Annotated in this window: 46 protein-coding genes; 26 read left to right on the top strand and 20 right to left on the bottom strand. The window is 38.3% G+C overall.

What is annotated here, in order from left to right; genetic code table 11:
- Window positions 1–286: 286 nt before the first annotated feature.
- The 4 genes from ACHFIZ_RS16490 to ACHFIZ_RS16505 form a co-directional block, all read right to left on the bottom strand.
- On the bottom strand, window positions 287–586 hold the full coding sequence (locus ACHFIZ_RS16490) for a HigA family addiction module antitoxin (protein WP_410887829.1): 300 nt from the start codon (window positions 584–586) through the stop codon (window positions 287–289).
- Between the two features lie 11 nt (window positions 587–597).
- Window positions 598–882, bottom strand: coding sequence for a type II toxin-antitoxin system RelE/ParE family toxin (locus ACHFIZ_RS16495; RefSeq protein ID WP_410887831.1), 285 nt, complete (start codon window positions 880–882; stop codon window positions 598–600).
- A gap of 338 nt (window positions 883–1,220) precedes the next feature.
- Window positions 1,221–2,066: an aminotransferase class IV gene (locus tag ACHFIZ_RS16500; protein ID WP_410887833.1), complete on the bottom strand. Its 846-nt coding sequence runs from the start codon at window positions 2,064–2,066 to the stop codon at window positions 1,221–1,223.
- Window positions 2,067–2,069: 3 nt separating this feature from the next.
- On the bottom strand, window positions 2,070–3,098 hold the full coding sequence (locus tag ACHFIZ_RS16505) for an RluA family pseudouridine synthase (RefSeq protein ID WP_410887835.1): 1,029 nt from the start codon (window positions 3,096–3,098) through the stop codon (window positions 2,070–2,072).
- A 298-nt stretch (window positions 3,099–3,396) separates the two neighbouring features.
- On the opposite strand from ACHFIZ_RS16505, the gene ACHFIZ_RS16510 reads away from it, so the two are divergent.
- A complete protein-coding gene (locus ACHFIZ_RS16510) occupies window positions 3,397–4,266 on the top strand; it encodes a 1-aminocyclopropane-1-carboxylate deaminase/D-cysteine desulfhydrase (protein ID WP_410887837.1) in 870 nt (289 codons plus the stop codon).
- Here ACHFIZ_RS16510 and ACHFIZ_RS16515 read toward each other — a convergent pair.
- From ACHFIZ_RS16515 to ACHFIZ_RS16530, 4 genes are all read right to left on the bottom strand, one after another.
- A complete protein-coding gene (locus ACHFIZ_RS16515) occupies window positions 4,263–5,192 on the bottom strand; it encodes a bestrophin family protein (RefSeq protein WP_410887839.1) in 930 nt (309 codons plus the stop codon). The genes ACHFIZ_RS16510 and ACHFIZ_RS16515 overlap by 4 nt on opposite strands.
- A 23-nt stretch (window positions 5,193–5,215) precedes the next feature.
- Window positions 5,216–5,701: a hypothetical protein gene (locus ACHFIZ_RS16520; protein WP_410887841.1), complete on the bottom strand. Its 486-nt coding sequence runs from the start codon at window positions 5,699–5,701 to the stop codon at window positions 5,216–5,218.
- Window positions 5,702–5,901: 200 nt separating this feature from the next.
- Entirely contained in the window at window positions 5,902–7,266 is a 1,365-nt protein-coding gene (locus tag ACHFIZ_RS16525; protein WP_410887843.1) for an ATP-binding protein, read from the bottom strand.
- Window positions 7,250–7,948, bottom strand: a complete 699-nt coding sequence (locus ACHFIZ_RS16530; protein ID WP_410887845.1) for a response regulator transcription factor — start codon at window positions 7,946–7,948, stop codon at window positions 7,250–7,252. Before ACHFIZ_RS16530 ends, ACHFIZ_RS16525 begins: the two co-directional genes overlap by 17 nt.
- A 152-nt stretch (window positions 7,949–8,100) precedes the next feature.
- Here ACHFIZ_RS16530 and lat point away from each other — a divergent pair, with 152 nt between their 5' ends.
- Complete coding sequence (gene lat, locus ACHFIZ_RS16535) at window positions 8,101–9,432, top strand: L-lysine 6-transaminase (RefSeq protein ID WP_410887847.1); 1,332 nt, start codon at window positions 8,101–8,103, stop codon at window positions 9,430–9,432.
- Here the strand turns inward: lat and ACHFIZ_RS16540 are convergent, their stop codons facing one another.
- From ACHFIZ_RS16540 to ACHFIZ_RS16555, 4 genes are read right to left on the bottom strand one after another with little or no spacing between them, the layout of a single operon-like run.
- The gene (locus tag ACHFIZ_RS16540; protein WP_410887849.1) at window positions 9,433–10,755 is read right to left on the bottom strand and encodes an acyl-CoA dehydrogenase family protein; all 1,323 of its coding nucleotides are present in this window, start codon (window positions 10,753–10,755) and stop codon (window positions 9,433–9,435) included.
- A 13-nt stretch (window positions 10,756–10,768) separates the two neighbouring features.
- Window positions 10,769–11,488, bottom strand: coding sequence for a bacillithiol biosynthesis deacetylase BshB1 (gene bshB1, locus ACHFIZ_RS16545; protein ID WP_410887851.1), 720 nt, complete (start codon window positions 11,486–11,488; stop codon window positions 10,769–10,771).
- Between the two features lie 17 nt (window positions 11,489–11,505).
- Entirely contained in the window at window positions 11,506–11,982 is a 477-nt protein-coding gene (locus tag ACHFIZ_RS16550) for a glutathione peroxidase (protein WP_410887853.1), read from the bottom strand.
- Window positions 11,983–11,988: 6 nt separating this feature from the next.
- Window positions 11,989–12,606 carry a DUF4294 domain-containing protein gene (locus ACHFIZ_RS16555; RefSeq protein WP_410887855.1) on the bottom strand — a complete coding sequence of 206 codons (618 nt, stop codon included), beginning with the start codon at window positions 12,604–12,606 and terminating at the stop codon, window positions 11,989–11,991.
- A gap of 215 nt (window positions 12,607–12,821) precedes the next feature.
- On the opposite strand from ACHFIZ_RS16555, the gene ACHFIZ_RS16560 reads away from it, so the two are divergent.
- The 4 genes from ACHFIZ_RS16560 (at window position 12,822) to ACHFIZ_RS16575 (ending at window position 18,263) form a co-directional block, all read left to right on the top strand.
- Window positions 12,822–15,029 (top strand): RelA/SpoT family protein, encoded by a 2,208-nt coding sequence (locus ACHFIZ_RS16560; RefSeq protein WP_410887857.1) that lies wholly within the window; start codon window positions 12,822–12,824, stop codon window positions 15,027–15,029.
- A gap of 63 nt (window positions 15,030–15,092) precedes the next feature.
- Complete coding sequence (locus tag ACHFIZ_RS16565; RefSeq protein ID WP_410887859.1) at window positions 15,093–15,584, top strand: Fur family transcriptional regulator; 492 nt, start codon at window positions 15,093–15,095, stop codon at window positions 15,582–15,584.
- A gap of 36 nt (window positions 15,585–15,620) precedes the next feature.
- Window positions 15,621–16,898: an adenylosuccinate synthase gene (locus ACHFIZ_RS16570; protein WP_410887861.1), complete on the top strand. Its 1,278-nt coding sequence runs from the start codon at window positions 15,621–15,623 to the stop codon at window positions 16,896–16,898.
- Window positions 16,899–16,991: 93 nt separating this feature from the next.
- Window positions 16,992–18,263, top strand: coding sequence for an anthranilate synthase component I family protein (locus ACHFIZ_RS16575; RefSeq protein WP_410887863.1), 1,272 nt, complete (start codon window positions 16,992–16,994; stop codon window positions 18,261–18,263).
- Between the two features lie 8 nt (window positions 18,264–18,271).
- Here ACHFIZ_RS16575 and ACHFIZ_RS16580 read toward each other — a convergent pair whose 3' ends face one another.
- The 4 genes from ACHFIZ_RS16580 to ACHFIZ_RS16595 are packed head-to-tail and all read right to left on the bottom strand — an operon-like array spanning window position 18,272 to window position 21,030.
- A complete protein-coding gene (locus tag ACHFIZ_RS16580; RefSeq protein WP_410887865.1) occupies window positions 18,272–19,099 on the bottom strand; it encodes a M48 family metallopeptidase in 828 nt (275 codons plus the stop codon).
- 10 nt (window positions 19,100–19,109) lie between these two features.
- Complete coding sequence (gene plsY / locus ACHFIZ_RS16585; RefSeq protein ID WP_410887867.1) at window positions 19,110–19,757, bottom strand: glycerol-3-phosphate 1-O-acyltransferase PlsY; 648 nt, start codon at window positions 19,755–19,757, stop codon at window positions 19,110–19,112.
- A 2-nt stretch (window positions 19,758–19,759) separates the two neighbouring features.
- A complete protein-coding gene (nadC, locus tag ACHFIZ_RS16590) occupies window positions 19,760–20,602 on the bottom strand; it encodes a carboxylating nicotinate-nucleotide diphosphorylase (RefSeq protein ID WP_410887869.1) in 843 nt (280 codons plus the stop codon).
- A gap of 35 nt (window positions 20,603–20,637) precedes the next feature.
- Window positions 20,638–21,030, bottom strand: coding sequence for a DUF4783 domain-containing protein (locus tag ACHFIZ_RS16595; protein WP_410887871.1), 393 nt, complete (start codon window positions 21,028–21,030; stop codon window positions 20,638–20,640).
- A gap of 131 nt (window positions 21,031–21,161) precedes the next feature.
- Here ACHFIZ_RS16595 and gpmI point away from each other — a divergent pair, with 131 nt between their 5' ends.
- Window positions 21,162–22,682, top strand: a complete 1,521-nt coding sequence (gene gpmI, locus ACHFIZ_RS16600) for a 2,3-bisphosphoglycerate-independent phosphoglycerate mutase (protein WP_410887917.1) — start codon at window positions 21,162–21,164, stop codon at window positions 22,680–22,682.
- Window positions 22,682–23,215, top strand: coding sequence for a hypothetical protein (locus ACHFIZ_RS16605; protein WP_410887873.1), 534 nt, complete (start codon window positions 22,682–22,684; stop codon window positions 23,213–23,215). The genes gpmI and ACHFIZ_RS16605 overlap by 1 nt, the downstream gene beginning before the upstream one ends.
- On the opposite strand, the gene ACHFIZ_RS16610 is transcribed toward ACHFIZ_RS16605, so the two are convergent.
- Window positions 23,216–23,845 carry a tetratricopeptide repeat protein gene (locus ACHFIZ_RS16610; RefSeq protein ID WP_410887875.1) on the bottom strand — a complete coding sequence of 210 codons (630 nt, stop codon included), beginning with the start codon at window positions 23,843–23,845 and terminating at the stop codon, window positions 23,216–23,218.
- A gap of 316 nt (window positions 23,846–24,161) precedes the next feature.
- Here ACHFIZ_RS16610 and lon point away from each other — a divergent pair, with 316 nt between their 5' ends.
- Genes lon through ACHFIZ_RS16625 form a run of 3 tightly spaced genes read left to right on the top strand, consistent with a single transcriptional unit; the run spans window position 24,162 to window position 28,126 of the window.
- Complete coding sequence (gene lon, locus ACHFIZ_RS16615) at window positions 24,162–26,633, top strand: endopeptidase La (RefSeq protein ID WP_410887877.1); 2,472 nt, start codon at window positions 24,162–24,164, stop codon at window positions 26,631–26,633.
- Between the two features lie 42 nt (window positions 26,634–26,675).
- On the top strand, window positions 26,676–27,170 hold the full coding sequence (locus tag ACHFIZ_RS16620) for a hypothetical protein (RefSeq protein WP_410887879.1): 495 nt from the start codon (window positions 26,676–26,678) through the stop codon (window positions 27,168–27,170).
- Window positions 27,171–27,172: 2 nt separating this feature from the next.
- Complete coding sequence (locus ACHFIZ_RS16625) at window positions 27,173–28,126, top strand: lipid A deacylase LpxR family protein (RefSeq protein ID WP_410887881.1); 954 nt, start codon at window positions 27,173–27,175, stop codon at window positions 28,124–28,126.
- 3 nt (window positions 28,127–28,129) lie between these two features.
- Here the strand turns inward: ACHFIZ_RS16625 and ACHFIZ_RS16630 are convergent, their stop codons facing one another.
- Window positions 28,130–28,543 (bottom strand): peptide chain release factor-like protein, encoded by a 414-nt coding sequence (locus ACHFIZ_RS16630; RefSeq protein WP_410887883.1) that lies wholly within the window; start codon window positions 28,541–28,543, stop codon window positions 28,130–28,132.
- Between the two features lie 32 nt (window positions 28,544–28,575).
- Between ACHFIZ_RS16630 and cmk the strand changes: the two genes are divergently transcribed.
- From cmk to ACHFIZ_RS16650, 4 genes are all read left to right on the top strand, one after another.
- Window positions 28,576–29,256, top strand: a complete 681-nt coding sequence (cmk, locus tag ACHFIZ_RS16635; RefSeq protein ID WP_410887885.1) for a (d)CMP kinase — start codon at window positions 28,576–28,578, stop codon at window positions 29,254–29,256.
- 171 nt (window positions 29,257–29,427) lie between these two features.
- Window positions 29,428–30,105, top strand: a complete 678-nt coding sequence (locus ACHFIZ_RS16640) for a response regulator transcription factor (RefSeq protein WP_410887887.1) — start codon at window positions 29,428–29,430, stop codon at window positions 30,103–30,105.
- Window positions 30,106–30,109: 4 nt separating this feature from the next.
- Window positions 30,110–31,423 (top strand): sensor histidine kinase, encoded by a 1,314-nt coding sequence (locus ACHFIZ_RS16645; protein WP_410887889.1) that lies wholly within the window; start codon window positions 30,110–30,112, stop codon window positions 31,421–31,423.
- A gap of 76 nt (window positions 31,424–31,499) precedes the next feature.
- Complete coding sequence (locus ACHFIZ_RS16650; protein ID WP_410887891.1) at window positions 31,500–31,664, top strand: hypothetical protein; 165 nt, start codon at window positions 31,500–31,502, stop codon at window positions 31,662–31,664.
- A gap of 65 nt (window positions 31,665–31,729) precedes the next feature.
- Here ACHFIZ_RS16650 and ACHFIZ_RS16655 read toward each other — a convergent pair whose 3' ends face one another.
- Window positions 31,730–32,584, bottom strand: coding sequence for an RNA polymerase sigma factor RpoD/SigA (locus ACHFIZ_RS16655; protein WP_410887893.1), 855 nt, complete (start codon window positions 32,582–32,584; stop codon window positions 31,730–31,732).
- A gap of 254 nt (window positions 32,585–32,838) precedes the next feature.
- On the opposite strand from ACHFIZ_RS16655, the gene rpsA reads away from it, so the two are divergent.
- The 11 genes from rpsA to pafA all read left to right on the top strand — a co-directional run bounded on the left by rpsA (window position 32,839) and on the right by pafA (window position 47,483).
- Entirely contained in the window at window positions 32,839–34,773 is a 1,935-nt protein-coding gene (gene rpsA / locus ACHFIZ_RS16660; RefSeq protein ID WP_410887919.1) for a 30S ribosomal protein S1, read from the top strand.
- A 251-nt stretch (window positions 34,774–35,024) separates the two neighbouring features.
- On the top strand, window positions 35,025–35,573 hold the full coding sequence (pyrR, locus tag ACHFIZ_RS16665; protein WP_410887895.1) for a bifunctional pyr operon transcriptional regulator/uracil phosphoribosyltransferase PyrR: 549 nt from the start codon (window positions 35,025–35,027) through the stop codon (window positions 35,571–35,573).
- Between the two features lies 1 nt (window position 35,574).
- Window positions 35,575–36,507 (top strand): aspartate carbamoyltransferase catalytic subunit, encoded by a 933-nt coding sequence (locus tag ACHFIZ_RS16670; RefSeq protein ID WP_410887897.1) that lies wholly within the window; start codon window positions 35,575–35,577, stop codon window positions 36,505–36,507.
- Between the two features lie 123 nt (window positions 36,508–36,630).
- Window positions 36,631–39,648: a tetratricopeptide repeat protein gene (locus tag ACHFIZ_RS16675; RefSeq protein WP_410887899.1), complete on the top strand. Its 3,018-nt coding sequence runs from the start codon at window positions 36,631–36,633 to the stop codon at window positions 39,646–39,648.
- A gap of 9 nt (window positions 39,649–39,657) precedes the next feature.
- The gene (locus tag ACHFIZ_RS16680) at window positions 39,658–41,361 is read left to right on the top strand and encodes a hypothetical protein (protein WP_410887901.1); all 1,704 of its coding nucleotides are present in this window, start codon (window positions 39,658–39,660) and stop codon (window positions 41,359–41,361) included.
- Window positions 41,362–41,414: 53 nt separating this feature from the next.
- Window positions 41,415–42,488, top strand: a complete 1,074-nt coding sequence (locus ACHFIZ_RS16685; RefSeq protein ID WP_410887903.1) for a hypothetical protein — start codon at window positions 41,415–41,417, stop codon at window positions 42,486–42,488.
- A gap of 2 nt (window positions 42,489–42,490) precedes the next feature.
- Window positions 42,491–43,201 carry a MotA/TolQ/ExbB proton channel family protein gene (locus tag ACHFIZ_RS16690; RefSeq protein WP_410887905.1) on the top strand — a complete coding sequence of 237 codons (711 nt, stop codon included), beginning with the start codon at window positions 42,491–42,493 and terminating at the stop codon, window positions 43,199–43,201.
- Window positions 43,201–43,608, top strand: coding sequence for an ExbD/TolR family protein (locus ACHFIZ_RS16695; protein WP_410887907.1), 408 nt, complete (start codon window positions 43,201–43,203; stop codon window positions 43,606–43,608). The genes ACHFIZ_RS16690 and ACHFIZ_RS16695 overlap by 1 nt, the downstream gene beginning before the upstream one ends.
- Window positions 43,608–44,420 (top strand): energy transducer TonB, encoded by an 813-nt coding sequence (locus tag ACHFIZ_RS16700; protein ID WP_410887909.1) that lies wholly within the window; start codon window positions 43,608–43,610, stop codon window positions 44,418–44,420. Before ACHFIZ_RS16695 ends, ACHFIZ_RS16700 begins: the two co-directional genes overlap by 1 nt.
- Before the next feature lie 29 nt (window positions 44,421–44,449).
- Window positions 44,450–45,736: a bifunctional folylpolyglutamate synthase/dihydrofolate synthase gene (locus ACHFIZ_RS16705; protein WP_410887911.1), complete on the top strand. Its 1,287-nt coding sequence runs from the start codon at window positions 44,450–44,452 to the stop codon at window positions 45,734–45,736.
- Between the two features lie 76 nt (window positions 45,737–45,812).
- Complete coding sequence (gene pafA, locus ACHFIZ_RS16710) at window positions 45,813–47,483, top strand: alkaline phosphatase PafA (protein ID WP_410887913.1); 1,671 nt, start codon at window positions 45,813–45,815, stop codon at window positions 47,481–47,483.
- Between the two features lie 72 nt (window positions 47,484–47,555).
- On the opposite strand, the gene ACHFIZ_RS16715 is transcribed toward pafA, so the two are convergent.
- A complete protein-coding gene (locus ACHFIZ_RS16715) occupies window positions 47,556–48,536 on the bottom strand; it encodes an acyl-ACP desaturase (RefSeq protein WP_410887915.1) in 981 nt (326 codons plus the stop codon).
- Window positions 48,537–48,679: the final 143 nt, after the last annotated feature.

A 48,679-nucleotide genomic window follows, 5' to 3' on the forward strand; every position in this document is an offset into this window, starting at 1 on the left:
TCGCGGTTGCGAAGATAAACCTCCATATAAATTTCCCCAAAAATCTTGCTGATACGACGACTATTTGTTTCTGGCTGTCCGCTAAAATTTGTATTTTACCCATAGTAACTTTGACTTTGGTAGTATCGTAACTTCAAGGGTAAATTAACTGGTTGGCGATAATTATTTAACATGAAGTGATGCTCCCCTTATGACTCGCTGTTACTCAGGTTTGGGGGTCATGGATTTGGACTGCCCTGATCACGCCCTAAGGCTTCTTAAGCAGCCTCCGTAGGAGAAAATAACCTTAAACCGTTTGGTGAAAATCAAACGGTTTAAGGTTCAGCTCCTTGGCTCTAATAGATGCTAGGTGCAGATTGTACTTTGTCTGCAGATTCGCCCAGATATCCGCTGTTCCACCAAAGACTTTAGAAATCCTAAAAGCCATATCAGGGGTGATGTCAGACTTTTCATGAATGATCTTATTTAAAGTCTGACGAGATATGCCTAGTAGGTCGGCTACTTTAGTCACACTCAGGTCATTGGCGTTAATTACTTCTTCTCGAAGTATCTCGCCCGGATGGATAAATCGCATTGTTCTTTTCATGACATTGTTCCTTAATGGTAATCTATGTAGTCAAGGTCATAAGCATGTTGGCCATCAAAAAGGAATATGATCCGGTAATTCTTGTTTACCTTCACGCTCCAAAAGTCATTCAAGTCTCCTGAAAGCTTATGGATATTCCAATTTGGAAAAGCCCCAAAGTCCTCTGGCACTTCTTGGGTTGCATCGATAATCTCTAGCATTATTTCGATACGCCTAATATGTTCGGCCGGGAGCTTATTTACTTTACCATGCTCCCAAAGTTGCTTAAGGCCTTTATGCTTAAAACTCTTAATCATACCTTATGTAAACTGTAAAGTTACAGTTGTCAACTTTATTATGCAAGTTAATTTTATAATAAAAGCCTTCGGCATTAAAAATCCATACAATAATACTTAAGTGAACTATATAATGCTCCTCTTACACCTTGCTGTTACCTGGGTTTGAGTGTTGCTGCAATCTGACGGCCCTGATGCCGCCCTGAGGCCGCCTATTTCCTAGGAAAAGGCGGCCTCAGGGCGGCATCACTGCGGCAGGAGGGCGGCCTAAAGCAAAGCACAACCCGAGCGTGCAATTACACCTGTCCTATCCTAAGTCTAAGATAGGCAGCAAACATTTGCACACCAGATTGGAAAATCTAAGATAGCTGTAAATTCAATTTCCCGCTTAAAAACTTGGAAACTTCATTAAAATAGCGCTTTCTGCCGTAGCCCATAACCCATTGTATTCCGGTTATCGCATTAGTAACAAAAACTTCCTCTGCCTCTTTCAAAACCTCCGGATTGATCTGCGCTTCAATTAAAGGAACATCATTGTGTTTTGCAATTTCCATAATTACGCTCCGCATTGTTCCTGCAACGCAGCCTTCGGTAAGCGCGGGAGTATAAATTTGCTTATTGTAAACTACAAAAACATTGGAGCTGATGCTTTCACATAAAAAACCAGCGTTATTTAACATAAACGCATCATCAAGACTATTTTGTTTTTTAAAAAGGCCAGCCATCACATATAAAAGGGAACTGCTGGTTTTAAAGTTGGAAAATTTATCGGCCGACTTAGTAATCTCATCAAATACATCAACTATTAAACCCTTCTTATTGAGCTCATAGTTTTCTGAGGACATCGCTGTAGCTTCCAACAAGTAGCCCGTTTTGTTACTTTCAGGCGTGTACAAGCCTCCATCAGCCCTGTAAACAGAAAGCCTAAGTCTTGCCCCCTCTTTTAACTTATTCTTCTTTAGCAGCTCTGCAGCCTTTTGCCTCAAAAAATATTCATCCATCAGGCCTGCGCCTTCCATTTTGAGGGCTTTCATTCCAGCAGTTAGTCTATCTGCATGCTTTTCAGCAAATTGCAATTTTCCACTGCACACCCTCATAGATTCGAAAAGACCATCCCCATATCTAAAAGCACGATTTTGTGAAGTCAGAACGGCATCGGTAGATAAGAAGAATTCGTCGTTATGTAAGATGTATTGTTGCTGCATGAACTAAGGTTGTACGATGTAGTTTCTCCATTTAGTTAATGCTGCGTCAAAATCAGGGGGCAAAGGTGCTTCAAATTCCATGTATTTTTGCGTACTTGGATGGATAAAGCCCAATGTTTGTGCATGTAGGGCTTGTCGCGGTAACAAGTCGAATGTATTTTGTACAAACTGTTTGTATTTGTTAAAAGTCGTACCCTTAACGATTTTATCCCCACCATAATTGGCGTCATTAAAGAGTGGATGACCGATGTGTTGCATATGTGCTCTGATTTGATGGGTGCGACCAGTTTCAAGTTGGCAACTAATTAAAGTTACATATCCTAAACGTTCAAGAACCGAATAATGTGTTACCGACCACTTTCCTTTTTCTTCATCATCATATACATCCATGATAATCCTGTTTTTTAGGCTGCGACCGATATATCCGGTAACTGTTCCATTTTCAAGTACATCACCCCAGGCTAAAGCCACATATTTACGAGTAATCGAATGGTCAAAGAATTGTTTTGCGAGCTTGGTCATGGTGATCTCGTTTTTGCTGATAAGCAAAAGACCAGATGTATCTTTATCTATACGGTGAACTAAACCGGGTCTTCCTTCGTTTCCAGGCAATTCCGGGAGCTGTTCGAAGTGGAAAGCCAATGCATTTACGAGCGTTCCTGTATAATTATTATAGCCTGGATGCACTACCATGCCCGCTGGCTTGTTTACAACCAGCAAATCCTGGTCTTCATACACGATTTCAAGAGGGATATTTTCAGGGTAAACTTCAGTATCTCTTGGAGGATGGGGAAACACGACAGAGATCTCATCTGCAGGTTTCACCTTATAATTCGCTTTGATTATTTTTTTATTGACAAGCACATTTCCAGCTTCAATTGCTTTCTGAATGCGATTTCTGGAAGCATTTTCAACACGGTGCATTAAAAATTTGTCAATACGAAGCAAAGATTGTCCTTTATCTACAACAATGTTCAGATGTTCGTACAATTCCTGATCATCAAGCTCGGAGGAGCTACTATGGTTTTCCATTAATTTTTTTATGTTTTGATGTTAAGAAATCTTTAAGTCGTTACCTTTTGCTTGTTTTTAACTTAATGGCGCGGGGTGATTTCCTGGTGCAAAACTAATCTTTACAGATTACATATTTAAAAAAAAGAAATTGGCCTGCTATTTGATAGGGTGCGATTACTTAACCTAATACTCTTGATTATGAAAAATTTTACTGAAAATGTGAAAATAGTGTTGAATTTTTTCCCTTACCTAATAAGGAAAATATATTTTAAACCTTAAACCCTATGTCAACATTCGGCCTGCTATATTTGTTTAAATGTTTTCAAATATTTTCAGTCCGATAGATCGATTAAAAAATTCCTCAAGAAACCAGATTCTGGTCAAGAGAGATGATCTAATTGACCCGTTTATCTCGGGGAATAAATGGCGCAAACTCAAGTACATCCTCAAAGAGGCTGAACATCAAGACAAAAAGCACATCGTCACGTTCGGCGGTGCTTATTCTAATCACTTAGTTGCTACCGCTGCCGCTTGTTCCAGATCGAGATTTAAAAGTACCGCATTTGTTAGAGGAGAATCTCTTAACAATGAAATGCTTATGATTTGTCGGTTGTTTGGCATGGAACTCATCTTCACTGACAGAGAATCCTACAGACAAAAGAAAACACTTTACGAACAATATTTTGGGGGTGATCCAGATACCTATTTCGTTGATGAAGGAGGGGCTTCTTATGAAGCGATTTTGGGCTGTGCGGAGATTATCCAGGAATTACCTGAAGACATAGACCATATTTTCTGCGCAGCCGGAACAGGTACTACAGCTGCTGGGCTATTAAAAGGTATTTACGATGCAGGGTTAAGCACTCAACTCCATGTGGTACCGGTACTAAAGGGCGGAGGTTTTATCGGAGAAGAAATCATCAAATATACAGGGCTCGATACTCAGCTGACATTACACCTCGATTACCACTTTGGAGGATATGCTAAAACAACTTCAGAACTCATTACTTTCATGAAAGCTTTTACTGCTGAAGAAGGTATTCTAATTGACCAGGTATATACTGCAAAAATGTTTTATGCAATTGATGATTTGGTTAAAAAAGGCTGGTTTAAGCCAGAAGAAAAAATAGTAGCCCTCCACACTGGCGGGCTACTGGGACTTATGGGTATTAAAGATAAAATTTAAAGGACGTAGTACATTTTCGACTTTTGAGCAGGCGTGCCTGACAACTTTTCATCCTGTCTGTAGTTCTCTTTCAACATCTGTTTAATGTCGCGCTCAATCGTATCACAAATAGCGGTAGTTGGGGTATCAGTTGGTTTATTTTCAAAGGGATCTTGCAGATGTACAGCCATCTTTTCAATCAGGAGAAAAGAAGAAGCGATCGCAATTACCAAAGGGACCTCTACCACCCCGAAAAACTCGATCAATCCGAAAGGTAGTAACAATATGAATAAGAACAATGCGAACCTGATGTAAACACTGTAGGTTACGGGGAACACTGTATTTTTAATTCTTTCACAGCCACCCATTTCATTGGAGAATGAGGTAAGTGTATTATCAATCTGAACCTGTTGAAATTCGTTTATCCATCCTAATTTAAAAGCATTTCTCAAATCTACGCCCTGCAATTCCTGCAAAGCAAGAGGTATATTGTTGTAGCGACTGATGAAGTCTATATCTTCCTGACTAATCAATTTTTCTAAACCTTCTAAAGGATCATGACCACGCAAGTGACGACTTAAAGCATGGCACCAGGCAATCTGTCTTTTGGCCATTCGTTCGCAAAAAGCCTTCTCGTTATCAGCGCCATAAGGATCGTCTACAAAGGTTAAAAGCTGACGGGTCAGGGTTCTGGTATCGTTAACGATAGCACCCCAAATTGTTCGGGCTTCCCACCACCTATCATAGGCTTGATTGGATTTAAATGCCAAAAGAAGTGAAATTACAGTTCCTAAAATAGTCGGCACTGCAATTGGAATCGAGATTCGGGTAATATGAAAGTTGTTGTATAATATGGCAATTAAAACCGCGTATAGGGTAACAAACAGCACCTCAACCTTGATTTTATCAAACATATATTTAACGGGAACATTATCTTTTAATAACATATTTCAATGGATTTAGGTGAAAATTAGGCTTGGGCTAGTTGCAGCTCTGGAGTAATGCGCAGTTCTCTAGCTGGTTTTTCTAATTGGGTTCTATTTATACTAATTACCGGCAAAGCCGATTTCTCTATTAGTATTGCCGGATCAATGCTAGACTTATTGATCTTACTGCAAGAGCAATCAGCAGGAATTAGGACGCAGTCCACTTCATGATTTTCCAAAAAGTTGCGGAACATACTGATTGTGCTTCCATAAAAAAACTCAATTTTGATAACTTCTATATTTGGAAGTTGTGCTTTGTATGTTGTACATTTATTGTAAAAATCATCGCTGATATTCTCAAATTCTCTAGATCTTCTGGAAAGCATTAAAAGATCTCCGATCGAATCTGAAAGTTTAAACATATGAACGAATACAAAAGAAACCTTCTGGGTGTCATATTGTGAACATAAACTAGGAATGCAGTCAAGAGATCTTTGCGAAAAGTCTGTTGGGATTAGGATCGTTTTCATAAGTATAGTTTTTTTAAAGGTTTCTTCCTCGATTAATTACTTATACAATACTACAACGGAGGCATTAGAGCCAGCTTAGATAATCATTAGATTGGCATTAGAATTTTACGGTAGTAACTCTAAGAATAGAGAGTTTATTGATAGACTGAGCAGATTTAGATTAGTATACAACTTCAGGGAGTATAATTATTAGAAAGTCATTAGAATCCGCTTACAGGAATCATGATATTGATCTCTGTGCCGACGTTTTCTTCAGATCTTATTCCAATAGAACCCTTGTGAAGACGGATGATGTTTAGTGTTAATGGCAATCCTACTCCATGACCTTGAAATTTTCCTGTATTGGATGCCCTAAAGAATGGTTCAAATATATGCTGCTGCTCTTCATCAGGAATCCCGATGCCTTCATCGATCACGCTTACACTCACACGTCCTTGTTTTGAAGTCACACTAACCTTTACCGTTTGATGGTTAGAGTACTTGCAAGCATTCAATAAAATGTTACTTATAGCAAGCTGTAAGAGGTTCAGGTTTCCATCAATAAATAATTGCGATTCATCCTGAGGCAGCTCGGAAAAGTCAATCTGAATTGTTCCCTCCGGGTCAATTTTCTTCACCGCATCTGCCACTTCGAGAACCAATTCGTCAATTCTGATCTTCTGCCAATTTTGTCGCTTACCATCAAAGCCAGATTGAGCTAACCCAAGTAAGCTTGTTAATATATGACTTAGTTTCTCTGCATGGGATAAAATTACTTTTGACGCAGCCTTAGTTTCTTCAGATAAGTTATTCTGCGCAAGTAACAGTTCTACTTCGCCACTAATAATGGCCAAGGGTGTTTTCAATTCATGAGAAGCATTACTGACAAAATTATTCTGCGTTTCAAAAGCAGTTTCCAGTCGGTTCAGCATATTATTGAAAGTAAGCACAAGCTCTGCGAGTTCATCTTTACCTTTAAGCGCCTTTAAACGAGAGTTCAAATTGTTTGCGGATATGTTATTTACTTTTTTTATAATAGAAGTGATAGGCTTAACCGTGTAATGAGAGAAAATACGTCCGGCGACAAATATGAGTACCAAAAAAACAACAAAAACGATAATCAAGATCTTAGTAAGTGCTTCCAGTTCTTTAAAGCCATATGGATCTGCAGCATTGACAACAACAACGTAATTACCCCAATTTGTGTGGTATAATCCGCCATAATAAAAATGGTTTTTTTCATTGTACCGGGCTTTGCCATTTTTTAGAATTTCATCGTAAAATGTTTCAGGAAGGGTTAAACCAGCAGGGTGTTTGAAGATGTTATTTGAATCAAGTTTGATCAGAAAATCCTGCTCCTCTGCTAATTTTTCAAGATATCGATTCCGGACTTCCTGATATGTTGCCGACTTATCGTCTGGATGGATTTTAATTTCAGCAGCGAGATTGGCCCTCGCCTCCAATCTTTTAAAGAAATCTTCAAAATTAAATTCTGATACAAAATAAAAGATAGAAGCTGTAAGCAAGATCAAGCCCACTGTGCCTAGTCCGAAAAACAGTAATGTTATTTTAGTTTGAATCTTCATTAATCAGATCTTCTTTCAATATATAGCCCATACCAAAAACAGTATGAATCAGCTTTCCCGCATCGGGAGTTTCTATCTTTTTACGTAAGTAGTTTATATAGACATCGACAACATTTGTTCCCATATTGAAATCTATATCCCATACATTCTCCAAAATTTGGATTCTCGAGAGCACTCTGTTTTGATTTCTCATAAGGTACTCCAATAAACGGTATTCTGTGGCTGTCAAGCTGATAGATCTCCCTGATCTGGAAACTGTCTTAGAAGACATATTAACCTCGAGATCGGCAATGGACACTTTCTCTTGAGGTATAGCTGTTGTCCTGCTTCTCCTGACAAGGGTACGAATCCGGGCAGAAAGCTCCATCAATTTGAATGGTTTCAATAGGTAGTCATCCGCCCCACTTTCCAGTCCGGTGACAATATTCTCTGTGCTTCCTAGCGCAGTGAGCATGATGATTGCTATATTTTCATTTTTCTTCCTTATCTCTTTACAGACTTGGATTCCATTGATCCCTGGAAGCATGATATCTAAAATGATTACCTCGAAATCGTATTTGAAGGCCATATCCAATGCAGTATTGCCATCTCCTGCAACGCTCACTTCCATCCCCTCTTCGGTCAATCCCCTTAAAATAATAGATACCAAATCGGGTGTATCTTCAACTAATAATACTTTCATTAGATCAATTTCTCTCAAAATAGAAACTTGTAATGAAAAAAATAGTTTGGCTAATAGTATTTACTTTTACATGACTGTGTTAAATAGCCATTTTGGGAATGGGAGGTCTGGTTAATTTTTTCTAAGTTTGATAGAAACCATAATATAGGATTATGTATAAACTGACCATAGCTCCAGATGAGGTTAGCCAAAGTTTAAGTAAGCACATTCTAGCAGACGGCTTCGACTTAACCTATGACATAGAAAAAAGTGAGGGAGTGTATATTTATGATTCAAAACACAACCGCAGAATTTTAGATTTTTTCACTTGTTTTGCTTCTGTACCTCTTGGATATAATCATCCAAAGATGATTGGTGATGAGGGATTTAAGAATAATTTGTTACAGGCAGCGCTGGCTAATCCATCTAATTCTGATGTCTACACGCAACAGTATGCAGAATTTGTGAATACATTTTCCAGAGTTGGTATTCCTTCCTATCTTCCACATGCATTTTTTATTGCGGGAGGGGGCTTGGCAGTAGAAAATGCCATAAAGGTTGCGATGGATTGGAAGGTTCAAAAGAATTTTGGTAAAGGCTATCAGCAGGAAAAAGGTTTTAAGGTTTTACATTTTGAAAAAGCATTTCATGGTAGAACAGGATACACTTTAAGTTTGACTAATACCTTACCAGACAAGACAAAATGGTATGCTAAGTTTGATTGGCCACGAGTGGCTACCCCTATTGTTAGATATCCATTAGTAGATGATAATTTGCAGACTGCAATCGAGTCTGAGGCTATCTCAATTACCCAGATAAAGCAGGCCTTTATAAAACACAAAGATGATATTTGCGCAATCATTATTGAGCCCATCCAATCTGAAGGTGGGGATAACCACTTAAGAGAGGAGTTTCTAATTCAATTAAAAACTCTCGCTGATGAAAACGGTGCTTTTCTCATTTATGATGAAGTTCAGACAGGCGTTGGTTTGACGGGCAAGTTTTGGTGTCATCAACATTATAAAGAAGAAGCACAACCAGATATTTTAGCATTTGGTAAGAAAATGCAAGTTTGCGGAATTCTGGCAGGAAATAAAGTAGATGAAATAGAACGGAATGTATTTAACGTTTCTTCCCGAATCAATTCTACTTGGGGTGGAAACTTAGTCGACATGGTTAGGTCTTCACAAATTTTGCAAATTATTGAAGAGGATAAGTTGTGCGAAAATGCTGCTGTTGTAGGTTCTTATCTACAAGACGGTCTTTTACAGCTTGCAAACAAGTATGATCAGATGACTAATGTTCGCGGCAAGGGCTTAATGTGCGCATTTGACTTTCCCAAAAAAGAGATGCGGGATACTTTCATAAAAAAGGGACTGGAAAATAACGTGATGTTTCTGGGTTGCGGCAATCAAACGATACGATTCAGACCTGCGCTTTGCATGGAGTCGAAACATATTGATGAAGGATTATTTATAATGGACACTATACTGGGCACTTTGTAATTAGACAAAAGCAGAGAATCCGGTGATGGCTCGGCCGACAATCAGCGTGTTAATTTCCTTTGTTCCCTCATAAGAATAAATAGCTTCGGCATCGGCAACGAAACGTGCTACATCATACTCCAACAAGATACCATTGCCGCCCATAACTTCTCGTGCCCTGCTCACCACGTCCCTGGTTCTCATAGAACAAAAAACCTTTGCAAGAGATGCGTGCTCATCGGTAAGTAAGTTTTGATCCTGCAGCTGCGACAAGCGGAAACACAGGGTTTGCATTGCAGTAAGATTGGAAAGCATTTCTACCAGATGGTTCTGGATTAACTGATAGGATGCAATTGGCTTTCCAAACTGCTTTCTTGTTCTGGTGTAGTGCAAGGCACTTTCATAGGCTCCTCTTGCACAACCAACGGCCTGCCAGGCGACGCCAGCCCTGGTCATTTTTAGTACTTTCGCAGTGTCATTAAAGGAGTTTGCATTTTGTAAACGATCTGCTTCTTCGACTTCACAATTGGTAAGGGTGATGAGTCCGTTCTGCACTATCCTTAGTGCCATTTTATCAAGCATTTTTTCTACTGAAAAGCCTTTTGAGCCTTTCCGAACAAGGAAACCTTTTACCTGATTATCATCCAGGTCTTTTGCCCAAATGATGGTAACATCAGAGAAGGTAGCGTTGCCTATCCACTTTTTCTGCCCATTTAGCACCCACTTATCGCCGGTTCTTTTTGCGGTTGTGGTCAATCCGCCTGCCACTCCTGAACCTACTTCCGGCTCTGTCAGTCCAAATGCACCTATCTTTTTAAACTGCTGCATTTCCGGCAACCATTCTTGCTTCTGCTGCTCAGATCCTAAAAGATAAATGGAGCCCATCGCCAGGCCACTTTGAACACCAAAGAAGGTAGAAATAGAAGTATCAACTCTAGCCATTTCCATTGCCAGCATACCTTCCATCAGGTTTGACTTGTTAGGACATCCATAACCATCATAGGTTAAGCCGCAGATATTTAAGGACGCTATCCTTGGGATGAGTTCGTGCGGAAATTCTGCTTTTAGCCAATATTTATTTACGACAGGCTTGACCTCTTTCTCAAGAAAAGCCCTAACCGTAAGCTGCAATGCTCTGTCGTCGTCTTTCAAGGCTTCATCTCCAAGATGATAAAAGTCGCCATCTATTGGAGGCAGCTCACGCTGTTTATGATTAGAGCTCATCATCTTCAATAAACCGTTTAATTGGTTTTCATCCATGTGAGAGAGAGAATCAAGTACTTTCGTAACGTCTACTTTCTTAAAGATTTTGTAAGCACTTTTGATGTTAGAGAAGATCGACATGGTAGCGGTTTAGTTATTTTAAATCAAACAGGCTGTTGACGCCTAATAACTTTCTAGAGGTAAAACCTTCAGCATAGGTGGTTCCAATAGACTTACCCATTTCTCTGGCTCTCCCTACAACGCTGTCAAAAAACTCTGGTGAAGAAATATAGGTTTCTGGTCCTTCTTCCTGATCTGGATTATAGAACTGGGTTTTAAATGCCTGAATACAAGCGATTTTTTTTTCGATGTAGGGAGTAATATCGATAATGATATCAGGCTTTATGTAGTGATCCTGAATGTACTGAAGTATTAATGAAGGTCTCCATGCCTGTTGCTTTTTGCCTTCAATGATAGTTTCAACCTTTGACAAGCCTGAGTAAAAACAAGCATCATTTGCCAGATCCCCTCCCCTGCCATGATCCGGGTGCCTATCTTGTAAGGCATTAGTAAGCACTAATTCAGGTTGATATTTTCGGATCATTTTAATAATCTCAAGCTGATGCTTTTCATCATTAACGAAAAAGCCATCCCGGAACCTGAGGTTTTCTCTGGCATGAAGACCAAGGATTTTTGCAGATTCAGCGGCTTCCTGATCACGGGTTTCGGCGGTACCACGTGTACCAAGTTCACCTCGTGTGAAATCTATTATGCCCACCTTTTTACCTTCTGCGATGTGCTTTAAAATGGTACCAGAACATCCAAGTTCTGCATCATCGGGATGTACGGCAAACACCAATATATCTAACTTCATATTGTTTTATTAGAACATTAAATTAATTTGAGAATCTTCTTTTTGACTTTCGATGATAATGGGGTGGTGAAAGGATAGAAATAGTCGACTACTTCACCATCACGATTGATCAGATACTTGTGAAAGTTCCATCTCGGTGTAGATACCTCAGATAAAAATTTATATAAAGGGTGCGCTGCTGCTCCCCTTACCATGATCTTTTGAAATATTGGAAACTTTACCCCATGATTGAGCTGACAAAAAGCAGCTATCGCTTCGCCATCTAACGGTTCCTGGCGACCAAAATCATTTGAGGGAAAAGCGAGCACTTCAAAATCGTTGTCATTTAACTCTTCTTTCAACTGCTGAAGCTCTTTGAGCTGAGGGGCGAATCCGCATCCCGTGGCAATGTTGACTACGAGTAGAACTTTGTTTTTGTAGGATAAAAAATTGGTTTCAACGCCATCAATGAGTTTAACTTTGAATTGGTGAATGCTTTTAGATGTATCAGACATGTTCATTTATTGATAAAAGCCAGAGGATACGATGATAGACTCAATGTCTCTATCCTGCCAAGGATCATAGGTACTTTTCAGGTTATGACCCACAACTCTGGCTACCGATTGATACAGAAACGCTGTTATACCACCTTTTGTTTCCTTTACTATGTCGTAAGTTGTACGCCCCAGCTCCCTATCTATCAATTTTGTAAGAATTTGTCCTTGCGTGATCGTTAATTCTTTGATTTCGCGGTTAAACATATCTTTTATCTCCTTATCGCACTGTTTTACGAATTTTTTTTGTTCTTTTTTGTCCGCAGTAGATGCGACTTCCCGTTCTAATTGCTCATACCTTCTTTTTGCGAACAATGCGTAAGGCATCACTTTCATCACATTGTACTTTAACCTGTTAAATGCGATCTGATCTGCAGGAGTTTTAAAAATGCGATAACCGTAAATGACTACTTCATTTAAAGGAATCCAAGGAATCATTTCTCCATTCTCATTTGTTCCGGCTACGCGAATGGTATCGTTTTTACCTAGAACGGGCATTTTAACAGACACAACAGAGACTTGGGCAGTCGCGGATATGCTGCTAATAATGACAATTGACAGAACAAATAATCTATAAAATTTCATAAATTTATAACCCTGTAAAGATACGGCTAATTTAATATTATGGACTTAATTTAAACCCTAATGTAATTATTATGCAAATAAATAGCCATATTTTTTACCTAAATAATACATTAGCAGAACTACACTAGAGAACACATAAGTCAAGCTTTTATTGTGGAGGTAGTCATGGAGACGAATAAAAAAACCTATATTAATTAAAGGAAGATAAGATGTTGATGAAAAATGCATTAGTGATTGATTTAGAAGCAGAAAAGCTGGAGATTTTAAAAAGATACAGGGCTCTTTTACGTGCTTGTAAACCGACAATGCAACGTGGGGATAAGAAGGAAATTAGAAAAGCTTTCGACATGGCTCTGGAAAGCCATAAAAATATGCGCCGTAAATCTGGCGAGCCATATATATACCACCCCATCGCGGTAGCACAAATTGCCGCGGAAGAAATAGGCTTGGGCACAACTTCCATTGTTTGTGCGTTATTACACGATGTGGTGGAAGATACTGACATTACGCTGGAGGACATTGAGCGGGAATTTGGCAAGAAGACGGCAAAGATCATTGACGGCTTAACAAAAATTTCAGGCGTATTCGATTATAACAGCTCGCTACAGGCTGAAAACTTTAGAAAGATGTTGCTTACCCTTGCCGATGATGTGAGGGTGATTCTGATTAAGCTGGCTGATAGATTGCACAACATGCGAACTATGGATTTTATGCCCCGCCAAAAGCAGTTGAAGATTGCGTCAGAGACGATTTACTTATATGCACCATTGGCACACAGGCTGGGTTTGTATACTATAAAGTCCGAATTAGAGGATCTCTCGATGAAATATCTGGAACCTGACACCTATAAGTACATTGCGACCCAGCTGAATGAAAAGAAGGCCGAACGCAGCTTATTTATCAAAAGGTTTGTGGACCCTATCAATGAGATATTAGCTGAGCAGGGTTTTACAGCAGCCATTTACGGTCGTCCAAAATCCATCCATTCTATTTGGAACAAGATGAAAAGCAAAAACATTCCGTTTGAGGAAGTTTATGACTTATTTGCCGTCAGAATCATTTTGGACAGTTTACCAGAACACGAAAAAGCCGACTGCTGGAAAGCGTATTCGATAGTCACCGACCTTTATCGCCCAAACCCCGATAGGCTGCGCGACTGGGTATCTTCTCCGAAGGGTAATGGCTATGAGTCTTTGCACACTACTGTCATGGGTCCAAAAGGACAGTGGGTTGAAGTACAGATCAGGACCCAACGTATGAATGAGATTGCGGAAAAAGGATTTGCTGCACACTGGAAATATAAAGAATCCAGTAATGACAACGGACTGGACCAGTGGATTATGAATGTTCGGGAAATGCTTAACAATCCAGAATCAAATGCTTTGGATTTCCTTGATGACTTCAAGATGAATTTGTTTTCTGATGAGATCTTCATTTTCACCCCTAAGGGTGCGTTACTTCAACTTCCTCTCGGTGCTACGGCTTTAGACTTCGCTTTTGAGATCCATACTGATGTGGGCGCCAAGTGTATTGGCGCAAAGGTAAATCATAAACTTGTTCCGCTTTCTTATAAGCTTCAGAATGGGGATCAGGTAGAGATTATCACTTCCAGCAAGCAAACTCCGAAAGAGGATTGGTTAAATACCGTTGTTACTGCGAAGGCAAAATCAAAGATCAAATCTTCGTTGAAAGAAGAGAAGCGGAAGGTTGCAGAAATGGGTAAGGAAGCCCTAGAGCGCAAACTCAAATCGTTGAAGATCACCTATAATACTGACAACCTAAATAAGATCAGCTACTTCTTCAAACTGCCTTCTACACAAGAGCTATTCGTAGCGGTTGCACACGGTAAAGTAGAACTCAAAGACCTCAAAGACTACCTGGCAAGTGAGAAAGAGATAGAGAACAGAGGAACTGAAAAAAACGACAATCAGAAGATTGATGCGATACTGAATAAGGTTAAGGGCAAAGAGTCTGATACCTTATTGATTGGCGAAGATTTACAAAAAATTGATTATACGTTGGCGGCGTGTTGCAATCCGATCCCGGGAGATGATGTGTTCGGTTTTGTAACAGTTAACGAAGGGATTAAAATTCATAGAATAAGCTGCCCCAATGCAGCCCAACTTATGGCCAACTACGGCTACAGGGTTGTTAAAGCTAAATGGAATAGGCAGCAGGAATTAACGTTCTTAACTGGCCTACATATTATTGGCATCGATGATGTGGGCCTGATCAACAAAATCACGAAGGTTATCTCTAGTGATTTCAAAGTGAATATGCGGTCCATCACAGTAGATACAGACAATGGAATCTTTGACGGGGCCATCATGATATTTGTGAACGACAAAGAGCACCTGGACAACCTGATTGAAAACCTCATGCTGGTAAAAGGAGTCACAGCAGTAACACGTTTTGACACTTAAAATACCAACAAATCATTAGCGTTTAATATAAAAATTGATACCTTTGATAGGAGTTTAATAACTATGTCTACAAACCACAACAGCGAGCTGGTAAGAAAAATATTTGAAGCTTACCTCGAAAATAAGAGTCTTAGAAAAACACCTGAGCGTTTCGCCATTTTAGAAGAGATCTATTCCAGAGATGATCATTTTGACGTGGAGACGTTATATATACACATGAAAAACCAAAAGTATCGTGTGAGTAGAGCTACTGTGTATAATACTTTGGAGTTGTTGGTTTCCTGTGATCTGGTTACCAAACATCAGTTTGGTAAAAACATGGCTCAATTTGAAAAATCGTACGGATACCATCAGCATGATCATATTATTTGTATTGACTGTGGGAAGGTTGTGGAGTTCTGTGACCCACGTGTACATCAAATACAAAGCATGGTTGGTGATCTGCTGAAATTTGAGATCAAGCACCATTCCCTTAACTTATATGGTGTTTGCTTTGATTGTTCTGCAAAAGCATCAATGAACATTAAGAACACAGCCATTAAGAATGCGAGTTAAAAATCCAATTATAAATATTTCTATTAAATTTTAAGAATGACGCAAGTAGATGTGCTTCTAGGCCTGCAATGGGGCGATGAAGGCAAAGGGAAAATTGTTGATGTATTAAGTCCTCAGTATGATTTGATAGCTCGTTTTCAAGGCGGTCCGAATGCCGGGCATACTTTAGAGTTTGATGGCAAAAAATTTGTTCTAAACACTATTCCGTCAGGTATATTTAACGAAAAAACAATGAACCTTATTGGAAATGGCGTGGTTATAGACCCCATCATTTTAAAAAGGGAACTAGACAACCTTAAAGCTGCTGGTCATGATCCTGTTGGTAAAGGTAAATTAGCAATTGCGCGTAAGGCACATCTTATCCTTCCTACTCACCAGTTGCTTGATGCGGCTAATGAGCAAAAAATGGGTAAAGATAAAATTGGTTCAACTTTAAAGGGTATTGGGCCAACTTATATGGACAAAACTGGCCGCAATGGCTTGAGAGTTGGGGACACCACTCTTCCTGACTTTAAAGAACGTTATAATAAGCTGGTACAGAAACATAAAGACATGTTGTCTCATTATAATTTTGAGTATGATTTAACAGAGAAAGAGGCAGCATTTTTTGAAGCTATCGAATTCATAAAAAGTATTCCTCATGTAGATAGCGAGCACTATGTAAATGGCTTTCTTAAGGAAGGCAAGACTGTGCTAGCGGAAGGAGCGCAAGGCACTTTACTGGACGTGGATTTTGGGTCTTATCCTTTCGTTACTTCTTCAAATACGACAACTGCTGGCGCCTGTACCGGACTGGGTATTGCCCCCAACAAGGTTGGACATGTTTATGGAATTTTCAAAGCTTACTGTACTCGTGTAGGTGGAGGCCCATTCCCAACTGAGCTAGACAATGAAGTTGGTGAAACGTTGCGTTCTGTTGGTCATGAATTCGGAGCAACTACGGGTCGTGCGCGCCGTTGTGGCTGGATTGATCTTCCTGCATTGAAATACGCAATTATGTTGAATGGCGTCACCGATTTGATCATGATGAAAGCGGATGTTCTGGATGGATTTGATTCCATTTATGCATGCACGCATTATGAGCACAATGGTGAGACTATTGACTATATGCCATACGATATCATCACGGTTCAGCCTATCCCTGTTCTGAAAGAAATTGAGGGTTGGAAAACAGATGTCACCAAAATAACTGCTGTGGATCAGATTCCTGCTAAACTGGCTGACTACATTGCTTTCCTGGAGAAAGAATTGCAAGTACCTGTTAAGTTTCTGTCTGTTGGTCCCGATCGTACTCAGACCTTAGAACTGAATTAGTAATTCTCGAAAATATTATACAAAGGCGGCATATTGTCGCCTTTTTTATTGGACTAATTTTAAAGCATATCGATACATTTGCAATCGGAATTTATGAAGATCGAGGAAATACAATTATTCAAACAGAAGGCGCTTAGGTGGGCGGATCGTTTTGATGTTTGTTGTTACCTTGACTCAAATAACTATAGTGACAAGTATGGTGAATACGACTTTCTAATAGCTGCAGGAGTTGCGGATGAGCTCACCTGTTCAGTCGGAAATGCGTTTGAAACTTGGAAGGCTTATTATGACCTAAATAAAAGCTGGATGTTTGGATTTTTAAGTTATGACTTGAAAAACGAAATAGAAGAACTGGACTCACAGAACCCTGATCATTTACAATTCCCAGAATTATATTTTTTTATCCCTCAGTATCTAATCATTGGGAAAAATGGAGAGGTTCATGTAATCATTGGCGATTTAAATGTTCTCGACCTTATCCAAAACATCAAGTTTGATGAAGCTGCTGCAATTGCATCTGTAAAAGTAAATAAACGGATTGAAAGACTGGTTTACATTACTGCAGTGGAGAAAATGCAAGAACATATCTTTCACGGGGATATTTATGAAGCCAATTTCTGTCAGGAATTTTTTGCAACACATGCCATTATAGACCCTGTATCGGTTTATCTACAACTGAAAGAATTATCACCCACTCCATTCTCAGGCTATTTCAAACAGTATAAAAATTACATTTTAGCCGCTACCCCCGAGCGCTTTCTTTGTAAACGAGGAACAAAGCTTGTATCTCAACCCATCAAAGGAACGGCAAAAAGAAGTCCAGACCCGGCTTTGGATAAACAGAATAGGGTAACCCTGCAAAATAATGCAAAGGAACGGGCAGAAAATGTAATGATTGTTGACTTGGTGAGAAACGACCTTAGCAAAAGCGCGGTGAAGGGAAGTGTTGTAGTTAATGAACTATTTGGAGTTTATGGGTTTCCTCAAGTTTATCAGATGATTTCTACGATTAGCTGCGAACTAAATCCTGAGCTACATTTTATTGATGCCATTAAGAATGCTTTTCCAATGGGTTCTATGACTGGGGCACCAAAGTTAAGCGCAATGCGATTAATTGAGTTACTCGAATTTTCCAGGCGGGGTGTCTATTCAGGCGCTATGGGCTACATCGATCCATCAGGCGATTTCGATTTTAACGTTATCATTCGAAGTCTCCTCTACAATGCCGGAGAGAAATATCTTTCATTTCAGGTGGGGAGTGCAATAACCTATGCTGCGGAAGCAGCGCATGAATATGAGGAGTGTTTGTTAAAAGCATCAGCTATTTTACAAACCATTGAAAGTAAAAATGCTACCCTAAGGTAGCATTCAAATTACTTTACAGGTTTACCTGTAGTTGACTTATAATACTTTTGGGCTTCAGGCAATGCATTCTGGATTCTTGCAATCCTTGTTGCATCACTTGGATGGGTACTTAAAAATTCAGGTGGTTTCTGCCCTCCTTGGGAAGCTGATGCCATTCTTTGCCAGAAAGATGTGGCATTTTGAGGGTTGTACCCGGCCATGGCCATAAATATTAATCCTAATCTATCAGCTTCCAACTCCTGGTCACGGCCATACTTAAGCATTACTAATGGTGTTCCCACTCCATAAAGGGTATTAAACACTGATTGTGTTTGCGGGTTCTTTGAAAGCGCTACGTTACCAGCAACACCAATACCTTGAGAAACAAGTTCCTTAGACATACGCTCCGCAGAATGTCCTGCAATAGCATGTGCGATCTCGTGTCCCATCACAGTGGCTAAACCAGCATCATCTTTAGTTACAGGAAGAATTCCTGTATAAACTACAATCTTACCACCAGGCATACACCATGCATTTAAATCTTTACTCTGAACAACATTCACTTCCCATTGATAATTTCTAATTAACTCTGCATACCCGTTGTTGTTCATGTAAGACTTTACAGCGGCAATGATATTATTTCCGACGCGTTTAACTTGTTGTGCCTGTGCATTTGATGCAGAAAGAACAGCACCCTTATTCTCTGTAAGAAATTCTCCATAGGCCTGAAATGCCATAGGTAACATCTGTGAATCACTGACCAGATTTAGCCTGCTCCTACCCGTTAAAGGGACTGTTGTACAGGATGAAATAGTGAGGCCTGTAATGGCTGCACCAAGAATAAATAACTTTTTCATAGATTTTAGTTTAACTTGCTTTTTTCTTGAACAGGTAAACTTTTGATTCTTTGCCTTTGAGGAGTCGCTCGAGATTCTTTTGATGAGTTATAAGTATTAAAATACAAACGCACATACCGTAAAGAACTTCTGATCTAATGGTAGACTGTAATATGAAGATAGTACTTAGCGGAAATGTAAAACCTGCGCATATAGAACCCAACGAAACATATTTAGTAGCCAATAAAACCACAACAAAAACAAGAACGCAAAACATAGCTGCTGGGAAGTTAACTGCCAAAATCATTCCAAAAAGCGTAGCTACTCCTTTGCCCCCTCGGAAGCCGGCAAATATTGGAAATAAGTGCCCCATTACTGCCGTTACACCTAGTGCAAGTTGATAATTGACGAATTGTGAAGTATGCTGAGGGCCAGTTACGGAGAGACCTATAAAGTAGGCAAGGTTGGTCGCGGTGTATCCTTTGGCAATGTCTATGATCATTACGGCGATACCCGCCTTTTTTCCAAGAACCCTAAAAGTATTTGTTGCTCCTGCATTTCCGCTTCCATATTCTCTGACGTCGACGCCATAAAATGCCTGTCCAAGCCATACCGCTGTAGGTATAGAGCCAAATAGATAAGCGAACAGAACTGCTGAGATAGAAAAGATTGATATCATTTCTAGAAGGCCTTTAAACTCATATCTATACTTTTAACGGAATGAGTTAACGCACCCATTGAGATATAATCGACACCACACGCCGCATAATCCATAATGTTAAATTCAGTAATTCCTCCGGAAGCCTCTGTAATAAAACGACCATCTATGAGTTGGATCGCTTCCTTTAAGTCTGCTATTTTAAAATTGTCCAGCATAATACGATCAACATTACCAGTCAATAATACAGCTGATAGTTCAGAAAGGTTTCTCACTTCAATCTCTATCTGAAGTGCTTTAGCATTTATTTTCAAGTACTGGTTTGCTGCATTAATAGCTTTTGCAATGCCACCTGCATAATCTACATGATTGTCTTTGATCAAAATCATATCATACAAACCAATCCTGTGGTTTACGCCTCCTCCAATGCGAACAGCCCACTTTTCAATAACTCTTAGTCCAGGAGTCGTCTTACGAGTATCTAGTAATTTAGTTTTGTAACCCGCAAGCAACTTTACGATGTTGTGAGTCTTAGTCGCTATCCCACTCATCCTTTGCATGCAATTTAAAACAAGCCTTTCTGCGAGGAGAATAGTGTGGGTATTACCTGAAACGTTGAAGACGATGTCGCCGTACTTAATCTCTTCACCATCATTAATAAACATTTCCACCACAAGACTAGAATCAATATAATTGAAAATTTGCAGCGCTAATTCGACGCCGGCTAGTATACCATCTTCTTTAATAATGAGTTTTGCTTTTCCCTGTGCATTTGCAGGGATTGTTGAAAGAGAAGTGTGATCACCGTCACCAAGGTCTTCGGCAACAGCATTTTTTATGAACAGATCTATGATTTGCTTATCCAAAACTTAAATTTAAATCCAAAAATAGCATTTTACGGCTATTTCTCGGTTTCTATTTTTAATTCAGTTATAAAAAAAGCGCTCCCGTTCTTCTTTAACGTAATTGAAACCCTGAACGACCCATTCTTAGTTATCAAAGACAAAGCTCCATATCTGAAATTTGGATTGGTATTTAATCGGTGAATGATAGTAGATTTTATAGGAGTGTATTTCGAAAAAAAGCTTCGTAAAATTTGTTCTGCCTGTGCTTTAGAATAGACATCTTCTTCATCAATGATGATTAAGTCTACACTTGAAGAAAAGTTTGATGCTATATCTTTAGAGTTCGCTGACCTAAACTGAGCGCAAAGTTCGTCAATAATATCGCCTTGAGATGCAATAAACGCAGGAAAATGAAAAAACAGCACAACAAATAAGAGTAATGGTTTCATAAACAAGGGTTGACTGACACACCAAAACAACATAAATGATGCCATCTTTCGGGATGTTTATCTGGAAATTGGTTCGCAAAAAAAACATATTAGTCTATCTTTGTAACACAATTGAAATTATTAAGATGCAAATGAACAATAAAAAAGTAGTGCTGCTTATTCTTGACGGTTGGGGATATGGCAAAAAAGATAGCTCTGATGCTGCATACCATGCAAACACTCCATTTTTTGACAGCCTTTTAGCGCAATATCCAAACTCAAAGCTTGAAGCATCTGGCGAAGCGGTAGGTTTACCGGTGGGTCAGATGGGCAATTCTGAAGTTGGACATATGAACCTTGGCGCTGGACGCGTTGTTTATCAGGAACTGGGACGAATTAATAAGGCAATTGCCGACAAGACACTTCATAACAACGAAGTACTTGTAACCGCTTTCAAATATGCTAAGCAAAACAAAAAGGCAGTACACTTTATCGGATTAGTTTCCAATGGAGGAGTTCATGCCCATATTGAGCATCTGAAAGCGCTATGTGACGCTGCTGGTGAGCAGGGATTGAAAGATGTATTTATACATGCATTTTTAGACGGTCGAGATACAGATCCGAATTCGGGTTTAAACTTTATAAAAGATCTGAATAAACACCTCGAAACATCTACTGGCAAAATTGCGAGTTTGATTGGAAGATATTATGCAATGGATCGTGATAGCAGATGGGAAAGGGTGAAATTAGCATATGACCTACTTACAAAAGGTGTTGGTGAACATGTCGAGGATCCAATTGCAGCTATAGAGAAGTCTTATCATGATGGCATTACGGATGAGTTTATTAAACCAATTGTCGTGACTGATGCTAAAGGAGTGCCAACTGCGACCATTCGACCCGATGATGTAGTAATTTGTTTCAATTACCGTACGGATCGTGGAAGGGAAATTACTTCAGCTTTAAGCCAGGCAGACTATCTAGATTTCGACATGCACAAATTGCCACTTTACTATGTGACAATGACAACATATGACGAGAGCTTTAAAGGGGTAAAAGTGGTATTTACGAAGGACGATTTGTCGCAAACTTTAGGTGAGGTACTTCAAGTCAATAATAAGAAGCAGATTCGTATTGCAGAAACTGAAAAATACCCCCATGTGACTTTCTTCTTTTCTGGAGGTAGAGAACAGGAATTTAAGGATGAGAAACGAATCTTAATTCCTTCTCCAAAAGTTGCTACTTATGATCTTCAACCTGAAATGAGTGCTGCAGGAATTACAGAAGCAATAGTTAATGAATTAAAAGCGGGATGGCCTGATTTTGTTTGCCTAAATTTTGCAAATCCTGATATGGTTGGCCACACAGGTGTATTTGCTGCCGTGGTAAAAGCTGTAGAAACTGCTGATTCTTGCGCCAAACAAGTTGTTGAGGCAGGAATAAAAAACGGATACTCATTTATCATTCTTGCTGACCACGGCAACTCTGAGTTTATGATAAATAATGATGGCTCAGCAAATACTGCACACACCACTAATCTTGTTCCTTGTATATTGATTGACAACGATTATAAATTCATAAAAGATGGCAAGCTGGGTGACGTTGCACCTACCATTTTAGCGATCATGGATATTACCATTCCAGAAATAATGACCGGGCACGTATTGGTATAATGAGGAAAAATGCATTATTTCCCTTAACACTATTGTTCCTTATCTGTAGTTGCAAATCACCTACAGATAAAGAACAAATTTCAAAGTCTGAGTATTTCGATATCAAGGGATACTTTGAAGCAGAAATTTCCAGGGTTTCCAAGCTAAAACCTTCAATTAAAAAAACAGTTGCAGTGAATGGAATATTGGAAACAAAAACAATTAAGATTAAGGATTGGAAGCATGAATTAAGTGCTTTTAGTGACGCGGACATCAATCGGGCATCCTGGAAAGGACTTTTTATAGTCTCCAAAATGGATACGATGGAAACCTATTTATCCGAAAATGACAAGGTCACAGTTCGAGAAGTAACGGTTAAGCTGCGTAAGGGCCAGGTTTACAAGATATCAATTGTTATACAAAACAAGAATATGCTATATGACTCTGTAGATAGCTTAATTTATGTTGCTGATAGCTTATATCGCGTGAAAAAGCAACAAAATATCAAATTTCTTTCGACAAAGAATTATCTGATCGAAGGGAAATTTAAATAGTTATTTTAGGCTTGATATCTGTGCTTTAACATAGGAAACCAAACTGGTGATATCTGTACGTTGAGGTTGAAGAACTAGAATTTTTTGAAAATCTGTTACAGAGTTATTGAACAAGGCGATACAAGCTGTTTTGTCAACGGCTTTCTTAATCTTATAAGATTTATAGATTGCGTAATCCTTGTAGGCCAGCGCACGATTTTGCAGTAGCTGCGAATCTTCTTCACCATTCAATTCAATTGCTTTGGTAAAATCCTTAACTGATGACAAATAAAAATTATCTCTCATTTGACTCAATGATTCACGTGGATCGTTAGCAACGTTTAAACGTGCCTTCCCTCTATAATAATAAGCAGAATAATCCGCTGGCTTTAACGCGATGTATCTGCTGTAGGTAGATACAGCATTTTCAAAATTACCTGACTGGTAGTACGAATACCCTAACATTTTCAAAACATTGGCATTATTGGGATCTTTGACGTCAGCTTTTTCTAGTTGAGAAACCGCAGCTTTAAAATCCCCTTTCATCATTAGGGCCTGGAAGCCAAGCTTATCATAATTACCAGTTTGAGCAATCGTTTGCCCCGTGATTAAAACAAAAAATAATAAAGCGGTCTGTTTGAAATAGATCATTAATTTTTACTTAATAAGAAATAAATATATTTAGTTTTGCCCTTATACCCTAATAATCGTTGAAACTATTTTTAAGTTATCGGAAAAGATGCAAATAGTCAACTATCGTACCGGTATAATTATTCTGTATCAACGCTAGCTTTGTTAAATTATGATCTCGTTTGGAATAAATATTTTTGACCTGACTTTTTAACATACAAAAAAAGGTTAGACCAATTTTGGCACAGGAGTTGAAAATATGATAAATCTATATTAAAATAGTAATATAGGAAATGACGGCTGTCAGATTGTCGTTAAAAATTTAAAGAAATACTTAATGAGCAAACAAGATCAATTTGATTTTAGCAACGCACTACCCATTATAAATGAAGACACAGAATTCTTTCCATTAATGTCTCAACAAGACGAAGATGAAATGAATAACGAGGATACACCTGAAATATTGCCAATACTCCCTTTAAGAAATACCGTCCTTTTTCCAGGAGTTGTAATTCCAATCACCGTTGGAAGGGATAAGTCGATAAAATTGATTAAGGAGGCTTACAAAGGGAACAAGATCATTGGTGTCGTTTCACAAAAGGATGTATCTATTGAAGATCCCACGTTCGATCAGTTAAATAATGTGGGCACAGTTGCGCACATTATAAAGATGTTGCAAATGCCTGATGGGAACACTACTGTGATCATTCAGGGTAAACAACGTTTCCGCTTAATTGAGGAAGTTCAGTCTGAACCCTACATCAAGGTGAGCATCATTAAATTTACTGAATCTAAAAATAAGGCGGACAAGGAATTTAAAGCACTGATTGCATCTATAAAAGAGATGTCTTCTCAAATCATACAATTATCGCCCAATATTCCAAGCGAAGCTGGAATCGCTTTAAAAAACATTGAAAGTACGTCATTTCTTATCAACTTTATATCTTCCAACATGAATGCTGACGTTTCTGACAAACAGAAAATGTTGGAAATGACAAATTTGCGTGAGCGTGCAACTATGGTTATGGAATTGCTTACGCTAGAATTACAAATGCTGGAGTTGAAGAATCAGATTCAATCAAAAGTTCGCACAGATCTTGACAAGCAGCAGCGTGATTATTTTTTGAATCAACAGTTGAAGACTATCCAGGAAGAATTGGGCGGAAATTCATCTGATTTGGAATATGAGGCGCTACAATTGCGATCCCGTAAGAAAAAATGGGCTATACATGTGAAGGAGCATTTTAATAAAGAGCTAGATAAACTTGGCCGAATGAATCCAGCTGCTCCGGACTATTCCCTCCAGATTAATTATTTGGAATTACTACTGGATCTACCTTGGGATGATTTCACAAAAGATAATTTCGACCTAAAGCGTGCTCAACGCATCCTTGATAAGGATCACTTTGGGCTAGAGAAAGTAAAAAAACGTATTATCGAATATTTGGCTGTCTTAAAACTGAAACGAGATATGAAAGCGCCAATCATTTGTTTAGTGGGCCCTCCGGGAGTTGGTAAAACCTCTTTAGGGAAGTCAATCGCAAAGGCATTAAATCGTAAATACGTAAGAATGGCACTAGGCGGCATCAGAGACGAAGCCGAAATCAGGGGCCACAGAAAAACTTATATCGGAGCAATGCCAGGAAGAATTATTCAGTCTATTAAAAAAGCTGGAGCAGCTAATCCTGTATTTGTACTTGATGAGATTGACAAAGTCGGCTCAGATCAACGTGGCGATCCATCTTCTGCTTTATTGGAAGTTTTAGATCCTGAACAGAACAATGCTTTCAATGATCATTATGTCGAAACCGATTATGATCTTTCAAGTGTTCTTTTTGTTGCTACGGCAAATTCTTTGAGTTCTATTCAACCCGCATTACTGGATCGTATGGAGATTATTGAAGTAAATGGATATACTATTGAAGAGAAAATAGAAATTGCTAAAAAATTCCTTCTGCCTAAACAGAAGGAACAGCATGGCATAAAGACTAAGGACATTGTCTTGAAAAACAACCTTATTGAAAAGGTTATTGAAGATTATACCAGAGAGTCTGGTGTACGTGGATTAGAAAAGAAAATAGGGTCTCTTGTTCGGGGAGTTGCTACAAAAATAGCTATGGAGGAGAGTTATGAACCCATACTTACCATTGACGATATTGAACGTATTTTAGGTGCTCCAATATATGACAAAGATCTTTATGAGGGAAATGAAGTGGCAGGTGTGGTTACAGGGCTGGCATGGACCTCTGTTGGTGGAGATATTTTATTTATCGAAGCAAGCTTAAGTCCGGGTAAAGGAAAACTTACGCTTACTGGGAATCTTGGAGATGTGATGAAAGAATCGGCGGTTATTGCGCTTGCCTATTTGCGTGCCCACGCTGCGGTATTTGGTATCGATCATCTGCTTTTTGATCAGCGTGATATACATATTCATGTCCCAGCTGGAGCTACTCCTAAAGATGGGCCATCTGCTGGTATTACTATGCTAACTGCATTAACTTCGGCATTTACTCAACGCAAAGTAAAATCCAATTTGGCAATGACCGGCGAAATTACGCTTAGAGGTAAGGTACTTCCTGTAGGTGGTATCAAAGAAAAAATACTTGCGGCGAAACGTGCAGATATAAAAGATATTATCCTCTGTAAATCCAACAGAAAAGACATTTTGGAGATCAAAGAAAGCTACATCAAAGACTTGCGTTTTCATTACGTATCAGAGATGAAGGAAGTAATTGAACTGGCGCTGACTAAAGATAAGGTTAATAACGCTCATGACCTTACCGTCAAGCAAAGTGTAGTTGCAAACTAAAATTATTTTGCATAATATTGAAGGAACCAACAAACTCTCTAAATGAAAAAAATTTTATTAGCTATAAGCATTCTGTCAAGCTTGACTTGTCTTAAATTAAATGCGCAGGAAATAAAGCGTGCCCAAAATGTGTTTATAGAACTGGGCGGGCAAGGGCTAATTTTTACTGCTAATTATGATAGTCGTTTTGGGAACCGCAGGGATGGATTAGGCGGACGTGCTGGAATTGGCTACTTCGCTGTTAATGGAGACAAGATAACGACTATTCCCTTGTCTTTAAACTACCTTTTAGGAAAAGGAAATAAGTTTTTTGAGATTGGATTGGGTGCTACGATAGCAACCGTTAATATTCAATTTGGCGATGACTTTTTATTTGAAGATGGGTCTTCTAACGGCGTTCTAGGCACTATGAGTTTTGCTTATAGAGTTCAGCCGATTGATAGTGGTTTTTCTTTTAGAGCAGGGATCACACCTATATTTAACAAAGATAATTTTATACCTTACTTTGGTGGTATTAGCCTAGGCTATACGTTCTAAAAATGAAAAGATACACTTTTAATATTTTCGTCTTTCTCTTGTTTGCCGCAGGCAATGTTTATTCACAAAATTTTAAGAGTGAATTCGGATTTAAAAGTGAAAATGATTCTTATCTAGCCCAAGGGTCTGATCGTTATTATACCAATGGAATATTCATAAACTTTAGAAGAGCTGTGGATCAGGCGAAATTAAAAGCTGGCATAGAAAAAAAGATCTATGAAATTTCTGTAGGTCAGAAAATTTACAATCCGATTTCTGGTTACGCGCCCAATCCTGCAACCCAAGATAGACCGTTCGCCGGGTATCTGTATGCAGGGGGAGGTCTTAGCTGGTTTAAGTTGGACGAAAGTGTTTTAAAGGTATCAGCGGAGATTGGCACCGTAGGCCCTAGTTCTCTTGCAGAAGATGGTCAGGAGTTGTTACACAACACTGTAGGTTTTTATGAGCTTGCCGGCTGGGAATATCAAATTAGAGATGAGGTTGCAATCAATCTGTCAGTTCTGTACACTAAATTGATTCATCGTTTGGTAGACAATGCAGCAGACATCTCTTTCGAAGGCTACGCAAACGCCGGGACAACATTTAGCGGAGCAGGTGCAGGGATATTGTTCAGGGCAGGTAGTATCAATCAACTCTTTAATTCCTCTTATCTAAACGCATCTATTGGAAATAACGTCAAGACTAAAGGACTTGTTCCTAGCGAGATTTTTTTCTACGCTAAGCCGCAATTGAATTTTGTTGCCTACGACGCCACTGTGCAGGGCAGCATATTTAAAAACAATAGTCCTATTACTTTTGACGCGAAGCCTATTGTTTTTGCCCAACAAATAGGATTTAATTATAGTTCACAGCGCTTTACTGTTGATTTTGGCGTGATCTTTAAAACAAAAGAAATTGAGAGTAGTGCGAGAGCACATCAATGGGGTGCGATCAGCATGTATTATAGGTTCAACTAATCGTTAGCTATCTATTTGCGGCTTCTTTCTTAAACCCTTTTTGTCAGAAACAATAGATTTATTCTCAAGGCGTTTTCTGATTACAGATTTTGGAGTCTTGGTTACCATACGTTTTTTCTTCAATTTCAAGGCAGATTTCAGCAAGAAAATCATTTTTACAATACACCTTTCTTTGTTTAGTAACTGACTCCTGTCTTCTTGAGAAACTACATGAAGGTTGTTTTCGGTATCCAGTCTTGTAGACAGTTTCTCAAGTAAAAGGCTTTTCTCCTGGTCATTAAAAAACGGAGCCGATGGAATGTGTAACACGAGCTCAACCTTGCTGGAAACCTTGTTGACGTTTTGTCCGCCCTTTCCTCCGCTTCTTGATGTTTTAAAAATTACTGACTTGATTATATCTTCTCTATCCGGTAACATTTCGTAAAAATAAACTTTTATCTTTGGTTTATATGAGAAAGAACCTGGTAATAGCGATTGACGGATATTCATCTTGTGGAAAAAGTACCTTAGCAAAGGCTCTTGCAAAACAACTTGACTTTATTTATATAGATTCAGGTGCGATGTACCGGGCTGTTACACTTTATTTTTTAAGAAACAACATTGACGTTCAGAATGAAGAACAAGTGAATGATGCCATACACCACATCGAGCTAAATTTCCATTCTCGAGATTATGAGTCTCATATCACGTTGAATGGTGAGGAAGTTTCTGAAGAAATTCGCCAGATGCCGGTGTCCGAAAGCGTAAGCTATGTTTCTGCAAACAAACTGGTTCGTAAAGAAATGGTTAAGCAACAACAGAGAATGGGAAAATCTAAAAATATCGTAATGGACGGACGTGACATAGGAACCACCGTTTTTAGGGATGCACAGGTTAAACTATTTATGACCGCTGACCCAAAGATAAGAGCAGAAAGGCGATTTAAGGAGGTACAAAGCAAAGGAGACCTCGAAACCTCTTTAGAAGATGTATTTGAAAACCTTGCACACAGGGATTATGCGGATACCACTAGGCTCGTTAGCCCACTAGTTAGAGCAGATGATGCCATCATTTTAGACAATACGGACTTAAGCCCGACTGAGCAACTGGCCTTCGCAATGACTGAGGTTAGTGTACATCTAAAAGACTAAAGCGTTTTCATTTTTTGCAAATTCTAGGTACATTAGGAATTACAAGTCAAACGTCACAACCGACCGTTGCTAGATTTAATTTAGAAGAGCTGCTTTTTCATAATTATGCGGTGAAATTTTTTGATTTGCCAACTTTTTAGAGGGCTCCATTATGATTGAAAATCCATCTTTATGAAGATATTAATTGTTGAGGATGAAAAGACATTGGCTTTAGAAATGGCTGAATTTTTAGGAAAGGAAGGGTATGTAATTGAGCACGCCTGGCAAAAAAAATCAGCCGAGGAAAAGATTTTTGTCAATAGTTATGATTTCATTTTGCTAGACCTTAGCCTGCCAGGTGGGGACGGACTAGAATTACTAGCCCAGTTAAAAAGCAACTTAGAGCGGGATGATGCAGTTATAATTCTAACAGCGAGAGGAGATGTGGATGATAGAGTAAAGGGGCTTGAGGCGGGAGCGGATGACTATTTACCCAAGCCGTTTTCCTTGATAGAATTATTAGCAAGAATACATGCCATCACTCGTAGAAGACATAAGCTTGTTAACAATGAGGTAGAGGTCAAGGGATTTGTATTAGACATCAAAAGTCACAAAGTGAGCTTTGGTGAACACGATCTTAATCTTACTAATAAAGAATTTGAAATATTCAACTATCTTGTTTTAAATAAGAATCGCGTGATCTCGAGAAATAATCTTACTGAACATGTTTGGGGTGACATTTTGGAAATAAATTCAGATTCGAATTTTGTGGATGTGCACGTCAAAAATCTTCGAAAAAAACTTTCAATTCATGCAACAATCGAATGGTTCGAAACGGTAAGAAGCATAGGTTACCGAATCAAGCTGTAAACTAATGAAACTCCAGGTAAAGCTAGCCTTATACAATACCTTGACAAAGGTGGCTGTTATAACGATTCTTGGAGTTGCAATCTTGTTTTCTATTAATCGGATCTCGATCAGGCATATCCAACAACGGCTACTACAAAAAAAAGATAAATTAGTTTCTAATCTTTCTAATGTTGAGATTAATGACTTGTTAACAAAGCGAGGAACTTATACCGACTATAATATGTTGAAGGAAGAATATATAATTCTTCAGCAGGTTGAACCAGCAAAAGTTAGCCAGTCTGCATACTTTATTGCAGACTCGCGAAGTATTGAAGGTCATGAAGAAGATTATCAAATATTAGTAACAACATTTATATATGGTGGCAATCACTATCAGTTGGAACTGGGCGAAACAATGTCTTCAGTATCTCAACTCGATGAAACCATATCTATTTACACCTTTTTTATTTTGGTAATTGCGGTGGCACTTACACTTTTAGCTGATTTAACGTTTACCAAATTCTTACTAAATCCATTCTATAAAATCGTTGATCAAAAAATTAATAAAGTTAATGATCCACAAAACTTCAATTATCACCCAATAGCAACCAGCACGCAGGATTTCAAGATTCTTGACCAGAGTATCAGTGCGCTAATGAAGAAAATGACAAGTCTGCTGGTAACTGAAAAAGAATTTATAGGTAATGTTTCGCATGAGTTACTAACTCCGATTTCCATTTTAAACAGCCGGTTAGAAAACATACTTGACAAGGAAACGCTAAGCGAGGAAGGTGAAAACAAACTGTTCGCCTGTTTGAGAACATTAGGGCGACTGAAGTCCATAATCAATAGTCTATTACTTATATCAAAAGTTGAAAATAATCAATTCGTAAAAAAAGACATTATATCTGTTAGAGAAACTATTAGTGGAGTGCAAGAGGATCTGGAATACAGACTATTAATGATGCGACTTACTTTTATCACTAAGATCGATGAAGACTTTACATTTTATGGTAACCAATCACTATTTCATACGTTGGTCATGAATATTATCAATAATGCTATAAAATACAATGTAAACGACGGCGAAATTGTGGTAGAAGCCAAACGCAATAAGAGTGGCTTTACTGTCACTATTACGGATACAGGAATTGGTATGGAAGCGGAAACATTAAAGAATGCCTTCAACAGATTTGAGAATTTTGACTCAATACAGAAAGACAGTCACGGCCTCGGCTTGTCCATTGTTAAGAGTATCGCACTTTTTCATAATATAAATCTTTCTATCAGTTCGCAGAAAGATGTGGGGACAAAGCTCTTTCTTTCCTTTATAACTTAAAAATTCATTCTTCATCATTTCTTCATGTTTGGTTCGCAACTTTGATTCAACAATTAACCACTAGTAAATTAAGAAAATGAAAAGAACAATTTTAGCCTTAGCACTATTTGCTACAACGTTTGGTGCCTTTGCACAGACTCCTGCAACAAAAACTAAACCGGTAATGAAAAAAGAAAAATCTCACAAGAAAGGGTCAACTATTACACCAAAGGCTGTCGAGAAAAAGAAAGCTATTAAGTAGTCATTTTTCACACTTTGGCATAGACCGTCTGTTGTCTACAGACGGTCTTTTAGCATATGTTTCTACTAGCTTCGTAGTACCCCTGTAATTTTAACGGCGGCGGAAAGGCGTTTCATACCATCATCCTTTATTTGCCGTGTTCGCTCTTTACTTAATCCAACTGTTTCTGCAATCTCTTCTAGAGTAAGGTGGCTAAATCCATTAGTTCCGAAAAAATGCTGAACAATTTTCATTTGCCTTAATGGAAGAATCTTAAACAACCTATCAAGATTGATTTGATTAGATTCCAGCTCCAGATTGTAATCGGCTTTAGGTGTGTTCTTATTCTCAAGAACATCCATTAGTCGACCTCCGCTGTCAGGATTGGTAATCTTATCAATTGATAGAACAGTACTTGGATTTGTGACGCTATCTTTAATTTGAGCAATTGTTAGGTCCGAGGATTCCATCAGTTCGGTCTGAGTAGGAGAACGCTCTAGGATTTGTTCCAACTGCTGTGTTAGACGGTTCACTCTCGATCCTATGATTAATTGATTAGCGGGAAGCCGAATCATCTTTTGTTGAGCGTATATGAACTTGTGTATATGTTGCCGGATGTGCCAGACTGCAAATGAAATTAACTTAAATCCTTTTGTTTCATCAAATCGGTTGACAGCATCTATCAAGCCAAACTGTCCTTCAGATATTAGGTCCATCAAAGGCAATCCTGTGTACTGATATTTTTTGGCTATTGATACCAAAAATCGAGCGTTGGATAATACAATCTTGTCTCTAGCTTTCATGTCTCCCTGCTTCGCTTTTTGCGAGAGAATTACCTCCTCTTCCATAGTTAATAAAGGATACTTGCTAGTCGACCTCAAGAATTTCGTAAGTGATTCATCTCTTGATGTGATGGACTCCGTAATCTTTATTTTTTTCATTTGGTTATTTGTTGGATGGCAAATCTATAAACACAACTGACAGTTCCTTCATTTTTGAAATCTTCGACGCTTTCCGTCGATAATTGCGCTTTACACAGAAGAATATTTGGTGTAAATTGAAACTATAGCAGCTAGTATCTTCCATCCTGAGACAATTGGTTCAATATCAAGAAGATTTCAAAAAAATCTTCCGATTAAAAATATTAATTTCTATCTTTGCTGTCCCTAACGGGAACAAAGGAGATTTAATTTTAATGGCTAAAAAACAAGTAGCAGAAAAAGAACTAGAGGCAAAAACAGCCGAACTACAAGGCGCAGACGCTCGTCTGGTTGAGAAAGAAACGATTGAATCTGAAGCTGATTCAGTGTCTATCGAGCAGATCAAATCGTCATTAGCGACTCCAGATCAAGATTTTGACTGGGATGCGGACGACAAAGCATTCGGAAATTACAGTGATGAAGACCGTAAAAAGTTTGAAGATATGTATACCGATACTTTCAATCAAATCACTCAAGGTGAAATTATTAGCGGTATTGTTGTTTCAATAAACAACAAAGACGTAGTATTAAATGTTGGATTTAAATCTGACGGTTTAGTCTCTACATCAGAGTTTCGCGATACCCCTGATTTAAAAGTTGGTGACACAGTTGACGTTTTCGTGGAAGCTCCTGAAGATGCTAACGGCCAATTGATTTTATCTCGTAAAAGAGCCAAAACTCAGAGATCATGGGAGACTATTAACGAAGCCCTTGATAATGATAGAATCATCAACGGATTTGTAAAAAGCCGTACGAAAGGTGGTCTTATTGTTGACATCATGGGTGTTGAGGCGTTCTTACCAGGTTCTCAAATTGACATTAAACCTATCCGCGATTACGATGTATATGTGGGTAAAACAATGGAATTCAAAGTCGTTAAGATTAACCACGAATTCAAAAACGTTGTTGTATCTCACAAAATCCTTATTGAGGATGACTTGGAAAGCCAAAAAGTTGAAATCGTATCTAAACTAGAAAAAGGTCAAATATTGGAAGGAACGGTTAAAAACATTACTGATTTCGGTGTATTCATTGATTTGGGAGGTGTTGACGGTTTACTTCACATCACTGATATTTCTTGGGGCCGCATAGAGCATCCGAAAGAAGTTTTGAGCTTAGACGAGAAAATCAACGTTGTTGTCCTTGATTTCGATGATGAGAAAAAACGTATTGCTTTAGGCTTAAAACAATTGACTCCTCACCCGTGGGAATCTTTAGATACTAACCTTGCGATTGGGTCTAAAGTAAAAGGTAAAATTGTTACTGTTGCTGATTATGGTGCTTTCTTAGAAATCATCCCAGGTGTTGAAGGTTTGATCCACGTTTCAGAAATGTCATGGTCACAAAATCTACGTAGTCCGCAGGAATTCTTGAAAGTTAGTGATGAGATTGAAGCCGAAGTTTTGACCTTAGATAGAGACGAGCGCAAAATGAGCTTGGGTATCAAACAATTAACTCAGGATCCTTGGCAAAATGTGGCAGAAAGATATCCTATTGGAAGTAAGCATACTGCAGTGGTCAAAAACATGACTAACTTCGGTGTATTTGTTGAAATCGAAGAAGGTATTGATGGATTGATTCACATCTCTGATTTATCGTGGTCTAAAAAAGTAAACCATCCTAATGAATTCACTAAGGTTGGTGAAAGATTAGATGTTGTTGTTCTTGAATTAGATGTTGAAAGCCGTAAATTAAGCTTAGGGCACAAACAACTTGAGGAAAACCCTTGGGATACTTTTGAGACTATCTTTACGTTAGATTCAATCCACCAGGGTACAGTTGTTAAAGTTACCGATAAAGGTGCTGTTATTGCTTTACCATACGGTGTAGAAGGTTTTGTACCAACTAAACATATGACTAAAGAAGATGGTTCCACTATCAAAGCTGAAGAAACCAATGACTTCAAAATCATTGAATTCAACAAAGATGCTAAACGTATCGTTGTGTCTCATGCTCGTATATGGGAAGAAGCCAAAGCTGAAGCAGTTGCCGAAGAAAGAGCTAGCAAGAAAAAAGAAGCTAAAGCTTCAAGTAATGCAGTGAAGAAAGTTAAAGATTCTGTTGAAAAATCTACATTAGGTGACTTAGGGGTGCTCGCACAATTAAAACAACAAATGGAAGGTGAAGAAAGCAAAGCTAAGAAAAGCTAATCTTTAATTCAATATATTAGAAAGCCCCTCAAGTTGAGGGGCTTTTTTGTTTATAAGTTTACTGAATTTTCAAAAAAGAATCATTGAGGCTTTAGTGAGGCATTTTGAACTTTTAAACCCAAGAAAGACTTTGCCTTGTTCAAAAACAGACCGATAAATTAGCTAAGAACGCAGGGTTTTATAAACATAAAATATAGAAACAAGTGCCAATAATTCATTTCCATTTTTTATATTTGCCTAATCATTAGTCAATGCAAAAAAGAACTCTGCTAGACGGACAAAAATTCCAAATCACAATTAAGAGACTTTGTCACCAATTAATTGAGAATCACAATGACTTTTCTAATACTGTTTTAATTGGTATCCAGCCAAGAGGTAGTTTTTTTGCTGACAGGGTTCAGCAAGAGCTTTCGGCTATCATCGAAAATCAAACAATCAAGAAGGGAAATTTAGACATCACTTTTTTTAGAGACGATTTTAGGCGTAAGGACGGGCTAGTTTCTGCTAGTAGCAATACGATCGATTTTATTATTGAAGGAAAAAATGTGATTCTCATTGACGATGTACTTTGGACAGGTAGAACCATCAGATCTGCCATGGACGCATTACTAGCATATGGCCGACCTGCTAAAGTGGAACTATTAATTTTAATTGACAGGAGATTTTCGAGACAGCTCCCTATTGAGCCAGACTATATCGGTCAACAGGTAGATAGTCTACACTCACAACATGTAAAAGTTAGTTGGAAGGAAACAGAGGGAGAAGATAAGGTGATTTTAATCTCAGAAACAAACAAATAATATGACAGTAGAAAAACTATCAACACGACATCTTTTGGGCATTAAAGACATCAACCGAAATGATATTGAATTGATTTTTGAGACTGCTGATAACTTTAAGAATGTGATTAACAGACCCATAAAGCGGGTTCCTTCTTTGAGAGACATTACAATTGCGAACATTTTTTTCGAAAATTCAACACGCACAAAGCTCTCCTTTGAACTTGCTGAGAAACGACTTTCGGCAGATGTAGTAAATTTTGCAGCTTCCTCATCTTCTGTAAGTAAAGGAGAAACCTTGGTTGACACGGTTAACAACATACTTGCAATGAAGGTTGATATGGTTGTGATGCGTCATCCTTATGCCGGTGCTGGCGTTTTTCTAAGTAAGCATATAGACGCGCAAATTGTTAATGCTGGAGATGGAGCGCACGAGCACCCAACTCAAGCTTTATTGGATGCTTACTCAATACGTCAGAAATTTGGTAATGTAGCCGGAAAGAAAGTCGTAATTGTTGGAGATATCCTTCATTCAAGAGTGGCAATTTCAAATATCCTTTGCCTTCAAAAACTCGGTGCTGAAGTTATGGTTTGTGGACCTACAACTTTAATTCCTAAACATATCGAATCCTTAGGAGTCAAAGTCGAACATAATCTTATGAAAGCATTAAATTGGTGCGATGTCGCAAATATGCTCAGGATCCAATTGGAACGACAAGATATTAAATACTTTCCATCATTAAGAGAATATGCAATGATGTATGGACTTAATAAGCAAATTCTTGACAGCTTAGATAAGGAAATTATTATCATGCATCCAGGTCCGATAAACAGAGGGGTTGAAATTACGAGTGATGTAGCGGACAGTAAACAATCCATTATTCTTGAACAAGTTGAGAACGGAGTGGCTGTAAGAATGGCTGTTTTATATCTTCTCGCTTCCCAAAGGGATTAATCTTTTCTATAACATTTCTATTTTCTTTTCGTTTAACTCTTTGTTATCAACAGATGTTAATTTCTTCTGTTAATAAGACATAATAGTATTTTTATATTAGTACCAACCATATTTGAAATCAAAATGCAGAAAAAAATCTTTTTTATTCCGCTGTTATTAGCAAGCGGCTTTACGGCTACGTACGCGCAGAGCAGCAAGTTAGTAACCCTTAATAAAAATTATCAAGTCGGATTAGAGCTTTTGCACAACGAGAAATATGTTGCTGCAGCACAACAATTTAGACTAGTTGAAAGCATACGCGAAAAACCCGGCGCACAACAAGAAAGCAACGCTGAACTTTCCCTATTAAAAGAAAATGCAAAGTTTTATACTGCAGTATGTGCGTTAGAACTTGGAAATAGTGACGCTGAAAGCCTATTTCAAAACTTTATAAAAGAATACCCTTTAAACTCCAACACCAAATTGGCATATTTTCATGTTGGCAAATCATATTTTGGCCAAAAGAATTATCAGAAGGCTTTAGAATGGTTCGAAAAAACCGATCCATCCTCTCTTTCTGCAAAGCAACGGCTAGAATATCAATTTAAACAGGGTTATTCGTATTTTAACCTCAAAAATATAGAGAAAGCAGAACCTCTTTTTGAAGCTGTGAAAAAAGACGATTCCCAATTCCAAGAAAGTGCCACATACTACTTCGCCTATATTAATTACCTTAACAAAGAGTATAAAACCGCGCTTAGTAATTTTGAAAAGTTAAAAGGGTCGCCAACCTATGAGTCAAGCTATCCTTATTACATTACATCAATGTATTATCTGGATGAGAGGTACGACGATGTTCTGAGTTACGCTATTCCAATTCTAAAAACTTCAAAACAGCAGTACGAAGCTGAGATGTTGAGTCTGATCGCCGCTTCGTACTTTGCTAAATCTGATTATCAAAATGCAGAAAAATATTTTGCTGAATTTTATCAAAAGGATAAGTCAAACACTCAAAATAACCTGTTTACCTATCAATATGGTTATTCTCTTTTCCAATTGAAAAAATATACTCAATCTATTAACGTTTTGGAAAAGCTAAATACTGATGATGTCTATTTACAAAGTGGAATGTATACTCTCGGGCGCTCATTCATTGAGCTGAAGAGTAAGGAGAGAGCAAGGAGCGCTTTCTTCAGAGCATCAAGATTGGACTTCGATAAGATTGTACAGGAAGAGTCATGGATAAACTACGCCAGATTAAGTTACGAACTGGATTTTAATCAGCAAGCCTTAGAAGCGACGCAAAATTTTTTAAAACAGTTTCCTACCTCAAGTAAAATCAATGAGACCAAAACTTTACTTGGCGAGATCTTATTGACAAGTAAAAATTACCAGGCAGCTATTGATATTCTTGAACCTATACAGAATAAATCAGCCGAAGCGAAGGAGGCTTACCAAAAGGTAACTTACTTCAGAGGATTAGAGTTCTATAACGAACGCGCATTTCCAAATGCATTATCCATGTTTCTTAGATCGGATAAGTTTCCTGAAGATGCCGAAATTTTGGCTTTAAATACTTATTGGAAAGCTGAAGCATCCTACGAATTGAGAAAGTTTGGAGAAGCTGTCAGTCATTTTGAGACTTTCCTGGATATGCCAGGGGCTAAAAAAACGGGTGTTTACAACTTTGCTAACTATGCCCTGGCCTACTCCGCTTTTGAGGATGAAAAGTATAGCAAAGCAGCAAATTACTTTGAAAAGTTCCTAAACGGTAATGATAGAGATCAGAAAACAATAAACGATGCAATTGTCAGGTTAGCCGATTCCTACTTTGTTAGTAAAAGCTATGGCAATGCGCTGACTAATTACAATAAGATTATTTTAAATGGATCAACTGGTGAGGATTATGCACTTTTTCAACGCGGTATGATTCAGGGATTGGAAAATCAGAACGATGCAAAAATCGCCACTATGGAGGATTTGTTGAAAAAATTCGCAAATTCAAATTATGCTGATGACGCAGGATTTGAAACTGCCTATACATATTTTAATAAAGGCGATTTTGATAAGTCTAAGTCAGACCTGATCACTTTAGTAAGTAAGTATCCGAACAGCAGTTATGTACCTAGAGCTTTGGTGACAATTGGTTTAGTTCAGTACAACCAAGACAAAGATGACGAAGCATTAGAATCATTCAAAAAGGTCATTAGAGAATATGCAAGCACCGAGGAGGCAAAGCAGTCACTTGAATCCATCAAGAATATTTATGTGGATAGAGGTGATTCCGAAGGTTTCATTACGTACGCAAACTCAACGCCAATTGGAAACTATTCAGTTGCAGAGCAAGACAACATTGTATTCCAAGCAACTAACAACAGGTACTTAAAAGGCGATTTTAAAGGCGCTTTCGAAGCGGTAAATGCTTATTTTGACAAATTCCCCAAGGCGATTCACAATAAAGAGGCAAAGTTTGTTAGAGCAGAATCTTTAGTTCAGCTCGGTAGACCTTTAGAAGCAATTCCTGACTATGAGTACATTCTCAATGATTGGACGAGCGACTATACTGAAAGATCCTTAGTTGGTATATCGAAACTGTTCCTTGATCAAAAAAAATATAACGAAGCCATCGTTTATCTTAAGAGACTAGAAACAACTGCAGATTATAAAGTTCATTACAGCTTTGCACTAAATAATTTATTAAGAGCATATGATGCTTTAAACATGCCTGACGATATTGTTAAGTACGTAAAATTGATTAAAGAGTCTGAAAAAGGCTCTGAAGAAGAGAAAAACAGTGCCGACCTGTATGCTGGTAAAGCCTATTTACTCAAAGCAGATACAGCAATGGCAGTTAAGGCTTTTAATAACGTAGTTAATAGCACTAAAACGGTAGCTGCAGCGGAAGCGAAATATAACCTTGCCGCGGTACAGTATGCTAAAAAAGATTATAAAACCTCTACCAAAACTTGTTTTGATCTTATAAATAATATGCCATCCTACGATTATTGGGTAGCTATGTCATTCATTTTGTTATCAGACAACTATGTAGCGCTCAAGGACAATTTACAAGCTAAGAGTACACTACTAAGTATTATTGATAACTATGACGGAAAGGACGACATCGTTCCAATAGCTAAAGAAAAATTGCAAAAAATCAAATAGAAGATCAACATGAAATTGACTAGAATAATATATACAACTGTTTTATTATTAGCGGCCGTTTCTTTCGACTTGAAAGCTCAGGACACGAAAACAACGGAAAAGAAAACTGAGGAAAAAGCTGTTACAGAAGAAATAGAGGTCGTAAGGCCTTACAAACCAATACTCGCAGAAGCTGTGAAACTTAGACGTAGCCCTGATTTGAACGATGTTAAGACTTATAAGGCAAAGTTTAATTACAGTCTTACTGATCGTAAGCTTGAATTAAACTCTGATATTAATAAATTACAGGCTCAACAAGTGGCAGATGAAAAACAGCATGAATTTATAAATAACTATGTTAAGGGTGGGTTCGGAAGTGCAAAAACTATTTTTGGAGAAGCTTACATTAACATAGGTGACGATCCTGGTTTGCAAGCTGGCGCATTTTTTCAGCATTTCAGCCAGTCTGGAAAATTAAATAAACAACAATCGGATCAACAGAAATTGGGAGCATTTGGAAGAACAACCGGTGATATGTATACCTTAAACGGCCGCATAAACTTCCAACGTAATGGACTATATTTTTACGGGCTTGACAAAAACAACCCAACATTCAATCCCAATCCACAAAAACAAGTTTTAAATTTTGTAGAAGCAGAGGCTGAAATTGTGAACAGGTTCACTGATGACCCAGACGCATTAAGTTACGCGGCTAAAGTTAATGGCTATGTGTGGAGTGATAAATACAACGCAACTGAAAATTCGATAGTTTTAAATGGCTATCTAAACAAGAGAATTAGTAGTTTCAATCTAGGGCTCTCTTCATCGGCTGAATTTGGTAGCACAAAAGATTCATCAACTTCGGTTGGCAACAATCTCTTCAAACTAAACCCGTACATAAGGTTGCAGGCCAATGGTGTAAAGATTAATGCCGGAATAAATTTCATCCAAGAATTTGGAGCATTTTCTTCAACGCGTATTTTCCCTGCAGTGACCGCGGATTTTACATTGATACCTGACTATTTACAGATTTTTGGAGAGGTTAAAGGAGACGTGAATAGAAATTCCTTGAAGCAGTTTACTGATGAGAATCCATTTCTAAACAGTAACATCAATATCAGAAATACAATTGAAAAATTGAGTATCAGTGGTGGTATTAAAGGAACTGGTGGGCCAGGCTTCGGCTATAAGGCTCGCTTCTATCACAAAAAAATTGAAGATATGCCGTTGTTTGTAAATAACTTTAATCAATTCAACAAGTTTGATGTTATTTACGATTTTGGTTCAATGAAATTAATTGGGCTAGAAGGGGAACTTTCCGTTCAAGTTAGTGACGCGCTAAAGTGGACAGGTAAGGTTAATTTCGACGATTACAGTCCTGCTTCAGAAACCCAGAGTTGGTTCAAACCTCTGCTAAGGATAAGTTCTGATTTGTGGTTCAATGTTACCAAGGAGCTTACATTGACCGGTTCAATATTGATACAAGACGATAGCAAAGCAAAAGTATATAACTCAGCGCCGGCAAATCCTTACTTTATTCCAGACCCTACTCAGGAACGTGTCGTTACAATAAAAGGATTTGTCGATCTTGGGGCGGGTGCAAATTATAAAATCAACAATAAATTTTCTGCATTTGCAAAAGTTAACAACCTATTGAACTCATCTTATAGTCGATATTTGTATTACGAAACCATAGGCCTAAATGTATTTGGAGGTATAAGTTATTCATTCTAATGGTTTTTTATTAATAGTTGGTTGATACGGAATTTAAATTTATTTTTACAAAAATGGATATCTTATCACACCTGACAGATTTACTAAGAACTCACAAGGAAGTTGGAATTGAGGGCCTTGGTACGTTTTTAAAAAAGAAAATACCGGGACGGTATGATGTTGAAAACCATCTATTCGTACCTCCAAGATACAGTTTAAGCTTTAGCGTAGAAATTAAAGAGAAAGTAATCCTTAGTAAATATATCTCTGGTATTACAGATATCTCTACGGAGTCTGCTCAATATTACATTGGTCTTTTTGTTGATGATATCAATAGGCAAATTGCTATCTCTAATGCAGCTGATCTGGATTCTATGGGAAAGCTCAAATATGCTGATGATAATTTAACATTAGAAGAACAAAGTGAGGTTAATCTCGGCTTCGAATTTTATGGCCTTCCCGTGATAAGGGAGGACGAGTTTAGCGAAAATCAACAAATCACAATAACGGAGCTTAAATCTGATGCAGGCACAGCCAACATATGGCATTTTGACAGAGAAGGATCGAGTCTGTCCACAATCAATGCTTTGAGTCATTCTCAGGAACACGCAACATCTACCGGTCCTTTATGGATAAAAGCTTTAATAGTGATTATAGTTGTATTGGCTATTGGTACTGTCGCTGCCTATTTCCTAAAGCCCAGCTTGTTTGGGATAAAGAATGTCTCACCTTTACCAACTGTAGTAAAAGCTGCAATAATTTCTCCTGTTTTACCTATTAATATCGACACATCGTTAACTTCTGATCCAAATTCAATCTTGAATACAGCAAAAAGTATAGATAGTACTTCCAAAATACTACGGACAGCAAGTCAAGATTCAAAGATATCACAGGACACGACTACATGGGAAATTATCGGGGCTTCTTTGACAAGGAAAGAGGTCAGTTGGTACATAGAGGATATGAAGTCGAAAGGCTTTACAGCGAAGCCCGTACCCTCTATGCCTGGAAAAAAAAGGATCAAAATGAGCATTGCCACTTTCGGCGATGAAGAAAGCGCCAGAGAAGGCCGCAAGTGGCTCATTAAAAAACTAAAGAATAAAGACTTATACATTTTCCAGAATAAACACACATACAAACCTATATAAACATGATCACACTATTACAAGGCGTTACAGATACGGCAAACCAACTTGTTGACACAGCCAATAATCTAGCGCAACCGATAACTCAAGCACCCGAAGAACTACATTTCATAGATTTACTATTTAAAGGTGGATGGGTTATGGTTCCCCTGGCACTATTAGCGTTCTCAGGCCTCATCATATTTGTGGAGCGTTATATAACTATCAGAAAAGCATCTAAAACGGAGTCTAACCTGATGCTTCAAATTAAGCAGTATATCCATGATGGTAGACTAGATAACGCGATTGCATTATGCAAAAATAACAATTCTCCGCTGTCAAGAATGTTAGAAAAAGGTTTGAAACGTATTGGACGCCCTATCAAGGATATAGAGGCAGCTATTGAGAACATTGGGAAGTTGGAGGTCTCTAAATTGGAAAAAAATATAGGAATACTTGGTATTATTGCTGGAATTGCCCCAATGCTTGGATTCGTCGGAACAATTATCGGCGTAATTACAATCTTCCATGAGGTATCCATTAAGGGGGCAATTGAAATTGGTACAATCTCTGGGGGTTTATATACTAAAATGATCACCTCAGCAACGGGTTTGATAGTAGGTATCATTGCCTATGTTCTGTATCATATACTAAATGCAATGGTGGAACGTATTATTTTAAGGATGGAGACAGATTCAATTGAATTTATAGATTTACTTGAGGAGCCAGGAAAATAATGAATTTACGTAAACGACAAAAAGGCACTGTGGAGGTCCATACTTCCGCATTGAATGACATCATGTTTTTTTTGATGTTGTTTTTCCTATTGGCATCTGCTGTGGTTAATCCTAAAGTTGTGAAGTTACTCCTACCAAGATCTGAATCTGGGCAGCAGTCATCACCACAGAAAACCGTAGCGATATCCATTGATAAAAATTTAAATTATTATATTGACAAGCAGCCAACTACTATTGAAAACCTACAAGCTACCCTGGAGACCTATAAAGCGTCAGCTCCAGATTTGTCTGTGGTACTTTATGCAGATGGTGAGGTTTCAATTCAAAATACAATTGTAGTATATGATGTCGCGAATAAACTAGGATTAAAACTTGTGCTGGCAGTCGAACCTGAACGAAAAAAATAATGACCTATCCAAAAGAAGAAAACAATTATCCTAAAGCCATCGCAATATCTACAGGTATCATGGGTGCTTTATTGATATTGAGCTTTTTTATCGTAATTGGAAGCTTTGACCCTGTTGACACAGGCATGGGAGGAATGGTGGTAAACTACGGCACTTCTCCCGAAGGTATGGGAACAGACTACACTAGTATAGAGGAGCCTTCAGCTGATCCTAACGCTAACATTCAAACACCCGATAAAGTGGTTCCTACTGAGCCAACTAAGGAACAACCTACAAAACAGTCTAGCGATAGGGACATAGTGACACAAAACACCGAGGATGCTGTAAAGGTAAACAGCAAGACTACCAGCAAGAGTTCTAATCCAACGGCTACTACAAACGATAAGCCATCTAAGCCTGTCATAAATCAAAATGCCTTGTATAAAGGGAAAACTAATAAAGGAACCGGAGGTGGTGACGGTACTACAGCAACCCCAGGGAATCAGGGAGACAAAGACGGAGATCCATTAGCTAATAATTATGGTGAAGGAGGCTCAGGTTTTGGTGAAACTCCTATCGCACTTAGGAAATTTACTAATCTCGTTACTCCACAAGATGATGGACAAAAGACTGGCAAAATTGCAGTAAGAATTAGAATTGATAAAAGTGGAACAGTGATTAATGCCACGCCAGGAGTTAAGGGTACTACCCTTAATGATCGCGAATTATGGCAGAAATGTAAGGATGCCCTGATGGGCGCCAGATTGTCGCCATCAGACTCGGCGCCCGATATACAAATTGGAGTGGTAGTATTTAATTTCAAAGTGAAATAAACTTTCCCAGACTATTAAGTTTTTAGGTAATGGATTATGAACAGACACTGGATTATTTATATTCCAGGTTACCGATGTTTACGCGTGTAGGAGCTATCGCATTTAAAAAGGATCTACACAACACAATCGCCTTATGTGAGTATCTAGATAACCCCCAAAATAGGTTCAAATCTATACACGTAGGAGGTACGAATGGTAAGGGATCTACCTCTCATATGCTTGCATCGATATTGCAAGAAGCTGGCTACAAAACGGGGCTGTATACCTCACCTCATCTGGTTGATTTTCGAGAGCGAATTCGCATTAATGGGGAAATGATCAGTAAGGAATTTGTTATAGATTTCACCGAGCAAACACAACTAATTTTAGATGATATAAGTCCGTCATTTTTTGAAGTAACGGTGGCAATGGCCTTCTCTTATTTTGCGAAAAATTCTGTGGATATCGCTATTATCGAAGTTGGCCTTGGCGGTAGGCTCGACTCAACAAATATTATTACTCCAGAGTTGTCCGTCATCACTAATATAAGTCTCGACCATACCTATCTTCTCGGCAACACCTTAAAAGAAATAGCCTTCGAAAAAGCAGGCATAATCAAAAAGAAAGTACCAGTGATAATTGGTGAGTTTGATATGGAAACAGCAGATGTTTTCAAAGAAAAAGCAATCATCAGTAACGCTGTAATTAGATTTGCTGATCAGGTATTGAATATTTCACAGGTAAAATTTGATACGGATATGCTTTCTCTTTCAGTATATCGTGGCAGCAAGCTAATCTATGAAAATCTAGAGATGGATTTGACTGGTTCTTATCAATTGAAGAATGTTTTATCTGTATTAGAAGCAGTGGAAGTCCTCAAAAAAATCGGATATGAGCTTAGAGATAGTCATGTCTACTCAGGTCTAAAAAACGTTAAAAAGCTTACAGGCCTGAAAGGTCGATGGTACATATTGGATCATAATCCCTTAATCGTTTGTGACACAGGACATAACGAATCAGGAATAAAAGAGGTTGTAAATAACCTATTAAGGTTAAAATATAAACAACTACATATTGTCATTGGGATGGTTAAAGACAAAGACATTGCGTCAGTGCTCGCCAAATTGCCTATCCATGCAACGTACTATTTCTGTAGTCCTAATCTTGAACGGGCACTATCTGCAGACGAACTTAGATCACAGGCAGCAGTGCTAAAGCTTGTTGGTAAAAGCTTCTTGACTGTAACCGAAGCATTCAGCGAAGCTAAGAAGAACGCATCTAAAGATGATGTAATTTTTGTTGGGGGAAGTACCTTCGTCGTAGCCGAAGTTTTATAAAATCTTTACATAATATTAAACGATAATAATTTTGATCTAATTACCTTTAAAAATAATTAGAATCAATTTTAAATAGATGATAAAAAAAGCTTATAAACTCTTTGCATTGGTTTCCCTGATAAGTTTGACAACCGTAGCACAAACAAAGAAGTCAGAACCTGTACAAAATCCAATTTATCCTGCTCAAGTTGGCCGCCCTAAGTTGGTTGTCGGAATGGTCATCGATCAAATGCGCTGGGATTATCTCTACCGTTACTACAATAGATATTCAGCCGGCGGATTTAAGAGACTGATAAACGAAGGTTTTTCTGCTGAAAATACTTTGATCCCATTTACACCCACTTATACTGGGTGTGGACATGCTAGCATATACACCGGGTCGGTACCTGCTATAAACGGTATTGTTGGTAACGATTGGTATGACCGGAGTATTAACAGGAATATGTATTGCGCAGAGGATACCACAGTCTCAACGGTTGGAAGCAATACCACGGCGGGGAATATGTCTCCTAAAAACCTTTTAGTAACTACCATAACGGATGAACTTCGCTTGGCAACAAATTTTCAAAGCAAAGTTATCGGCATCTCACTCAAAGATCGTGGATCAATAATGCCCGTTGGCCATTCGGCTAATGCTGCATATTGGTATGATGGTGGAACTGGAGACTGGATCACAAGCACCCACTACATGTCGAAGCTCCCGACCTGGTTGGAAGACTATAACAAAATAAAATTAGCTAATAAATTTTACGACAAAAACTGGAATACGCTATATCCAATAGATTCTTACACCCAAAGCACTATTGATAATAAACCATATGAAGGTAAGGCGAGAGGTGAGGAAACACCTACATTTCCACACCCTTTAAAATTATACATTGGCAAGAACTATGACATGATCAGGAGCACTCCATATGGCAACACTATGACCCTAGACCTTGCTAAACTGGCCATTCTATCAGAGAATCTCGGTAAGGGGACTTCAACCGACTTTTTGGCGGTAAGTTGTTCTTCTACTGATTACGTGGGCCACCAATATGGACCAAATTCAATAGAAGCTGAAGATACTTACCTGAGGTTGGACAAAGATCTGGAGGAGTTTTTAAATTACTTAGATAAAACCATAGGTAAAGGGAATTATCTTTTCTTTCTTTCTGCAGATCATGGAGCTGCCCACGTTCCGGGCTTTATGGAAGAAAATAAACTTCCAGGTGGTTTGTTTAGTGATTCTCAGGTTGTGAGATCCTTGAATACGGAAATAGAAAACAAGTTTAAAGTTAAAAAAGCAATAATTACATCCAGCAATAGTCAATTCTATTTTGACCACAAAGCAATTAACGATGCAAAAGCTGATATCGACGTCATAAAAAAACTTACGATAGAAGCTTTAAAAGAGCAAGATCAAGTACTGGACGCTGTAGATTTGAGTAACCTATCATCGGAGACTTTGCCAGAGCAAATTAAGAAAATGGTCACTAATGGTTATAATCCTCGAAGAAGCGGAGACATCTATTATATTTTAAAGTCTAACTACTTCGGAGGAGGAAAAACTGGAACCACTCATGGTTCATGGAATCCATACGATTCTCACATCCCATGTGTATTCATGGGATGGCATGTTAAGCCAGGTAAAACTAACAAAACACATTACATGACTGATATCGCCGCCACTTTAGCTGCAATGCTTCATATTCAGATGCCTAGTGGCTGTGTTGGGGAACCAATAATTGAACTAACTGGGCAATAAAAAAACTTACCTAATAAAAAGTCTTCTTAACGACTGTTAAGAAGACTTTTTATTTAATTACCTCAAAATAACCTAACCGTGTATCCAACTGAATTTATAATCCATAGTAGGATTGTTCATGCGTTCAGCCACCCGAATTAACCTGTTAGGGAGTTTCATGATATAGTCCCGAGCCTTCTCTCCAGTCTCATTTAAGTCACGCATGCTATCAAGCTTCCACTCCTCTATCAACTGCTGCATAATTTCAACATAATCTATTGCAGTATATACTCCCAAGCGCTGTGCAGCATCTGTAAAATGACCGAAAGTCTGGCCGATTTTCATACCCATTTCTCTAAGGAAATGTGCTGGCATAACAATCTTTTTTCTCATCATGTCTTCAAAAGCGATCATTGCCTCGTTAGGGTCAACTTCAAAGATCTTGGACATAAAATCCTTATAAGCCTTTGCGTGTCTGGCCTCATCCGATGCAATTACACCACACATTTTTGAAAGTTGAGTATCTCCATCTTTCTTAGCTAATGAAGCTACTCTTCTATGAGATACATTAGTAGCTAGCTCTTGGAAAGAGGTGTATATAAAATTCCTGTAAGGATCATGTCCAGTACCAATATCGAAACCATCTGCAATAAGATATTGTGTAGAAATCTCCATTTGTCTCATATCAACACGTCCTGACAGGTAAAGATACTTATTAAGTAAATCACCATGGCGGTTTTCTTCTGCGGTCCAATGACGAACCCATTTCATCCACCCACCTTCTTCATTTCGTGTGATGCCATCAACCATTGATAGCCACGATTCATAAGTAGGCAAAGCTTCTTCTGTTATCGTGTCGCCTATTAGAACTGCTACTAAATCATAGGATAAGTCCTTTGCGTTTTCCCGTAAAATTTTAATGTCCTGATAAAATGTTTCACTAGTAGAATCAGGCAAGAAGTCAGAGGGCTGCCAATTGGTATCAATTGGTTTTAAGTAAGTGCCCATCATATCTAACATATAGGTTTCGATGTGTAGCATTACTTCACTTCTTCTCTCTGCAAAAAACCTCATTGGTGTATCGTTTAAATATGCATCAAATATACCAAAATATATGTACAAACGCCGTGCCTCATATCAATTAAACGCATGAAATCAGGCTGCATATTTTGATCATCTTACCTGTGAGTACCGGAACCGCGTGCTAAAACTGTCTG

The sequence above is a fragment of the Pedobacter sp. JCM 36344 genome (assembly GCF_046546555.1).
Classification (GTDB): domain Bacteria; phylum Bacteroidota; class Bacteroidia; order Sphingobacteriales; family Sphingobacteriaceae; genus Pedobacter.

What these genes read in the sequence shown, in the direction of transcription:
- lat (WP_410887847.1), top strand. Translation starts at nt 8,101, where the DNA reads ATGTATAAACTGACCATAGCTCCAGATGAGGTTAGCCAAAGTTTAAGT.
- ACHFIZ_RS16525 (WP_410887843.1), bottom strand. Translation starts at nt 7,266, where the DNA reads ATGAAGATTCAAACTAAAATAACATTACTGTTTTTCGGACTAGGCACA.
- ACHFIZ_RS16510 (WP_410887837.1), top strand. Translation starts at nt 3,397, where the DNA reads ATGTTTTCAAATATTTTCAGTCCGATAGATCGATTAAAAAATTCCTCA.
- ACHFIZ_RS16700 (WP_410887909.1), top strand. Translation starts at nt 43,608, where the DNA reads ATGACCTATCCAAAAGAAGAAAACAATTATCCTAAAGCCATCGCAATA.
- ACHFIZ_RS16555 (WP_410887855.1), bottom strand. Translation starts at nt 12,606, where the DNA reads ATGAAATTTTATAGATTATTTGTTCTGTCAATTGTCATTATTAGCAGC.
- ACHFIZ_RS16640 (WP_410887887.1), top strand. Translation starts at nt 29,428, where the DNA reads ATGAAGATATTAATTGTTGAGGATGAAAAGACATTGGCTTTAGAAATG.
- ACHFIZ_RS16675 (WP_410887899.1), top strand. Translation starts at nt 36,631, where the DNA reads ATGCAGAAAAAAATCTTTTTTATTCCGCTGTTATTAGCAAGCGGCTTT.
- ACHFIZ_RS16650 (WP_410887891.1), top strand. Translation starts at nt 31,500, where the DNA reads ATGAAAAGAACAATTTTAGCCTTAGCACTATTTGCTACAACGTTTGGT.
- ACHFIZ_RS16620 (WP_410887879.1), top strand. Translation starts at nt 26,676, where the DNA reads ATGAAAAAAATTTTATTAGCTATAAGCATTCTGTCAAGCTTGACTTGT.
- ACHFIZ_RS16645 (WP_410887889.1), top strand. Translation starts at nt 30,110, where the DNA reads ATGAAACTCCAGGTAAAGCTAGCCTTATACAATACCTTGACAAAGGTG.
- ACHFIZ_RS16655 (WP_410887893.1), bottom strand. Translation starts at nt 32,584, where the DNA reads ATGAAAAAAATAAAGATTACGGAGTCCATCACATCAAGAGATGAATCA.
- lon (WP_410887877.1), top strand. Translation starts at nt 24,162, where the DNA reads ATGAGCAAACAAGATCAATTTGATTTTAGCAACGCACTACCCATTATA.
- ACHFIZ_RS16610 (WP_410887875.1), bottom strand. Translation starts at nt 23,845, where the DNA reads ATGATCTATTTCAAACAGACCGCTTTATTATTTTTTGTTTTAATCACG.
- ACHFIZ_RS16625 (WP_410887881.1), top strand. Translation starts at nt 27,173, where the DNA reads ATGAAAAGATACACTTTTAATATTTTCGTCTTTCTCTTGTTTGCCGCA.
- ACHFIZ_RS16565 (WP_410887859.1), top strand. Translation starts at nt 15,093, where the DNA reads ATGTCTACAAACCACAACAGCGAGCTGGTAAGAAAAATATTTGAAGCT.
- ACHFIZ_RS16540 (WP_410887849.1), bottom strand. Translation starts at nt 10,755, where the DNA reads ATGTCGATCTTCTCTAACATCAAAAGTGCTTACAAAATCTTTAAGAAA.
- gpmI (WP_410887917.1), top strand. Translation starts at nt 21,162, where the DNA reads ATGAACAATAAAAAAGTAGTGCTGCTTATTCTTGACGGTTGGGGATAT.
- ACHFIZ_RS16570 (WP_410887861.1), top strand. Translation starts at nt 15,621, where the DNA reads ATGACGCAAGTAGATGTGCTTCTAGGCCTGCAATGGGGCGATGAAGGC.
- ACHFIZ_RS16530 (WP_410887845.1), bottom strand. Translation starts at nt 7,948, where the DNA reads ATGAAAGTATTATTAGTTGAAGATACACCCGATTTGGTATCTATTATT.
- ACHFIZ_RS16695 (WP_410887907.1), top strand. Translation starts at nt 43,201, where the DNA reads ATGAATTTACGTAAACGACAAAAAGGCACTGTGGAGGTCCATACTTCC.
- ACHFIZ_RS16605 (WP_410887873.1), top strand. Translation starts at nt 22,682, where the DNA reads ATGAGGAAAAATGCATTATTTCCCTTAACACTATTGTTCCTTATCTGT.
- pyrR (WP_410887895.1), top strand. Translation starts at nt 35,025, where the DNA reads ATGCAAAAAAGAACTCTGCTAGACGGACAAAAATTCCAAATCACAATT.
- cmk (WP_410887885.1), top strand. Translation starts at nt 28,576, where the DNA reads ATGAGAAAGAACCTGGTAATAGCGATTGACGGATATTCATCTTGTGGA.
- ACHFIZ_RS16580 (WP_410887865.1), bottom strand. Translation starts at nt 19,099, where the DNA reads ATGAAAAAGTTATTTATTCTTGGTGCAGCCATTACAGGCCTCACTATT.
- ACHFIZ_RS16715 (WP_410887915.1), bottom strand. Translation starts at nt 48,536, where the DNA reads ATGAGGTTTTTTGCAGAGAGAAGAAGTGAAGTAATGCTACACATCGAA.
- ACHFIZ_RS16685 (WP_410887903.1), top strand. Translation starts at nt 41,415, where the DNA reads ATGGATATCTTATCACACCTGACAGATTTACTAAGAACTCACAAGGAA.
- ACHFIZ_RS16575 (WP_410887863.1), top strand. Translation starts at nt 16,992, where the DNA reads ATGAAGATCGAGGAAATACAATTATTCAAACAGAAGGCGCTTAGGTGG.
- ACHFIZ_RS16500 (WP_410887833.1), bottom strand. Translation starts at nt 2,066, where the DNA reads ATGCAGCAACAATACATCTTACATAACGACGAATTCTTCTTATCTACC.
- rpsA (WP_410887919.1), top strand. Translation starts at nt 32,839, where the DNA reads ATGGCTAAAAAACAAGTAGCAGAAAAAGAACTAGAGGCAAAAACAGCC.
- ACHFIZ_RS16630 (WP_410887883.1), bottom strand. Translation starts at nt 28,543, where the DNA reads ATGTTACCGGATAGAGAAGATATAATCAAGTCAGTAATTTTTAAAACA.
- ACHFIZ_RS16520 (WP_410887841.1), bottom strand. Translation starts at nt 5,701, where the DNA reads ATGAAAACGATCCTAATCCCAACAGACTTTTCGCAAAGATCTCTTGAC.
- ACHFIZ_RS16515 (WP_410887839.1), bottom strand. Translation starts at nt 5,192, where the DNA reads ATGTTATTAAAAGATAATGTTCCCGTTAAATATATGTTTGATAAAATC.
- ACHFIZ_RS16550 (WP_410887853.1), bottom strand. Translation starts at nt 11,982, where the DNA reads ATGTCTGATACATCTAAAAGCATTCACCAATTCAAAGTTAAACTCATT.
- ACHFIZ_RS16670 (WP_410887897.1), top strand. Translation starts at nt 35,575, where the DNA reads ATGACAGTAGAAAAACTATCAACACGACATCTTTTGGGCATTAAAGAC.
- ACHFIZ_RS16680 (WP_410887901.1), top strand. Translation starts at nt 39,658, where the DNA reads ATGAAATTGACTAGAATAATATATACAACTGTTTTATTATTAGCGGCC.
- ACHFIZ_RS16595 (WP_410887871.1), bottom strand. Translation starts at nt 21,030, where the DNA reads ATGAAACCATTACTCTTATTTGTTGTGCTGTTTTTTCATTTTCCTGCG.
- pafA (WP_410887913.1), top strand. Translation starts at nt 45,813, where the DNA reads ATGATAAAAAAAGCTTATAAACTCTTTGCATTGGTTTCCCTGATAAGT.
- bshB1 (WP_410887851.1), bottom strand. Translation starts at nt 11,488, where the DNA reads ATGAAGTTAGATATATTGGTGTTTGCCGTACATCCCGATGATGCAGAA.
- ACHFIZ_RS16490 (WP_410887829.1), bottom strand. Translation starts at nt 586, where the DNA reads ATGAAAAGAACAATGCGATTTATCCATCCGGGCGAGATACTTCGAGAA.
- ACHFIZ_RS16495 (WP_410887831.1), bottom strand. Translation starts at nt 882, where the DNA reads ATGATTAAGAGTTTTAAGCATAAAGGCCTTAAGCAACTTTGGGAGCAT.
- plsY (WP_410887867.1), bottom strand. Translation starts at nt 19,757, where the DNA reads ATGATATCAATCTTTTCTATCTCAGCAGTTCTGTTCGCTTATCTATTT.
- ACHFIZ_RS16560 (WP_410887857.1), top strand. Translation starts at nt 12,822, where the DNA reads ATGAAAAATGCATTAGTGATTGATTTAGAAGCAGAAAAGCTGGAGATT.
- ACHFIZ_RS16705 (WP_410887911.1), top strand. Translation starts at nt 44,450, where the DNA reads ATGGATTATGAACAGACACTGGATTATTTATATTCCAGGTTACCGATG.
- ACHFIZ_RS16690 (WP_410887905.1), top strand. Translation starts at nt 42,491, where the DNA reads ATGATCACACTATTACAAGGCGTTACAGATACGGCAAACCAACTTGTT.
- ACHFIZ_RS16505 (WP_410887835.1), bottom strand. Translation starts at nt 3,098, where the DNA reads ATGGAAAACCATAGTAGCTCCTCCGAGCTTGATGATCAGGAATTGTAC.